We start from the raw sequence: 56,305 nt of genomic DNA on the forward strand, positions 1-56,305 counted from the left end.
GATCCGGCGCGGGTGCGCGGATCGGGGGCCTTCGTCGTCGATTCACCTCGCCGATTCGTGTGACAACGCACACAACAGATGGTATCAATAGGTATATGCCTAATCGAAATATGCGACTCGACATCCGCTCGTAGATCCGAATGGAGCGCTCCATGGTCATCCAGGCCGAGGCCACCACCCCCAGTGCGATCCTCGATCGCGCGTCCCTGCTGCTCGACGCCTTCGACGGGCCGGGCAGGCTCACCCTCGCCCAGATCGTGCGCCGGACCGGCCTACCCAGGTCCTCGGCGCACCGCATGCTGGAACGGCTCGTGCAACTACGCTGGCTGCGCCGCGAGGGGCGTGACTACGAGCTGGGCCTGCGGCTGATGGAGCTGGGTTCGCTGGCCGTGCACCAGGACCGGCTGCATCGCGCGGCCATGCCGTTCCTGCACGAACTGCACCGGGTCACCGGGTTCGTCGTGCATCTGGCCGTGCTCGACGGCCCGGATGTGGTGTACCTGGACAAGGTCGGCGGCGATCTGGCCGCGGCCGTGCCCACCCGGGTCGGCGGCAGGCGGCCCGCGGCGGGCACGGCGGTGGGACGGGCGATCCTGGCGCACTCCGACGAGCGTCGGGTGGCCGAGGCGCTGGCCGGGCAGTCCGGTGCCCGCACGCGCGGTCCGGTCGTCAGCAGGGCGCATCTCGACGCGGAGCTGACCAAGGTGCGCGCGCACGGTGTCGCGGTCGAGCGCGAGGAATCGCTGCCCGGGTTCGGCTGTCTGGCTGCACCCATCGGCGAGCTCGGCGAGCCCGCCGTCGCGGCGGTGTCGGTGTGCGGGCCGGTCGACCGGCTGCTGCTCGACCACCGTCTCGCCGCACCGGTGCGGACCACGGCGCTCAACATCTGGCGGCACGTCGACGACGGCCGCGTGCGGGTGCGCCCGACGCTGCAACAGCACCCGCGCCCGCTCACCGGCGGACCCACACCCCGGCCGCACGCCTATCCGCAGGTGACGCGCACGGCCTGAGCCCGCAGCGGTCAGCGCGGTTCGTTCACACAGGCGAGGGTTTCCGCCCAGTGGGAGAACGAGGTTCGCGCCGGTCGTCACCGCCCCTACGGTGGCCGGGACGCCGGTGGACCGGCACCGATCCCGTCGCCGAGCTCCAGGAGGACCCGTGACCGTCCGCGAATTCCCGACCACCGGACCGGGGGCGGTCCCCGATCCCGAGGTGGCCGCCGTGCTGGCCGCGCTCGATGCCGGGTTCCCCGATGTGGCCGCCATGGACGCCGCCGAGGTCCGCGCCGCGATCCAGGCCAGACGCCCTGCGCTGCAACGCCTTCCCGATATGCACACCGCCCGCGACATCACCATCGACGGCCCCGGTGGACCACTGCCGCTGCGGGTCTACCGGCCGACCGACGACACCGCCCTGCCGGTGATCGTCTTCGCGCACGGTGGCGGTTTCGTCTTCTGCGATCTCGACAGTCACGACGAGTTCTGCCGCGCCATGGCCGCCGGTGTCGGCGCGCTGGTGATCGCGGTCGACTACCGCCTCGCCCCCGAACATCCCGGCCCCGCCGCCCACCATGACGTCCTCGCCGCCCTGCGCTGGGCCGCCGCACACGCGCACGAATACGGCGGCGATCCGGCCCGGATCGCACTGGCCGGCGACAGCGCGGGCGGCAATCTCGCCGCCACCGTCGCCCTCGCCGTGCGCGACCACGGCGGTCCCCCACTGACCGCCCAGATCCTGCTCTACCCCGTCATCGACGACGACTTCGACACCGACTCCTACCGCCGTTTCGGCACCGGCCACTACAACACCACCCGCGCCATGCGCTGGTACTGGCAGCAGTACGCCCCCCACGGCACCGACGACGTCCGCCTGATCCCCACCCGGGCGTCCTCCCTGGCCGGACTACCGCCCGCGGTCGTGGTCACCGCCGAACTCGACCCACCCTGCTCGGCGGGCGATGCCTACGCCCGGCGCCTCGCGAGCGACGGCGTGCCGGTCCGCCACCGCCGCTTCGACGGCCTGTTCCACGGCTTCCTCACCATCCCCTCCCTGAGCGCCACCGTGACCGCACGCCGGGCGGTTTGGGCGATGGTGCGCGATGTCCTCGGCGGGAATTCGGACTGTTCGCAGCGATCGCGCACGTAGCGGCAGTCACTGGTCGACGGGGTCGGCGTCCTGGTGTTCCTCGCGGACGCGCTGTTCGATTTCGCGCCAGCGGCCGGGGGTGGGGTGGGGGTAGTCGGTGCGGTCGTCGTGTTCGGCGCCGGCCAGGACCGTGGCGGCGGCGTCGATGTCGGCGATGAGTTGCTCGGCGAGTTCGCGTTCGGCGGCGTAGTGGCGTTGGGCCCATTGCAGCACGATCTGCGAATAGGCCCAGCCGGGTTCGGATTTGGCGGCCTCGGCGTCGATGGCGGCGCGCTGTTCGAGCTGGTCGACGTCGGCGATGTGATCGCGCAGGATCTGTTTGAGGCGTTCCGGGGAGCCGAGATGGCCGAACATGACCCGCAGCAGCACATGGTGTTTGAGGACCGACGGGTCGACGGGAGCCTTGTTCCACCAGGTGGTGACGGCGGCGCGGCCCGCGTCGGTGATGCGGTAGAGGCGCCTGCCGCGCATGGCGTTGTCGTGGTCGAGGCGGGAGGTGGCGAAGCCGTGCTGTTCGAGCTTCTTCAGCTCGGCGTAGATCTGGCTGTAGGAGGGCGTCCAGTAGACGTAGCGCAGGCTCCAGTCGGCCCATTTCTTCAGGTCGTAGCCGGAGATCTCCTCTTCGTAGGAGAGCATGGCGAGCACCGCCCAGCTGGTCGGCGGCAGGTTGGGCACGCCGGGATCGGGGTCGGGAGTCGCCATCGGTGCATGGTAGCAACCATGCTTGACACGCTCGGCCCGTCGACAACCGCTGACCGGGAGAACCTCTTGAGCAGGCCACCCCGCGGCATCGAGGGTGGGGGTATGAATGCAGACAACGTCATCGTCGAGGCCGGGATACCGGCCGCCGAGCTGCGCCGGGTGCTCGGCCATTTCGCCACCGGCGTCGCGGTGATCGCCGCCCACGACGGGACCCGCCCGCTGGGGTTCACCTGTCAGTCGGTGGTGTCGGTGTCGCTGGACCCACCGTATGTGTCGTTCTGCCCCGCCAAGACCTCCACCAGCTGGCCGCTGCTGCGCGCGCAGGGCGCCCTGTGCGTCAATGTGCTGGCCGAGGAGCAGAGCGCGCTGTGCCGTCGGTTCGCGGTGAGCGGCGCGGACAAGTTCGCCGGGGTCGAGTGGGAGCGGGCGGGCAACGGCGCGCCCGCGCTGGCCGGGGCGCTGGCGCACATCGAGGTGAGTGTGGAGCTCGAGCACGACGCCGGTGATCACACGGTGGTGCTGGCCCGGATCGGTGCCCTGCGCGCGGCCGAGGACCGAAAGCCGCTGCTGTTCTATCGCGGCGGGTTCGGCGGCTTCGCGGCCTGAACGGCGAGGGGGTGGTCCGCTCTGACCGGACCACCCCCTCGCCGTGTCTCACCCCTCGATGACGTCGAAGCCCTTGTATCCGGCGGCCGCGACCTCGGCGATGATCTCGCCGTAGACGCCGAACCCGCCGACGAACGGCATGAACACCCGTGGCCTGCCCGGGATGTTCGCGCCCAGATACCACGAATTCGCCTGGGTCATCAGCGTTCCCGCCGCCCGCGCCGCGCATTCGCGTACCCAGTCGGCCACCGCGTCGGGCCGGGCCTCCAGCGCCACCGCTCCCCTGCGGTCGAGGAAGGCGATGGCCTCGGCCACCCAGTCGACGTGCAGTTCCGAGTGCAGCACCATATTGGCCAGTACCGAGGGACTGCCGGGTCCGGTCAGGTTGAACAGGTTGGGGAAGCCCGTCATCCCCAGTCCCAGATAGGTTTTCGGCCCCTCGCGCCAGGCCGCGTTGAGCGATTCGCCGCCGCGGCCGACGATGTTCATCCGCGCGACCGATCCGGTCATGGCGTCGAATCCGGTGGCCAGCACCAGGGTGTCCAGGGGGTAGTGGGCGTCGGTGGTGTGCACACCGTCGGCGTCGATGCGGGTGATGGGCGTCGACTTCAGATCGACCAGCTCCACATTGTCGCGGTTGTAGGTCTGGTAGTAGTTCGTGTCGGTGCAGATGCGTTTGGTGCCGATCGGGTGATCACGCGGGATGAGCAGCTCGGCGACCCGGGGGTCGTCGATGACGGCGCGCACCTTCTGCTCCCAGAACAGCCGCGCGGTGTCGTTGGCGGCGAGGTCCACCAACTGGTCGGGGAAGGTCTTGCTGAACAGCACACCACCCAGCGCCCACCGCTTCTCGTAGGCGTCGCGCAGTTCCCGATCGCTCACCGCCAGCGCGGACCGCGGGTACGCCTGATGCGGTGACCCGCCGCCGCTGGCCCTCGACAACCGCCTGCGTTCGGGGTAGTCCGCCTGCTGCGCCGCGCGATCGGCCGCACTGAGCGGCGTATTGCCTGCGGGCACACTGTAATTCGCGGTGCGCTGGAACACGTGTAGTTGCCGAGCCTGCTCGGCCAGGCACGGAATCGTCTGGATGCCCGAGGACCCGGTGCCGATGACACCGACACGCTGCCCGGTGAGATCGACCCCCTCGTGCGGCCAGTGCGAGGTGTGCAGGACCCGGCCCGCGAAGGTGTCCAGGCCGTCGATGGCGGGGGTGTTGGCATTGGACAGCGGGCCGGTGGCCAGCACCACGAACCGGGCCGCGACCGCGCGCCCGGTGTCGGTGGCGACCTGCCAGCGCAGGGTCTGCTCGTCGAGCACGATATCGGTGACGCGCGTGGCGAATTCGATGTCGCGACGCAGGTCGAACCGGTCGGCGACGTGCTCGAGGTAGCCCAGGATCTCGGGCTGGGTGGCGTACTTCTCGCTCCACTCCCAGTCCTGTTGCAGCGCCTCGTCGAAGGAGTACGAGTAGTCGACGCTCTCCACATCGCAGCGCGCGCCCGGGTAGCGGTTCCAGTACCAGACGCCGCCCACGCCCTCGCCCGCCTCGAACACCCGCACCGACAGCCCGCTGCCGCGGAATCGGTGCAGGGCGTACAGACCGGCGATGCCCGCGCCGACGACGACCACGTCGACGGCGGCCGGGCCGGAAGCGGAGGCCGATGGGGTCTCGGGGTTCACAGTGCCTACCTTTCGATGGAGACCGGTTCTCCGCGGCGACGGTAGGTCCGCGCGCCCGCCCCGAGCAGGTGGTCTTCCCGCTGACCGGCACACCTGGCCGGATCGATCGCCTCCCGGTCATCGGGACGATCCGCTCCGCCCACCCCGGCACCGGCCCTACCGTCGTCGGCAATTCGAGGTGGTACCAGGAGGAGACAGTGGTGGACTGGAACGAAGAGGTGGATGTGCTGGTCGCGGGCTCGGGCGGTGGCCTGGCCGGCGCCTACACCGCCGCCCGCGAGGGACTGAGCGTGGCGGTGGTCGAGGCGACCGACAAGTTCGGCGGCACGACCGCCTATTCGGGTGGCGGCGGGGTGTGGTTCCCGTGCAATCCGGTGCTCGAGCGGGCGGGCACCGACGACACCCTCGACGACGCGCTCACCTACTACCGTGCCGTCGTCGGCGATCGCACCCCCGACGAACTCCAGCAGACCTACGTCCGCCGCGGCCGCGACCTCATCGAATATCTGGAAGCCGACGACCATTTCGCCTTCCAGATGCTGCCGTGGCCCGACTACTTCGGCAAGGCGCCCAAGGCCCGCCTCGACGGGCAGCGCCACATCATGCCGACCCCGCTGCCCGCCGCCGAGCTGGGCCCGCTGCGGGACTCGCTGCGCGGCCCGCTCGACACCGACCGGCTCGGCGCCCCGCTGCCGGAGCTGCTGATCGGCGGGCAGGCGCTGATCGGGCGTTTCCTGCGCGCCCTGTCGGCCTACCCCCACGCCCACCTGCACCTGCGATCACCGCTGGTGGAGCTCGTCGTCGAGGACGGTGCGGTCACCGGCGCGATCGTGGAACGCGACGGCACCCGGCACGCCATCCGGGCCCGGCGCGGGGTGGTGCTCGCCGCGGGCGGCTTCGAGCAGAACCAGGCCCTGCGCGCGCACTACGGCGTACCCGGCGAGGCGCGGGACACGATGGGGCCCTGGGGAAATCAGGGGCTGGCCCATCAGGCGGGCATCGCGGCGGGCGCCGACACCGATCTGATGGATCAGGCGTGGTGGTCGCCGGGGCTGACCCATCCGGACGGGCGGTCGGCCTTCGCGCTGTGGTTCACCGGCGGCATCTTCGTCGACCAGGACGGGCACCGGTTCGTCAACGAGTCGGCGCCCTACGACCGGCTCGGACGCGAGGTGATCCGGCAGATGAGCGAACGCGGCCTGAGGCTGCCGTTCTGGATGATCTACGACGACAAGGAAGGCGAGGTCCCGCCGATCAAGGCCACCAATGTGTCCATGGTCGAGACCGCGGAGTACGTCGCGGCCGGGCTGTGGCACACCGCCGACACCCTCGCCGGCCTGGCCGCGAAGATCGGCGTGCCCGCGGCGGAACTGGAGGCCACCGTCGCCCGGTTCAACGACATGGTCGCCACCGGCGTCGACCCCGATTTCGGGCGCGGCGACGAGGCCTACGACCGGGCGTTCTCGAACGGCGAACCGCCACTGGTGAGCATCGACAAGGGCCCGTATCACGCGGCCGCGTTCGGTCTGTCCGACCTGGGCACCAAGGGCGGCCTGCGCACCGACACCGCGGCCAGGGTGCTCGACCGCACCGGCGCGCCGATTCCGGGTCTCTACGCCGCGGGCAACACCATGGCCGCCGTGAGCGGGGAGGTCTATCCCGGCGGCGGCAATCCGATCGGCGCGTCCATGCTGTTCAGCCACCTCGCCGTCCGGCACATCCTCGGCGACTGATCCCTTCCCGCTGGCCGGGACGGACCACCGCCGACCGGCCACCGGATGTGGTTCCGTTCACACCACCAACCCTTTCGATATCTCAGGAGCGAGACGATGGCTTCAGCCGACGACATCCGCGCGACCGTGCGCGCCTACGTGGAGGCCGTCGGCAGCGGATCCGCTGCCGACATCGTCGCCCTCTACCGCGCGGACGCGACGGTGGAGGACCCGGTCGGCAGCGAACCGCACGTCGGCCACGCGGCGATCCGCGCGTTCTACGAATCCTTCGAGCAGCTGGAACGATCCAGCGAACTGTTCGCCGTGCGGGTCGCGGGCGACAGCGCCGCGTTCAGCTTCCGGGTGGTCACCCGCTTCGGCGACCAGAGCTTCACCCTCGAGCCGATCGATGTCATGACCTTCGACGAGGACGCGCGCATCGCGAGTATGCGCGCGTTCTGGTCGCAGGACGACATGGTCGCGAGCTGAGGCCGCCATGACCGAACAGCAGTGGGATCACGAAGTCGATTTCCTCGTCGTCGGCAGCGGCGCGGGTGGGCTCACCGGCGCGCTCGCCGCCGCCGACCGCGGCCTGGACACCCTGGTCATCGAGAAGGCCGGGGTGTACGGGGGCAGTACCGCGCTCTCCGGTGGTGGCATCTGGGTGCCCAACAACCCGGTGCTGCGGCGGGAGGGCCTGGGTGACGCCCGCGCCGATGTGCGCGCCTATCTCGACGCGGTCGTCGGTGACCGGGTGCCCTCGGCCAATCTCGACGCCTTCATCGACGAGGGCCCGCGCATGCTGGAATTCCTGGAGACCAGCCCGCACCTGCGGTTCCAGTGGTGCACCGGATATTCCGACTATCACCCCGAGGCACCCGGTGGTCGTCCGGCGGGCCGCTCGATCGAGCCGTTGCCGGTGGACCTGAAGCAGCTCGGCGCCGACGAGGACCTGCTGCGCCCGGCCGCCCTGGCCACCCCGCCGGGCCTGTTCATCACCTCCAAGGACTTCGTCCAGCTCAATATGGTGACCCGCACCTGGAAGGCCCGCTGGACCGCACTGCTCACCGGGCTGCGCGCGATCAAGGCGATCGTGCTGCGCAGGCACATGGACACCCTCGGGCGGGCACTGATCGCCCGGCTGCGGCTGGCCCTGCGTGACGCCGGGGTCCCGCTGTGGCTCGACACCCCGTTGCGCTCGCTGATCACCGACGACACCGGCGCGGTCCTGGGCGTACTGGCCGAACGCGACGGGCGCGAGATCCGCATCCGGGCCCGCGACGGTGTGCTGCTGGCCACCGGCGGTTTCGAGCACGACCAGGCACTGCGCAAGCGCTACCTCCCGGAGGGTGGGCGCGACAATTTCAGCGCGGCCTCCACCGACAACACCGGCGACGGGATCGTCGCCGGGGAGCAGGTCGGCGCGGCCGTGGACCTGATGGACGACGCCTGGTGGATGCCGTCGTTCCAGCGGCCGGAGGGCATCAATCAGGTGCTGGTGTCGGAGCGGTCGATTCCGCGCTCGATCATCGTCGACAGCACCGGCGCGCGCTTCACCAACGAGGCCGCCCCGTATGTCACCTTCGTGCACGCGCAACTGGCCGGGCGCCACGATCCGGCCTGGCTGATCTTCGACGCGAAGGCCAAGAGCCGCTACCCGATCGGCGGGATCGTGCCCGGCCAGAAATTCCCCGCCTCCTGGACCTCGACCGGGCTGGTCCACAGCGCGCCCGATCTGGCCGGGCTCGCCGCCGCGATCGGTGTTCCGACCGCCACCCTGGGCGAGACCGTCGAGCGTTTCAACGGATTCGCCCGCGCAGGCCACGACGCCGACTTCGGCCGCGGCGTGAGCGCCTACGACAACTACTACGGTGACCCCACCCTGGCGACCCCGGCGCTGGACGTCCTGGACAAGGGCCCGTACTACGCGCTGCGGGTGCGCATCGGCGACCTGGGCACCAAGGGCGGCCTGGTCTACGACGCCGACGCCCGGGTGCTGCGCGCCGACGGCACCGCCATCCCGGGCCTCTACGCCGCGGGCAACACCTCGGCCGCGGTCATGGGCAACGACTACGCCGGCGCGGGCGCCACCATCGGCCCGGCGATGGTGTTCGGCTACATCGCCGCGCGTCGTGCCGCCGGACAACGCTGAGGGGGCGATCATGCAACCCGTGCAGTGCGCCACCTGCGGCAACAAGGTGCTGGCCGAGAAATTCAGTCCCAGCCACACCAGCGTCCAATGGCTCGACGACGCCGAGTCCGCGTGCCCGGAGTTCGCCCGCCGGGCCGCCCTCGGGGAACCGAGCGGCTCGATCCCCACCTGCCCCGCCCTGCGCGACTCGATCGAGAACGCCGTCCGCGCAGGCACTCTGGCCACCGACCAGCTGCGGCACGAACCCGTGCCCGGCCGCCTCGGCTGAGCCACCGACCCGAAAGGCCCTCCCATGCACAGACTCGACGACCATCGCGCCCTCGTCACCGGCGCCGCCTCCGGCATCGGCCAGGCCACCGTGCTGCGGCTGCTCGACGAAGGCGCCCGCGTGGTCGGCGCCGACGTCTCCGCCGACGGCCTGGCCGCCACCCACGCCCAGGCCACCGAGCGCGGCACCGCCGACCGGCTCACCACCCTGACCCTCGACATCGGCGACGAACAGTCGGTGATCGCGGTCGTGCGCAGCGCGGTCGACACCCTCGGCGGCCTGGACTCCCTTGTCAACGCCGCGGGCATCCTGCGCGCCTCGCACACCGAACAGACCTCCCTGGACCTGTGGGACCTGATCATCCGGATCAATCTCACCGGCACCTTCCTGGTGGTCCGCGAGGCACTGCCCGCCCTGCTCGCGAACCCCCGGGCGAGCGTGGTCAATTTCAGCTCCACCTCGGCCGCCTTCGCGCATCCGTACATGGCCGCCTACGCGGCGAGCAAGGGCGGCATCCAGTCCTTCACCCACGCCCTGGCCCTGGAATTCGGTGGCAAGGGCCTGCGCGCGGTGTGTGTCGCGCCGGGCAGCATCAAGTCCGGGATCACCGACGCGACCCCGGGATACGTTCCCGCCGACGCGGATTGGGCGCTGTTCTCGAAGCTGTCGCCGGTGCTGCCGACCGACCGGGAATCCGGCGGCGCGGGCATGGGCGACCCGACCGCGGTGGCCGGGGTGATCGCCATGCTGGTCTCCGAGGACGGCGCCTTCATCACCGGCACCGAGATCCGCATCGACGGCGGCACCCACGCGTGAGCCCGAACCACACCCCGGAGGACCCGCGATGACGGACCCGAGCTACACCGACACCCTGCAGGAGATCCGCACCGACGCGGGTGTCCTGCGCTATCACGAGATCGGCGACGGTCCCCCGCTGCTGCTGCTGCACGGCTCGGGCCCCGGCGTGACCGGCTGGCGCAATTTCCGCGGCAATCTCGCGGCCTTCGCCGAGAAGTTCCGCTGCCTGATCCTGGAATTCCCCGGCTTCGGGGTGAGCGACGACTTCGGCGGGCACCCGATGGTCACCGCGCTGGACGCGGTGGTCCGCTTCGTCGACGCGCTGGGCCTGGACAGTGTCGACATCATCGGCAATTCGATGGGTGGCGGCGTGGCGCTGAACTACGCCATCGCGCACCCGGACCGGGTCGGCAAGCTGGTGACCATCGGCGGGATCGGCCGCAACCTGTTCAGCCCCGGCCCCGGCGAGGGCATCAAACTGCTCCAGGAGTTCACCGAGGAACCCACCCGGGAACGGCTGATCCAGTGGCTGCACTCGATGGTCCACGACCCGGCCATGGTCACCGAGGAACTCGTCGAGGAACGCTGGACCCAGGCCACCGACCCGGCCACCCTCGACAGCGCCCGCCGCATGTACAGCAAGGCCGCCTTCGCCATGATGGTGCGCGCCATGGAAGCCTCCGACGCGCCCCCGCCGTGGGCGATGCTGCACAAGGTGCAGGCGCCGACGCTGATCACCTGGGGCCGCGACGACCGGGTGAGCCCCCTGGACATGGCGCTCATCCCGATGCGGACCATCCCGCGCGCCGAACTGCACGTGTTCCCGAACTGCGGGCACTGGGCGATGATCGAGCGCAAGAACGAATTCGAGTCGGCGGTGCTGGCCTTCCTCACCCGCAAGGACAGCGGCGTCTGAACACACACGACAGCGGGGGCCTGGTCACCAGGCCCCCGCTGTCGTGTGGTTCAGCGCTGGGTGCTGCCCGCGTCGACCGGCAGGGTCACGGCGGTGATGTAGCGGGCCTCGTCGGAGGCCAGGAACAGGGTGGCGTTCGCGATGTCGACCGGGTCGACCCACGGGATCGGCAGCATGTTCATGGTCACCGCGGCCTCGGCGAACTCCTCCCGGGTGGGGGCGGTGAGGTCGGGGCGGAACGCGCGGCGCACCGAGTCGTTCTGGATCATGAGCGTGTCCACATTGGTGGGATGCACCGAGGTCACCCGGACATGGTGCGGGGCCAGCTCTTTGGCCAGCGACCGCATCAGCCCGACCACACCGTGCTTGGCGGCGGTGTAGTGGGCGACCCCGACCAGGCCGCGCAGTCCGGCGATCGAACTGGTCAGGATCATCGCGCCGCCGCCGCGGGTGATCAGGTGCGGGGTGGCCGCCTTGCAGGTCTGCCACACCCCGGTCAGGTTGACATCGATCATCGTCTGCCACTGCTGATCGGTCAGCTCGAGCGCGCTGCCGCTGGAACTGATTCCGGCGGTGGCGCAGACGATGTCGAGTCCGCCCAGTTCCGCCACGGCCGCGTCCACCGCGTCGCGCAACGCGGTGCCGTCGCGCACGTCGACGGTGGCGGTGACGATGCGTCTGCCCGTGGCGGTGACGGCGGCGGCGGTCTCGGCGAGGTCCGCGGCGCTCGCCGGCGGGGTCAGGACCGAGTCGACCGGGCCGCAGAGGTCCACGGCGACGATGTCGGCGCCCTCCTCGGCGAGCCGGATGGCCTGGGCGCGGCCGATGCCGCGGGCGGCGCCGGTGACCAGCGCGATCTTGTTCGGAACTCGTCCCATGTCACACCTTCTGAGTCAGTCCGGCGTCCACCACGAGCTGGGTTCCCGTCACGTAACGGGACTCGGCGGAGGCGAGGAAGAGCACGGCATTGCTGACGTCGACCGGGTCGACCCAGGGCACCGGCAGCAGGGTGCGGCGCGCCAGCACCGCGGCCGCGTCGGCCTGCGTGGGGTGCGGCAGGTCGGGGCAGAGCTTGGCGTAGACCGTGTCGTTGAGGATCATCGGCGTGGCCACCGACCCGGGATGCACGGTGTTGACCCGGATATTGCGTGGGCCCAGCTCGTTGGCCAGGGTGCGGGCCAGGCCGACCACGGCGTGTTTGCTCGCGGCATAGTGCGCGGCACCGGCGGCCCCGACCAGGCCGTTGGTGGAGCTGACCACCACGATCGAGCCGCCGTCGGTCAGCGCGGGCACCGCGGCGCGCACGGTGTGCCAGACGCCGGTGAGGTTGATGTCGAGCGTGCGCTGCCACGCCTGGTCGGTCAGTTCCCAGGACGGGGCCAGATCGGCGTAGATCCCGGCATTGGCGACGATCACGTCGAGCCTGCCCAGCGCGGCCACGCCGTCGGCGACGGCCACATCCAGGGCGGCCTGGTCGCGCACGTCGGCGCCCGCGGTCACGCAGACCCGGCCCGCCGCCTCCACCTCGGCCGCCGTCGCCGCCAAGCCGTCGGCGGCGGAGTCGATGTCGACGGCGATGATGTCGGCGCCCTCGCCGGCCAGCCGACGGCAATGGGCGCGGCCCATTCCCCCTGCCGCGCCGGTCACCAGCGCGACGGTGTGCTGCATGCGGTTCATCGGGCGCCCCCGGAAGATCGAGTGTCCACGACCGCGACGCTAGGGTCGCCGGACCTCGCGTCCGCCCTGGTCTTCCCGGTCAGCGGGCACCCGCGCGGCGATCTCCCGGCCACCGGGAACAGCCCGTTCCGCCCGGGTGCCGCGCTGCGACGGTGGGTGCGCACACCGGTTCTGTGATCGAGGAGGGCACCAGTGACGACGGCCGAGGTTCCACGGGTGGTGACGCTGCGGGTGGCCGCGGTGATCGAGGAGACCGCCGACGCGCGCTCACTCGTCTTCGACGTGCCCGCCGAGGCGGCCGGCCGGTTCGCCTACCGCCCCGGCCAGTTCCTCACCCTGCGCATCCCCAGCGAGCGCCCCGAACCGGTGGCCCGCTGCTATTCGCTGGCCAGTTCCCCCTTCACCGGTGACCCACCGCAGGTGACGGTCAAGCGCACAGCCGACGGCTACGGCTCGAACTGGTTGTGCGACAACGTCTCCGTGGGCGACACCCTCGACGTGCTGCCACCGCAGGGCAACTTCACCCCGGCCTCCCTGGACACCGATCTGCTGCTGTGGGCGGCGGGCAGCGGCATCACCCCGGTCCTGTCGATCCTGCGCTCGGCCCTGGTCCGTGGCACCGGGCGGGTGGTGCTGTTCTACGCCAATCGCGGCCCGGAATCGGTGATCTTCGCCGAAACCCTGCGCGAGCTGGCAAGCCGTCATCCAGACCGCTTCACCGTCGTGCACTGGCTCGAATCGCTGCAGGGACTGCCCGGCGCGGCCCAGCTGGCGCGTTTCGCTGCACCGTACCCGGGCTACGAGTCGTTCGTGTGCGGGCCGGGGCCGTTCATGACGGCGGTCACCGAGGCGCTGTCGGGTGCGGGCTGGCCCCGCGAACGGATCACCACCGAGGTGTTCGTCTCGCTCTCGGGCGACCCGTTCGCCGCGCCCGCACCGCTCGACCCCGCCGACGAGGCCGACGCCGCCCACGTCGAGGTGGAACTCGACGGCACCGTGCACGCCCTGCGCTGGCCGCGCTCGCGCACCCTGGTCGACGTCATGCTCGCCGACGGCCTGGACGTGCCCTACTCCTGCCGGGAAGGCGAATGCGGTTCGTGCGCGTGCACCGTCCTCGACGGCGCGGTGGACACGCCCCCCTCGGCGGTTCTCGACCAGGACGACATCGACGCCGGCTACACCCTCGCGTGTCAGGCCCGGCCGAGCACCGATCAGGTCCGCATCCGCTTCTGAGAGGTGCCCGTTGGCCACCGATACCCTGCGCTCCGAGGTCGGTTTCGGCTCGGACCGCGGCCCCGTGCTCGGCGCGCTCATGCTCGCCACCGGCCTGGTCGCGCTGGACTCCACCATCCTCGCGACCGCCGTCCTGGCGATCACCGACGATCTCGGCGATTTCGCGCTGTTCCCGTGGCTGTTCACCAGTTACCTGCTCGCCCAGGCGGTCACCGTGCCGATCTACGGTGCGCTGGCCGACGCGTACGGCCGCAAACCGGTGATGCTCGGCGGTGTCGTGGTGTTCGCGCTGGGCTCGCTGCTGTGCGGGCTGGCGGGCAGCATGCTCGCGCTCATCGTGTTCCGCGCGGTCCAGGGCATCGGCGCGGGCGCGATCCAGCCGACCACCATGGTCATCGCGAGCGATCTCTACTCCCTCGCCGAACGCGCCACCGTGCAGGGTTATCTGGCCGGGGTGTGGGCGGTGGCCTCGGTGACCGGCCCACTGCTGGGCGGGATCTGCGCCGATTATCTGGGCTGGCGCTGGATCTTCCTGGTCAACCTGCCGCTGGCCGCGACGGCGGGCTGGATGCTGATGCGGCACCTGCACGAATCGGTCCCCCGGCAGCCGCGCCGCATCGACTACCCCGGCGCGGCCGTGCTGACCGCCGGTGCCGGCGCGCTCGTGCTCGGCCTGCTCGAAGGCGGCCACGCCTGGGCCTGGCGGTCACCCACCTCGGCGGCCGTCTTCGGCGGTGCCGCGCTGGCGCTGCTGCTGTTCGTGATCGTGGAATCGCGGGCGGCACAGCCGGTTCTGCCGCTGTGGGTGTTCACCCGGCGGGTCGTGGTCGCCGGTGGCGTGGCGGCGGTGCTGGGCAGTGCGCTGCTGTTCGGGTTCACGACCTATGTGCCGCTGTTCAATCAGGGCGTGCTCGGGTCGAGTGCGCTGGTGGCGGGACTGGTCACCGGCGCGCTCACGCTGGGCTGGCCGCTGTCGGCCGCGCAGGCCGGAAAGGTGTATCTGCGCTTCGGTTTCCGGGCGTGCGCGGTGCTGGGCAGTGCCGTCGCGGCGCTCGGCGCGGCGTCGACGCTGCTGCTCGGCGCGCACTCGCCGCTGTGGCAGGTGGCCGTCTCGTGCTTCGTGGTCGGCGCGGGCATGGGACTGGTCGCCACGCCCACGCTGATCGCGGCGCAGACCAGTGCGCGCTGGTCCGAGCGTGGCGTGGTCACCTCGGCAACCATGTTCGCGCGGTCGCTGGGCAGCGCGGTGGGGGTGGCGGTGTTCGGCGCGATCGTCAACGCGCGGCTCGGCGACGCGGAAGCGGCCACGCCGCAGGCCCTCTCGGCGGCGATCCACCTGGTGTTCGCCACCATCGCGGCCATGACCGTCGTGCTGGTGGGAGCGTGCGCGCTGGTTCCCGGCGGGCGCACCGCGATTCCCGCCCATCCAGCGGGAACGCCCGGCGCGGACGGGGTGCGCGGCCCCGAGGATGGGAGCGCATCACCGGACGACACGAGGGAGCCAGGATGCTGACAACGAGCGTGCGGAGCGAGCTCGCCGCCGAACTGGCGCGCGCCGAACGGGACCGGGTGGCGGTGGCGCCCCTGGCCGACCGGTACCCGGGGATCGACGTGGTCGACGCCTACGAGATCCAGCTGCTCAATATCCGGCGCAAGCTGGACGACGGTGGCCGGATCGTCGGACACAAGGTCGGCCTGTCGTCGGCGGCCATGCAGCAGATGATGGGCGTCGACGAACCCGATTACGGGCATCTGCTGGCGGAGATGGAACTGTTCGAGGACGTCCCCGTCGACACCGCGACCTTCCTGGCGCCCCGCATCGAGGTCGAGGTGGGCTTCGTGCTCGGCGCCGACCTGCCCGGCGCGGACTGCACCGAGGACGATGTCCGCGCGGCCACCGTCGCCTACGCCCCCGCCATCGAACTGATCGATTCCCGCATCACCGACTGGCGGATCGGGTTGTGCGACACCATCTCCGACAACGCGTCCTCGGCCGGGTTCGTGCTCGGCCGGGGCCGCGTGGCACCCGGTGACATCGACGTCACCGCCATCGACGCCGTGCTCACCCGCAACGGCGAGGTCATCGCCGAGGGGCGCTCCGACGCCGTGCTCGGTGATCCGCTCATCGCGGTGGCCTGGCTCGCCCGCAAGGTCGCGACCTTCGGGGTGCGGCTGAAGGCGGGCGATGTGGTGCTGCCCGGCTCCTGTACCAGGGCCATCGATGTCCGGGCCGGTGACGCCTTCCGCGCGGAGTTCACCGGGCTCGGTGCCGTGGACCTGCGCTTCGTCTGATTCATCCCGAGCGCCGTGCGCTCCCAACTCTTCAGGAGGCGACCGTGTCCCACGGGACCGTCGATGCCGCGATCGTGGGATCCGGCAATATCAGCACCGACCTGCTCTACAAACTGCTCCGGTCGGCATCCATCACGCCGCGCTGGATGATCGGGATCGACCCCGAGAGCGAGGGGCTGAAGCGGGCCGGCGGGCTGGGGCTGGAGACCTCGGCCGAGGGCGTGGACTGGTTGCTCGCCCGAGACGAGAAGCCCGAGCTGATCTTCGAGGCCACCTCGGCCTACGTCCACCGGGCCGCCGCGCCCCGCTACGCCGAACTCGGCATCCGCGCGGTCGATCTCACCCCCGCCGCCGTCGGCCCGGCGGTGGTGCCGCCGGTGAATCTGGCCTCGCTGCTGGACGCGCCGAACGTCAATATGATCACCTGCGGCGGGCAGGCCACCATCCCGATCGTGGCCGCCGTGTCCCGGGTCGTGCCGGTGGCCTACGCCGAGATCGTCGCCTCGGTGTCGTCGGTGTCGGCCGGGCCGGGCACCCGCGCGAACATCGACGAGTTCACCAAGACCACCTCCCAGGGCGTCGAGACCATCGGCGGCGCGCAGCGGGGCAAGGCGATCATCATCCTGAACCCGGCCGAGCCGCCGATGATCATGCGCGACACCATCTTCTGCGCCATCCCCGAGGACGCCGACCAGGACGCGATCCGCGCCTCGATCCACCGGATGGTCGCCGATATCCAGACCTATGTGCCCGGCTACCGGCTGCTCAACGAACCCCAGTTCGACGAACCCTCGGTGGTGTCCGGTGGGCTGGCGAAGGTCTCGGTCTTCGTCGAGGTCGAGGGCGCGGGTGACTTTCTGCCGCCGTACGCGGGCAATCTCGACATCATGACCGCCGCCGCGACCCGCGTCGGTGAAGTCGTCGCCGGTCAGATCCTCTCGGCCCGGGTGTAAGGAGCGAAACCATGGTCTTTTCCGCCGATCTCGACATCCGCGTCACCGACACGTCCCTGCGCGACGGGTCGCACCACAAGCGTCATCAGTTCACCGTGGACGAGGTGCGCGACATCGTCACCGCGCTCGACGGGGCCGGAGTGCCGGTCATCGAGGTGACCCACGGTGACGGGCTGGGTGGGTCCTCGTTCAACTACGGGTTCTCCAGGACCCCGGAACAGGAACTCATCCGGACCGCCGCCGAGGCCGCCAACAACGCCGCCATCGCCTTCCTCACGCTGCCCGGTGTCGGTATCAAGGAGGACATCGCCCTCGCGCGGGACAACGGCGCCACGATCTGCCGGGTCGCCACCCACTGCACCGAGGCCGATGTCTCCCTCCAGCACTTCGGGTACGCCCGCGAACTCGGCCTGGAGACCGTCGGTTTCCTGATGATGTCCCACACCCAGCCGCCGGAGGCGCTGGCGAAGCAGGCCCGCCTCATGGCCGACGCGGGCTGCCAGTGCGTGTATGTCGTCGATTCCGCCGGAGCGCTGGTGCTGGACCAGGTCTCGGATCGGGTCGGCGCGCTCGTCGCCGAACTCGGCACCGACGCCCAGGTCGGCTTCCACGGCCACGAGAACCTCGGTCTGGCCGTGGCGAATTCGGTGTACGCGGTGCGCGCGGGCGCGACCCAGATCGACGGGTCCGCCCGCCGCTTCGGCGCGGGCGCCGGCAATCTGCCCGTCGAAGCGTTCATCGGTGTCTGCGACAAACTCGGCATCACCACCGGCGTCGACTTCTTCGCCGTCACCGACGCCGCCGAGGATGTCGTCCGCCCCGCCATGCCCGCCGAATGCCTGTTGGACCGCCAGGCCCTGATGATGGGCTACGCGGGGGTCTACTCGAGCTTCCTGCGCCACGCCGAACGCCAGGCCGAGCGCTACAACGTCTCCGCCGCCGAGATGCTCGTCCGAGCGGGCCGCCGCAAACTCATCGGCGGCCAGGAAGACCAGCTCATCGACATCGCCCTCGAACTCCAGCGCGAAGCCACCAATGAGGTCACCGGGCCGATGCGGTGAGGAAGTCTTCACCGCCGACGTAGAAGGTCTGGCCGTGGATGGCGGGTGCTGTGCCTGCACGCACGATGACGCGGGCGAATTCCTCGACGGTCGGGAGCGGGCCCGCGGCGCGGCGCGCGGCGACGCTGCCGGGGTCGCGGCGTTCCAGCAGGCGGACGATGATCGTGCCGTCGATCATGTCGCCGGACACCACCGTGAACCCCACTCCGCGATCCCGGAATTCGGGGATCCGGGACCGCAGCGCGTCCTCGCCCGCCCGCTTGCTCAGCGCGATCGGGGCGTACCCGACGGGCACCTCGCCTTGCTCGTGCACGAAATGCGCCTGATGGCTGGTGACGAACACGATCCGTCCACCCTTGGGCATGAGCGGCAACACCGAAATCGCCAGGCGCACCTGGGCATCCCGGTTCAAGCGCAGCGCGTACCCGGGATCGGCGTCGCGTTCGAGTCCCCCGGAAGCGTTGAGCACCAGGGTATCCAGGCGCCCGTACCTCTCCTCCAGCTCGGCGGCCATGCCCTCGACCGCCACCGGATCCGACACGTCCGCACCGAGCACCGACGCACTGCCGCCTGCCGCGACGATCCCGTCCACCACGGCCTGGGCCCGCTTGCGCTTCTCCCGGTAGTTGACCACGACATGCGCTCCGGTCGCCCCGAACTGCGCCGCGGCTTCCGCGCCGATTCCGCGCGAGGCCCCGGTCACCAACACGACCCGCCGCTGCACCCGTTCCATCGATCGTCTCCTCCCGCCGACCCGCACGGCGTCGCATGCTTCTGATTCAGAAGCAACTATCGTGCTTCTGAATGAGAAGCGCAACAGCGGACGACGGTGCCCCGGCCGAGCCGTCGGCGAAGATCCTGGCCGCCATCGATCTGCTCGGGCAGCGCTGGATGCTGCGTGTCGTCTGGGAGCTGGAGCCCGGGCCGCTCGGTTTCCTCGACCTGCGCAGGCGGATGGGTAACTGTTCGTCGAGCATGCTGTCGGATCGGTTGCAGCAACTCCAGTCCGCCGGACTCACCCGCAAGGACGGGCCGCGCGGCGCCTACGAACTCACCACCGAGGGCGCGCTGCTGGCCGAAGCGCTGCAGCCGCTGTGGGACTGGTCCGAGCAGCGCACGAGTACCGGGGACGGGAACGGGCGCATCCCGTGGCGGCCGGCCTCGCATCCGGCACCCTAGGGACACCCTGAGGTGGGATCAGGGGTGGGACCGGATGTGCCGTGGACGGATTCGGGCTTGGCTGGAGGGATGCGTAACCTCACCGTCTCGTTGACCGTCGTCACCCTCTACGCCGTGCTGGCGACGCTGGTGTTCTGCACCATGCTCGCCGAGACGGTGTTCCTGTATCCCAACTACTTCCACGACATTCCGCACTCATTGGTCGTGGGCGAGGAGTTCACCGCGGCGGTCTCCGTCGGCAGTGTGATGCGCCCGCTGGGTGCCGTGCTGACGCTGACCGCGATCGTGGCGACCGCGGCCAGCCTGTGGTCGCGCACGGCCAGGGCCTGGACGGTGGCCTCGCTGGTGACGCTGGTGTCGGGGCTGTTCCTGCTGTCGGCGCTGTACCTGTGGGAACGCTGGACGATCCTGTTCGACGAACGCGACCAGCACACCGTCGAGGAGTTGCGGCAGACCGTGCGCGAGATCGAGGTCGCGCACTCGGTCCGCATCGTGCTCGGCGCGCTCACGGCGGTGTTCGCCGTCGTCGCGGCGGTGCGCACCTATCGTGCCCGTCTGCTGCGCGGCCTCGAGCCCGCGGCCGTGTGAGCGGTCAGCGACGGTGGAGCGACTCCTCGCTGTCGTAGCCGAGGGTGACGTCGTGGGTGATCTCGCCGCGGGTGACCGACACCTGGCTGGCGGTCGGCGGGTAGCCGCGGGCCACGACCGTGTACTCCCCTTCGGGCAGGTCCGGCACCAGGTAGCGGCCCTTCTCGTCGGTGCGGGTGGTGGCCGCCGGATCGCCACCGGCGTCGAGCACGGTGATCTGCACGTCGGCGACGGGACGATCGCCGTCGACCCAGGCCGAACCGACCAGGATGGCCATCGGCTCCAGATCGATGTCGTGGTGCAGGGAGCCGGTGTCGGGCACGGTCAGCGCGACCGCGGCCGGGCGCATGTGGTCGGCCACCGCGACCAGCGTGTAGGTCCCGCTGACCACATCGCGGCACACGTACACCCCGTCCTCGCCGGTGATGGCCGCGCCGACGACATCGCCCTCCGCGTCGGTGAGCGTGATGGTCGCCCCGAACAGGGGCTCGCCCCGGCGCGCGGACCGCACCACACCGGTGAGCTCGCCCGCCCCGATGAGCATGAGGTCCACGTGCTGGGCGCGCTCGCCCATCGACACGCTCACCGCCTCGGGCTGATGTCCCGGCGCCGCCGCGATGAGCACATAGTTGCCGGGCTCCGGCGCCTCGATGACATAGGCGCCGTCGGCGTCGCCGCTGCCGCGCGCCACCTGGCGTCCGTGCTGGTCGATGAGGGTGAGGATCGCCGCCGACACCGGGCGCGCGTCGTCGCGCCGTAGCAGCCCCGCGATCACCCGCCCGGTGGCGGCGGGCCGCAACTGACCCGCCATCTCCTGGGCATCGTGCAGGCTCACATCGCGCAGCAGGGTGGCCTCGGCGGCCTCGCCGGGCACCGGATCCTCGCGCAGCGGAATCTCTTTCATGAACACCAGCACCAGGCATGCCACCACGGCCAGGTCGGCGGCCAGGAAGAACACGCTGTGCATCGAATCGGTGAAGCCGGTGAGAATCGGGATGCGCAGCTCGTCGGGCAGGGCCGCGATGCCACTGGTGTTGCTCTGCAGGGCAGCGAGCTGCTCGGCGTCGAAACCGGCGGGCAGCTGCCCGCCGAAGGCGCTCAGGATCGAGCCGGGCAGCCGGTCGAACAGGACGGTCAGGAACACCGCGACGCCGAGGGTGCCGCCGAGCTGCCGGAAGAAGGTGGCCGCCGCGGTCGACACGCCCATCTCGGTGCGCCCCACCGCGTTCTGCGCGGCGATCACCAGCGTCTGCATGCAGCCGCCGAGGCCGAAACCCATGATCGTGCTGTAGGCCAGCGGCTGCCACAGCGGCCCGTCGAACTCCACCCGGGCGAACAGCGCGCAGCCGATCGCCAGGATGAGCGCGCCCAGCACCGGCAGCACCTTGTAGCGCCCGCTCGCCTTGGTGATCAGGCCCGACAGCTGCGAACCCACCATGATGCCCAGCACCAGCGGCAGCATGAGCAGACCGGCCTCGGTCGGTGAGAACCCGCGTACGACCTGCAGATACTGCGGCACCATGGTGATCGCGCCGAACATCGCCACACCCACCAGGAACCCACCCAGGATGGCGATGCTGAACGTCGAGCTGCGGAACAGGCGCAGCGGGATCAGCGCCGCGTCCTTCATCAGGTACTCCACCACCAGGAACAGCAGCAGACCGGCCACGCAGATCCCGTAGCAGAGCAGCGATTTCTGCGAGGTCCAGCCCCACATCCGGCCCTGTTCGGCCACGATGAGCAGCGGCACCACACCGATCACCAGGGTCATGGCGCCGAACCAGTCGATCCGGCTCGGCCTGCGCACATGCGCGACATTCAGTACCTTGGCGACCACGAGGAACGCGATCACGCCCACCGGCACGTTCACCAGGAATACCCAGCGCCAGCCCTCGATCCCGCCGAGACTCTCGTAGCCGGACAGGAATCCACCCACCACCGGCCCGAGCACCGTCGCGATCCCGAACACCATGAGGAAATAGCCCTGGTAGCGGACTCTTTCGCGCGCGGGCACGATATCGCCGACGATGGTGAACGCCAGCGACATCAGCCCGCCGGCGCCGATTCCCTGCAGCGCCCGGCACCCGGCCAGCTGGTACATGGTGGTGGCGAAGCAGCAGGCCGCCGAACCGATCACGAACACCGCGATGGCGATCAGGTAGAACGGTTTGCGGCCGTAGATGTCGGCGAGCTTGCCGTAGAGCGGGGTGGTGACGGTCGCGGTGATCAGATACGCCGTTGTCGCCCACGCCTGTTCGTCGAACCCGTCGAGACTGTTCGCGATCCGCACGATCGCGACACTGACGATGTTCTGGTCGAGCGCGGCGAGGAACACCCCCAATAGCAGGCCCGACAGGATGGTGAGTGTCTGGCGGTGCGTGAGGCGTGGTTCGGCAACGACGGTATCGGTCATGGAAAAGCCCTGGTTCTGATCGGCTGGCAAGTGGGGGTCGATCATTCGGCCCACACGAGGGCCGACAACCCCGCTGCGAGGAAAGCATCGCGCCGCGGGTGGAACTCTTCATGCACTGGTGCGCCGAGCTTACCCACGCCGCGTCCGGCCGCGACAGGGAGGGATCAAGTGACCGCCGATTTCACCCCGGATCGCCCGATTCCGCCGAGCGGACCGGACCCTTCACCGACGCCGCGTTCGGCCTGCCCCGGCGCGGTCAGGTGCTCGGCCAACGCGCACAGGGTCTGCGAGCAGCCCGCCTCGATCCGCAGGGTGGCCAGGTCGTCGCCGCGGGTGCCGCCGCGGTTCACGATCACCACCGGCACACCGTTGTTCGCCGCGCGGCGCACGAACCGCAGGCCCGACAGCACCGTCAGCGACGAGCCCGCCACCAGCAGCGCCCGCGCGCTGTCGACGAGCGCGAGCGCGGCGGCGGCCCTGGCGGCGGGCACGTTCTCGCCGAAGTACACGATGTCGGGTTTGAGCATGCCGCCGCAGGCCGCGCAGTCGAGCATGCGGAAGCGGCCGGTGTCGGCGACCACCGCGTCGGCGTCGGGCGCGACCTCGATGCCGGTGGCCGAGACGTCCTCGGCGAAGCCGGGATTGGCCGCTTCCAGGCGGTCGGCGAGACCGAGCCGGGAGATCCTGGCCCCGCAGCGCAGGCAGCACACTCCGGCGTAGGTGCCGTGCAGGTCGATCACCCGCCGGGTGCCCGCCTTGGTGTGCAGCAGGTCGACGTTCTGGGTGATGACGCCCGCGACGATCCCGGCGCGTTCGAGGCGGGCCAGCGCGCGGTGCCCGGCATTGGGGCGGGCGGCGTCCATCCGGCGCCAGCCCAGGTGGTTGCGGGCCCAGTACCGCTGCCGGAAGGCGGCGTCGCCGACGAACTGCTGATAGGTCATCGGGGTGCGCGGCGGGGACTGCGGGCCGCGATAGTCGGGGATGCCGCTGTCGGTGGACAGCCCGGCGCCGGTGACCACCACGACCCCGCGCCCGGCCAGCAACCCGGCCGCGCGACGCACCGCGGTGCCGTCCGGAGAGGAGTCCGCCATGGATCCACTCTACGAGCGCGCGGTGCCGACGGCGAACACGCCGGGGCGGAGTTGCGTGCCGGTGAGCTGCGGCGACATGATGACTGATCCGCCCGGTGATCGACTGTCAGGGGAAAACCCATGTCCGACAACGACGAACACGGCCGCGACGCGCTCACGGCCGCCGTCGACGCGACGATCGTCGCCGTACGCCGGATGTTCTACGTCCTCGGCACGGACGTCGACCGCACCGAGGGGCCGATCGAGTTCACCTTCCACGACGGCTCGACGCTGCTGCTCGACGCCGGACACGACGGCGAGGAGCTGCGGATCCGGGCGGCGCGGTGGCGCGATCCGTTCGAGCCGCTGGTCGATCCGGTCAATATCGAGTACGTGGCCGCCTCGGGCAAGTACACCGCCTTCGATGTCACCGGCGAGCAACCCTATGCCGGGCTCGCCGGTGCCCGGGTGGAGGCGGTGTCGGTGGTCGCGCTCGCCGACGGCAGGCCCCGGGCGGCGACGCTGTATCTGGACGAGGGCGTGGTGAAGGTGGAGACGCTCGCCGACGAACTCCTGGTCACCGTCGCCTGAGCAGCGCCGGGAATCGCCACCGGACGGGTGGATCTGCGCGCGGTGGGCCCACTCGAGGCAGCATGGCAGCGGCAGGGCCGGTGTGGGACGGGAAGGTGACGCGGGTGGAGCAGGTGCGGTGGCGGGCGGGCTGGGGTGTCGGGCTCGGTGTGTTCGTGGCGGTGTTCGTGCTGGTCCCGGCGACCTTCGCGGTGCAGGACGCCTGGCAGGTCCCGGTGCCGCGCCCGGTCGCCTTCGCCGAGCTCGAGCCGATCGCGACCGCGTTCTGGCTCAGCTGGGCGGCCACCCTGGCGGTGCTGCTGATCCCGGCGGTGGTGCTGGCACTGCTACCGCCTGCCCGGCTACTGGCGCTGGGCTACCTGCTCGCCACCACCGCGGTCGGCACCGTGCTGTGCGCGACCACGGTGGGGCTGGCTTTCAGCGGCCTCGATCCGGTGTGACCGGCTGCCCGGCGGCCAGGATCGTGTCGGCCAGTTCGTCGATCACCGCGCCGCGGATCTGGCGGCGCTCGTTGGCCAGCGCGGTGGTGGTGCAGATACCGAAGGCACCCTGCTCGTCGTAGAGCACCGCCGCGCCCGCGGCGATCCCCTCGTCGCTGAGGTGGCTCTCCGCCTCGATCCCCATGTCGACCCCGATCGGCATGCGCGAGAACGTGATCGAGACATCGGTGTTGATGAAGCCGATGCCCTCGGTGCCCCAGTTGGTGACCAGGCTGGTCTGCTCGCCGGTCATGGCGGCGAAGCAGAACGGCGAGGCCGGCTCGCCGTCGACCACCGGGATGTTGCGCACCCACTTGCGTTTGCGGGTGTCGTTCTGATGCTCGGTCATCTTCGGTGACCAGCCCTCGGCGTGCCCGTCGCTGCCGAACAGGTGCATGGCCTCGTCGATCATCGCCAGCGCGCTGGGCGGGGGCAGCGGCCGGTCGCGGTCGGCCCGCCACACCTCGCCCGGCGGCTGGGTGGAGCGCAGGAGCAGCAGCGCGCTGCCCCGCGCCACCACCGCGTCCTCGGCGCGCAGCTCGAGCGAGACCGCGCGCACGCGCTTCCCGTCGCGGATGACCTCGCTGGCGACGGTGAGCGGCACCGCGGGCACCGCCTTGTGCAGGTCGACGGTCAGGCGCGCGGGGACGAAGCCGTCGGTGCAGTACCGCCCCTCGACCTCGCGCGCCATCAGCCCACAGACCGGCGGACCGGACAGGGTGCTCGGTGCCCACAGGCTCATCGAGAACGGAGTCGGCCGGAAGACTCCGTCCGTGTGCGTGAAGTACGCCGGAGAGCTACTCATCGCCACCCTTTCTTACGCCGTAATACGCCTCAGACTAGAACGCATTACAGTCCGGCGGCAACTACTCGAGTTCGCCCTCGGTCTCCAGGTAGATCTGGCGCAGCCGGTCCAGGGTCTCCTGTTCGGGGTGTTCCCAGAGCTTGCGCTCGGCGGCCTCGAGCAGCCGCTCGGCGATCCCGTGCAGCGCCCACGGATTCGACTGCTCCATGAACTTGCGGTTGACCTCGTCGAAGACGTAGCTCTCGGTGAGCTTCTCGTACATCCAGTCGGCGACCACATTGGTGGTGGCGTCGTAGCCGAACAGGTAGTCGACGGTGGCGGCCATCTCGAAGGCGCCCTTGTAGCCGTGGCGGCGCATGGCCTCGAGCCAGCGCGGGTTCACCACGCGGGCGCGGAAGACGCGGGCGGTCTCCTCCGAGAGTGTGCGGGTGCGCACGGCATCCGGGCGGGTGGAGTCGCCGATGTAGGCCTCGGGGTTCTTGCCGGTGAGCGCGCGCACGGTGGCGACCATGCCGCCGTGGTACTGGAAGTAGTCGTCGGAGTCGGCGATGTCGTGTTCGCGGGTGTCGGTGTTCTTGGCGGCCACCGCGATCCGCCGGTAGGCGGTGCGCATGTCGTCGGCGGCGGGGGCACCGTCGAGGTCGCGACCGTAGGCGTAGCCGCCCCAGGTGGTGTAGACCTGCGCGAGGTCGTCGTCGGTGCGCCAGCTCTTGGAGTCGATGAGCTGGAGCAGGCCCGCGCCGTAGGTGCCCGGCTTGGAGCCGAAGATGCGGGTGGTGGCGCGGCGGGTGTCGCCGTGCTCGGCCAGGTCCGACTGGGCGTGCGCGCGCACGTAATTGGACTCGGCGGGCTCGTCGAGGTCGGCGACGAGGCGGACGGCGTCGTCGAGCAGGGCCAGCACGTGCGGGAAGGCATCGCGGAAGAAGCCGGAGATGCGCACGGTGACGTCGATGCGGGGGCGGCCGAGTTCCTCGAGGGAGATGATCTCGAGGGAGGTGACGCGGCGGCTGGCCTCGTCCCAGATCGGGCGCACGCCCAGCAGGGCGAGGACTTCGGCGATGTCGTCGCCGGAGGTGCGCATGGCCGAGGTGCCCCACACCGACAGCCCGACCGACTTCGGGTACTCGCCGTGGTCGCCGAGGTAGCGGGCCAGCAGCGATTCGGCCATGGCCTGACCGGTCTCCCAGGCCAGCCGCGAGGGGACGGCCTTGGGGTCGACGGAGTAGAAGTTGCGGCCGGTCGGGAGCACGTTGATCAGGCCGCGCAGGGGCGAACCGCTGGGACCGGCGGGAATGAAGCCACCGTCGAGGGCGTGCAGGACGCGGGCGATCTCGACGCTGGTCTCGCGCAGGCGGGGCACGACTTCGGTGGCGGCGAAACGCAGGACCGTCTTCACCGCGTCGAGGCGGGTGGTGTCGTCGGCCGCCGTGGCGTCGGCTCCGGCCAGGATCGCGGTGGCGTAGTCGCCGACCAGGGTGTCGACGGCGTCGGCCGACCAGTCCGTCGCCTGCAGGGCGGCGAGGAGTTCGCGGGCGCGGGATTCCACCACGTCGACCCGCTCACGGGCCTCGTCACCGGCTTCGCTGAGGCCGAGGGCCTCACGCAGGCCGGGGACGTTCTGCTCGCCGCCCCACAGCTGACGGGCGCGCAGCATGGCCAGCACCAGATCGAGTTCCATCTCGGCCTCGGGTGCCTGGCCCAGGATGTGCAGGCCGTCGCGGATCTGCACGTCCTTGATCTCGCAGAGCCAGCCGTCGACGTGCAGCAGCATGTCGTCGAAGACGTCCTCGTCGGGGCGTTCGGCCAGGCCCAGGTCGTGGTCCATCTTGGCCGCGCGCATGAGCGTCCAGATCTGCTGGCGGATGGCGGGCAGCTTGGCCGGGTCCAGGGCGGAGATATTGGCGTGCTCGTCGAGCAGCTGCTCGAGGCGGGAGATGTCGCCGTAGCTCTCGGCGCGCGCCATCGGCGGGATCAGGTGGTCGACCAGGGTGGCGTGGGCGCGGCGCTTGGCCTGGGTGCCCTCGCCCGGGTCGTTGACCAGGAACGGGTAGATCAGCGGCAGGTCGCCCAGGGCGGCGTCGGTGCCGCAGGAGGCGGACATGCCCAGCGTCTTGCCGGGCAGCCATTCCAGGTTGCCGTGCTTGCCCAGATGGACCATGGCGTCGGCGCCGAAACCGTCGGGCGCGGACAGCCAGCGGTAGGCGGCCAGGTAGTGGTGGCTGGGCGGCAGGTCGGGGTCGTGGTAGATGGCGACCGGGTTCTCGCCGAAGCCGCGGGGCGGCTGCACCATGAGCACCACATTGCCGAAACGCAGGGCCGCGATGACGATCTCGCCGTCCTTGTCGGCCGAGCGGTCGACATAGAGCTCGCCGGGCGGCGGGCCCCACGCCTCGACCACGGCCTCACGCAGATCCTCGGGCAGGGAGTCGAACCAGCGGGTGTAGGTGGCGGCGCCGATGCGGATCGGGTTGCCCTCGAGCTGTTCGGCCGAGAGCCAGTCGGGGTCCTGGCCGCCCGCGGCGATCAGGGCGTGGATGAGCACGTCGCCGTCGGCCTGCTCCAGGCCGGGGATCTCGCCGGGTTCGCCGAGGTCGTAGCCCGCGGCGCGCAGTTCGGTGAGCAGGCGGATGGCCGAGGCGGGGGTGTCCAGGCCGACGGCGTTGCCGATGCGGGCGTGCTTGGTCGGGTACGCGGAGAGCATGATCGCGATCCGTTTGTCGGCGGCCGGGATGTGGCGCAGGCGCGCGTGGCGCACCGCGATACCGGCGACCCGGGCGGCGCGTTCGGCGTCGGGCACATAGGTGGACAGGCCGTCGGCGTCGAATTCCTTGAACGAGAACGGGACCGTGATGATGCGGCCGTCGAACTCCGGCACCGCCACCTGGGTGGCCACGTCGAGCGGCGAGAGGCCGTCGTCGTTGTCCTCCCACTGGGCGCGGCCGCTGGTCAGGCACAGGCCCTGCAGGATCGGCACGTCCAGGGCGGCCAGCGCGGCCACGTCCCAGGCTTCGTCGTCACCACCGGCCGAGGCGGTGGCGGGCTTGCTGCCGCCCGCGGCGAGCACGGTGACCACCAGGGCGTCTGCGCGGCCGAGCACTTCGAGCAGTTCCGGTTCGGCGGTGCGCAGCGAGGCGCAGTAGACGGGCAGCGCGCGGGCGCCCTTGGCCTCGATGGCCGTGCACAGCGCGTCGATGTAGCCGGTATTGCCCGCCAGGTGCTGGGCGCGGTAGTAGACCACCGCGACGGTCGGGGCGTGCGGTTCCAGGATGCGGGCCGAGCGCTCGAGCTCACCCCAGCTGGGCAGCTGCACCGGCGGTTCGAAGCCGTGGCCGGTGAGCAGCACCGTGTCGGACAGGAAGTGGTGCAGCTGACGCAGGTTCTCCGCGCCACCGGCGGCGAGGTAGTTGTGCGCGTCGGCGGCCACACCCACCGGCACGGTGGAGCATTCCATCAGTTCGGCGTCGGGGGCGATCTCGCCGCCGAGGGCCACCATCGGCACCCCACTGGCCCGGATCGCGTCCAGGCCCTCCTCCCAGGCGCGTTTGCCGCCGAGGATGCGCACGATCACCAGGTCGGCGCCGTCGAGCAGCTCCGGCAGGTCCGCCACGAGCAGCCGGGCGGGGTTGCCCCACCGGTACTCGGCGCCGCTCGCGCGCGCGCTCAGCAGATCGGTGTCGGAGGTGGACAGCAGCAGGATCACAGGGTGAGACCTTCCTCGGGTGACGCGCCCAACGGGGTGGTTGTCGTGTGCTCGCCGGAGAGGGTCTGGCTGTTCACAGTGGCGCGACCGCACCGGATTTCCACCGGTTTCCTCGACGCCCGCCGAGCATGACGATGGTAACGGCCCCACCGCCGCCACAACTTTCCAGCCCGCGTCCGGTCCCCGGAGGACCGATCAGGGGGTGGGGCGTGCGGTGGTGTCCCCGGCGGCCACGGCGGCGGCGACCTCGTCCAGGGCCCGGCGGATCATCGTCCCGTAGTCGTCGTCGGCGAGGGCCCCGACGTGGGCGCGCGCGGCGTCGAGATGGTGGCCGGCGGCGGGGAAGGCACCGAGGCGGCGGAAGTTGTCGGCCAGGTTGAGGTGCAGCGACGGGTAGAACCCCGCGACCCGCAGACCCGCGTGGTGTTCGGTGAGCCGGGCGTCGGTCAGGGTGTCGGCGGCGTCGAGGGCGCGGATGTCCCAGGCGAGGGCCTCGGCCGGATGGTCATGGAGGTCGGCGAGGTAGTGGGCGAGGGTGCAGCGGTGCAGGGGGTCGCCCGCCGCGCCGATCTCGGACCACAGGGCGACCAGGGTGGCGCGGGCGGAATCGGTGTCGCCCGAACGGGATTCGGTCACCGCGGCGGTGATCCGGGTCATCACGGGGTCGGTGGTGGGGGTGGTCATGGAGTTCCTTTCGGCAGGACTGTGCGCAGTCGGCTAGTGGGTTGCCGGGTCGGCGGATTCGGGGCGCCGGGGCATCGCCAGGGTGAGCAGGGTGCCGTCGTCGGCGGAGCGGACGCGGACCGGCTGGTCGGGAGCGATGAGGTCGAGCATGAGGTCGGGGCCGACCGCGCCCGCCACCGCCGGATAGAGGGTGGTCACGGCGAAATGGATGGTCATGGGCGGGCCGGTGACGGTGGCGGCGAGGGTGTGGACGGATTCCCCGTCGGTGAGCCGGAGGCTGCCCGGGATCGCTTCGAGCGTCACCGTGGCGGCCTGTACCGATTCAAGCACGGCGAGCAGTGCGGATCGCTGCACCACCACCCGCACCCGGACCGGGGGTAGCGCCGCCAGCATCGCCCGGTAGTCGGGGAACTCCTCGGCCGAAGACCGGCACCGGCGCCCCGATTCGGGACCGGTCCGGTTCGCCCGCGGGATGTTCCGATCCCCTTGGCCACGCTCGTCGCCGCCGGTGTCGGCCGTGTCGCCCGTGGTGCAGAGCAGACCGGCGGCGTCGGGGCGCAGGACGACGGTGGGCTGGCGGCGCAGCCAGGACACCGTGGCCCGCAGGTCCGCGGCGTCGACGGTGATCGCCCAGGGCGCGGCGGGTGCCGTGTCGACGCGCACGCCGCGGGTCGCCAGGCGGTAGCGGTCGGTGGCGGTGAGGACCAGTTCTGCCATCCCCGCCTCGATATGGACGCTGTCGAGCACCGGGTGCCGCGGGTCCACGACGGTGGCGGTGGCGACCTGGTCGAGCGCGGCGGCGAGCACAGGTCCGCGCACACGGACGGCATCCGGCTCTGCCGACGCCGTGTCGCGGGGTTCCGCACGACCGGATGCAGTTCCACTCGCGGCCTCGGCCGACCGGCTCGTCCCGATCTGTGAATTCGGCGACGGCACGGCACCGGAGGCGTCGGCCGAAGACTCCGGGGTGGCGAACGCACTCCGGTCCAGGGACGCGCGGGCGGCGTCGGCCGCGGTGCGCAAGGAGGCCAGGTGGGCGTCGAGGGCGGTGAGGTGGGCGTCGACGAGGGCGGTGGCGCGGTCGGCGTCGGGCTCGGTGACGACGGCGGCGACGGCGGGTAGCGGCATGTCCAGGGCGCGCAGGCGGCGGATCAGGCGCGCGGTGCCGGTCTGGTCGGGGGCGTAATAGCGGTAGCCGGTGGCCTCGTCGACGACGGCGGGGACGAGGACCCCGGCGTCGGCGTAGAAGCGCAGGGCGCTGGCGCTCAGGCCGCACAGGCGGGCGAAGGCGCCGATGGTGATCAGCTCGGATTCGGGCACCGGCTGATCATCGGGGTTCGAGCGACTCGAAGGTCAAACGCCGGAGTCCGTGGTGGTACCGCGCCCGACCATCTCCGGCGAGCCCGTTCCGAGGTTGCGGTAGACGTTGGCCACCACCATCTGGCCGAGCGCGTTGTTGCCGACGCCGCCGATGACCGCGCCGATCCCGGCCGGGATGATCGTGCCGAACAGCAGCAGCGTGCGTTTGACCAGGTAGTTCGCGATGAACCGCTTGGCGGGCGAATCGGGCATGCTCGCCAGGCCGGGGATGTGGTCGGTGACCACACCGAGCCACTGCCCGGTCTTGTGGCCCGCGGTCTCGTCGAGCAGCTTGGTCCCGGCCTCGCCCAGGACCACCTTCGAGACCAGCTGCGCCTGGCGCGGATCGTCGGGGTCGAGCTGGTAGGCCGCCGCCGCGCCGACCGACAGCACCGACGACGCCTCCAGGAACACGGCCGTGTCCACGCCGGTGGCGGCCAGGCTCAGCAGCGTGCCGACCCCCGGCACGGCGGCGGTGAGCCCCACGGTGACACCGCTGGCCGTCACCACCACCAGGTACTGCCGGGAGAGCCGCTGCAGCAGTTCCACCGGCGCGTCGTCGGGATGCCGTTTCGCCAGCCAGTCGACATACCGGCCCACCACCGGTGCCTGCGCGTGGGCGACCCGGTCGAGCGCGGGCACGACCCGCTTGTCCACGAACTCACGCAGCATGCGACGACCTCTCCTGGAGTGATCAACCCGGGCGACGGACCGCTGTCCACCTTAGGTGAACCGACCACGCGGACCGGCCTACCCGGGACCTACCCGCTCGCGTCTCCCTCAATCGGCCGGGTCGTAGGCTGGACGGATCATGACCAGGAGTACTCCCGACTCGTGCCCCGGCGTGCTGCGCCTGCATCAGGCCGCCGACGGGCCGCTCGCGCGCATCCGGGTGCCCGGCGGCCGGCTGACGCCGGAGCAGGTGCAGACGCTGGCCGACGCCGCCCGCGATCTCGGGAACGGCAATCTCGAGCTCACCTCGCGCGGCAACATCCAGTTGCGCCAGGTCCGCGACCCCGGCGAGCTCGCGTCACGGCTCGACGCCGCCGGGCTGCTGCCCAGCGCCACCCACGAGCGGGTGCGCAATATCGTCGCCTCGCCGCTGTCGGGCCGGGTGGGTGGGTTCGCCGAGGTGCACGGGCTCGCCGCCGACCTCGACACCGGCCTGCTGGGTGACCCGCGGCTGGCCGAGCTGCCGGGCCGGGTGCTGTTCACCCTCGACGACGGCCGCGGCGACGTGAGCACGCTGCGCGGTGACATCGGCGTCCAGGCGGTCGCCGCCGACCGGTTCGCGCTGCTGCTCGCGGGCACCGACACCGGCGTGCGGGTGGACGCGAACGCGGCCGTCGAGGTGATGCTCGACGCGGCCCGCGGCTTCCTCGACCTGCGCGGCAGCGGCGAGTCCGGGCAGTGGCGCCTGCACGAGATCCCCGGGGGCGTCGAGAAGGTCACCGAGGTGCTCGACCTCTCCCCCGCCGGTGAACCCCTGGAACTCGGTGCGGCACACGCCATCCCGATCGGCTGGCTCGACCAGGACGACGGCCTGGTCACCCTCGGCGCCGGTGTCCCGCTGGGCACGCTCTCGGCGCGCACCGCCGAATTCCTGGCCGCCGTGGAACATCCGCTGTACATCACGCCGTGGCGCAGCGTGGTCCTCACCGATCTCGCGGAGGGACCGGCCGAGACCGTGGTGCGGGTGCTGGCGCCGATGGGGTTGATCTTCGACGCGAGTTCGCCGTGGTTGCAGGCCAGCGCCTGCGCGGGCAGGCCCGGCTGCGCCAAGTCGCACACCGATGTCCGCGCGGATCTGACCGCGGCCGTGGACGCGGGCCGGGTGCGCGCGGACGACGCGGTCACTCCGGTGGACCTGCTGGTCCCGGCCACGGAGGTCACCGTGGCGGGCCGCCAGCACTGGTCCGGCTGTGAGCGCCGCTGTGGCAGGCCGACGGGCCAGGTCACCGATGTGATCGCCACCGACGGCGACCACTACCGCCTGGAGCGGGTGGACCCGACAACCGCCTGACCTGCCCGGAAACCGGCGGCGCGGGCCCAGGAGCCCTCCTCCACGACACCGACCCCGCGATATCGACTGCGCGACAAGCACACCCGCACCGAAATCCGGTCGACGTGAGACACCGCGGATTCCTATGCTGACCCCCTCGCAACGAGGGGGTACCCATGTCCACACTGCAAGTCACCGCCGAACGGCTCGTCGTCCATCCGCATCCGAACGCCGACCGGCTCGAGCTCGCTCAGGTCGGCCTGTACCGGGCCGTGGTCGCCAAGGGCCAGTTCACGACCGGCGATCACGCGGTCTACATCCCGGAACAGTCGGTGCTGCCCGAGGCGCTGATCGCCGAACTCGGGCTCACCGGGAAACTCGCGGGCTCGCGGAAGGACCGGGTCAAGGCGGTGCGGCTGCGCGGGGAGGTCTCGCAGGGCATCGTCTGCACGCCTGCCGCGCTGGCCGGGGTGGACCTGGCCGCGGCGGCGACCGAGCGCACCGATTTCGCGGAGCGGCTCGGCGTCGTGAAATGGGTACCGCCGGTACCGGTCTCGATGTCGGGACAGGTCGAGTCGGCGCCCGATCTGCTGCGCTGGGTGGACGTCGAGAACATCAAACGCTTTCCCGGCATCTTCGCCGCCGGGGAGCCGGTGGTGGCCACCGAGAAGATCCACGGCACGGCCTGCCTGCTCACCCATGTCCGCGACGGGGACCGGATCCTGGTGTCGTCCAAGGGTGTCGGTGGCCGGTCGCTGTCGCTGACCGCCACCGACGGCAACCTGTACTGGCGGGCCGTGCGCGCGCACCGGCTCGACGCCGCCGCCCGCGCGGTCGCCGACGCGCTCGGTGCCGACCGGGTCGGGTTCTTCGGTGAGGTGTACGGCGCCGGGGTGCAGGACCTGCATTACGGTGCCTCGGCCGCGCACGACGAGTCGCTGGGCTTCGGGCTGTTCGATATCGCCGTGGACCGCGACGGCGGGCCGGTGCGCTGGCTCGACCATCACGAGATCGGCACGCTGCTCGACGATCTCGACCTGGCGGTCGCCCGCGTTCCGGTCCTCTACGAGGGGCCCTACGACGCCGAACTGCTGCTGAAACTGGCGGAGGGCACCGAGACCGTCAGCGGTGACGGTGCCAATATCCGGGAGGGTCTGGTCGTGCGCCCGGCCACCGAGCGGCACGCGCCGGAGCTGGGTGGGCGCGCCATCGGCAAGATCGTCTCCGACGCGTACCTGCTGCGCGACGGCGGCACCGAGTTCGAGTGAACCGCTCCGCGTGCGCCGGCATCGACCGGCGCACGCGGACGCTACGGGACCGCCGTGCGCTCCCCGGTTCCCCGGACACGCACGACCTCCGACAGCACCGCCGCGCCGAGCAGCACCATCACCCCGAGCACCAGCCACACCGCGCCCAGACGCGGTGCCGCCCAGCCCAGGACGAGGGCGAGCACCAGACACGGCAGGGGCCAGCGCAACAGCCAGCGCGCGCCCGCACTGGGCACCCCACCCATCCCGCACACCAGGAAGAACGCGGCCGCGCCGCCGCCGAGCACCCAGCCCACCCCGGCGGGCAGATGCCCGGAGGGGTGCGCGGCGACGAGCCCGAGCCCGGCCGCGACGGTGGCCACCGCACCGCTGAGCGCGCAGTGGTCGGCCATCACCCGGTGCCGGGACAGGTCGGTCGTCGAGGGCGCCGCCGACATCATCCGCGGCACGAATCCGTAGTTCAGGGTCAGCGCCCACAGCGCGATCAGGCTCAGGAAGGCACCGGCCCCGATCACGCCGACCGCGACGGTCCACTCCTCGGCCGAGACCGCCGCGATCACCGAGATGACCCCCTCACCGAGCACGATGATCAGGTACTGCCCGAGCCGCTCGCCCAGGTGCGCCGGATCGGCGCGCAGGGCCGTGAGCCGCGTCGCGGGTCCGCGCGCCGCCCGGCCCCGCCGATCGCGGCCCCGCCGATCGCGACGCAGCCGCGCGGTCATCCGGCGCTGGGCCTCGGTCAGGTAGGACTCGGCGTCGACGGCGAACATGATCCACAGATCGATCGCCAGGCCGACACCCCACAGCACGAATTTCCACGGCGCGGGCACCCACAGCGACACGATCCACGGCAGGATGCCCGGCCCCATCTGCGCGATCGGCCAGTCGACGACGAGCTGCCCGCGCCCCCACGCCGACGACGACGCGATCCGCACCACGACATACATCGCCGCGAAGGCGTTCGCGTGCTCGTCGGGCACGCCCGCGACGGCGGCCATCATCACGCCGAGGCCGAACATGCAGCCGAACACCAGCGCGGTGCGCGCCTGGTCACCGGCCACATTGCTGTAGACGGTGACGCACGCCCACACCACCCAGAACGCCAGGTAGAGCAGCACATACAGCCCGAACTCACCCCAGGACGGGCCGCGGTGCAGCAGGTGGGTGAGCTGGCCGATGCCCGCGACGGCGACCAGGTCGAAGAACAGCTCGGTCCAGCTCGCGCGCCGCTCGGCGGTGGTCGGCTCCGGGTGTGCCACCCGCCCAGTATGTGGCCGGGCGGCGGCGGGTCCCGGCTAGCTCGCGGTCGTGTCGCGGCGGCTGTGCAGTTCGAGCACGCAGCACTTCACCCCGCCGCCGCCCTTGCGCAATTCGGACATGTCCACCGGGACCGGGGCGTAGCCGCGGTCGCGCAGGGCGGCGGCGAGGCCGGTCGCGCCGGGGTCGAGGAAGACGTGGTGCCCGTCGCTGACCCCGTTGAGGCCGAACGACAACGCGTCGGCCTCCGCCGCGCGGATCGCGTCCGGATACAGCGTGGCCAGCACCTGACGCGACGCCGGGGAGAACGCGGCCGGGTAGTAGGCGATGGTGGTGTCGTCGAGGACCATCAGCGCGGTGTCGAGGTGGTAGAAGCGCGGATCGACCAATTCCAGCGAGACCACCGGTACGCCGAAGAACCGCTCGACCTCGGTGTGCGCGGCCACCGAGCAGCGGAACCCGGACCCGGCCAGGATGCGGGTGCCCGCGAAGGTGAAATCGCCCTCGCCCTCGTTGGTTTCGATCGCGGCGGCCAGCTCGCGCAGTTCCCTGGCGGCGAACCAGCGGTGGAACGCGGGCCCTTCCGCGGCGCGCTCGGGATGGGCGAAGCGGGCCGAGAGCGCGTGCCCGCCGATGACGATGCCGCTGTTGGCGGCGAACACCATGTCGGGCAGCCCCGGCTCGCCGGGCACCGTCTCCACGCTGTGCCCGTGTTCCTCGAGCACCGCGCGCAGGATCTCCCACTGCGCCAGCGCCCGCGGCCGGTCCACCGGTTCGGCCGGGTTCATCCACGGATTGATCGCGTAGGTGACAGCGAAGTGGTCGGGACGGCACATGACGTAGCGGCGGGGCGTGGCCACCCGCGCGGCTACCGGTCGGCGGAGAGGGGCTGCGGCGGTCATCAGGGCTCCCGGTGGCTGCGCGGATCGATGACTTCGACGATAAATGTCGTCTCGTTGCGCCAGGAACACCGATTCGTTGCGGATATCGATGCGAAAATGGGGAAATATTGCGCCCGACCCGCGAGGAGTGCCGTGGACGACATCGATCGACGCATCCTGGCCCGGCTGCTCACCCACGCCAGGGCCTCCTTCCAGGAGATCGGCGCGGTCGTCGGGCTGTCCGCGCCCGCGGTGAAACGGCGCGTGGACAAGATGGTGGCCAGCGGGCAGATCACCGGATTCACCGCCCAGGTCAACCCGGCGGCGCTGGGCTGGACCACCGAGGCCTACGTCGAGGTGTACTACCGCGACAACATCTCCCCGGCCGAACTGCGCCGCACCCTGGAACCGATCCCGCAGGTCGTCGGGGTGTGGACCATCGCGGGCGAGGCCGACGCGCTGGTGCACGTGATGGCCACCGACATGGCCGAGATCGAGGTGACCGTCGAACGGATCAGGGAGAACGCGCGGGTCGGGCGCACCCGCAGTTCGCTGGTGATGTCGCGCATCCTGGAGCGGCCGCGCACCTGAGATCCGGCGCGTCCCACCCAGGTTCTAGGGTTGTCGGCATGTCCGACGTGCGTGCCAGCTACCTCACCGACGGGGCCGAGATCTATCGGCGCTCGTTCGCGACGATCCGCGCCGAAGCCGATCTCGCCGGGTTCCCCGCCGACGTCGAACGCGTGGTGGTCCGGATGATCCACGGCTGCGGACAGGTCGACCTGGCCGGCGACATCGCCTACTCCCCCGGTGTGGTCGCCGCCGCCCGCGCCGCCCTGCGCGCGGGCAAGCCGATCCTGTGCGACGCGAACATGGTGGCCTCCGGCGTCACCCGCAAGCGGCTGCCCGCCGACAACCCGGTGCTGTGCAATCTCGCCGACCCGCGTGTCCCCGAGCGCGCCGCGCAGCTGGGCAACACCCGCTCGGTGGCCGCGCTCGACCTGCTGCGCGACCGGCTCGACGGGGCGGTCGTGGCCATCGGCAACGCCCCCACCGCGCTGTTCCACCTGCTCGACATGCTCGACGACGGCGCGCCGAAACCGGCGGCGATCATCGGCATCCCGGTCGGTTTCATCGGCGCCGCCGAATCCAAGCAGGCGCTCATCGACTTCGGCGGGGTGGAGTTCCTGACCGTGCGCGGCAGGCGCGGGGGCAGCGCCATCACCGCCTCGGCACTCAACGCGATCGCGAGCGAACAGGAATGAGCGAGATCAGCACCGGCAAACTCTGGGGTATCGGCCTGGGTCCCGGCGACCCGGAACTGGTGACGGTCAAGGCCGCCCGCGTCATCGGCGAAGCCGACGTGGTCGCCTTCCACTCCGCGCGCCACGGCCGCAGCATCTCCCGCGCCATCGCCGCGCCGTATCTGCGGCCCGGTCAGCTCGAGGAACACCTGGTCTACCCGGTGACCACCGAGACCACCGACCACCCCGGCGGCTACCAGGGCGCCATCGACGAGTTCTACGAGCAGGCCGCCGCCCGCCTGGCCGTCCACCTGGCCGCGGGCCGCAGCGTCGCGCTGCTGGCCGCCGGTGACCCGCTGTTCTACAGCTCCTACATGCACATGCACCGCCGCCTGGCCGACCGGTTCGAGGCCGAGATCGTCCCCGGCATCACCTCGGTCAGCGCCGCCTCCGCCGCACTGGGCACGCCGCTGGTGGAGGGTGAGCAGGTGCTCACCGTGCTGCCCGGCACGATGCCCGTCGACGAGCTCACCGAGCGCCTGCGCCACACCGACGCGGCCGCGATCATGAAGCTCGGCCGCACCTTTCCCGGTGTGCGCCAGGCACTCTCGGACTCCGGCCGGCTCGCCGACGCCTACTACGTGGAACGCGCCAGCAGCACGCGCGAACGCGTGCTCGCCGCCGCCGAGGTGGACGAGTCCGAGGTGCCGTACTTCGCCATCACGGTGGTGCCCGGCCCGGCCCCGACGCTACCCATCGCCACCCGGTCGGCCCCACACGCGCACTCCATCGGCGCCGTGACGACATCGTCCGCCACGGCACCCACCCACACCGACGCCGCGCCTACGTCGTCCGCCCACACCGATGCTGCTCCCGCGCAGGCTGATCCGGCCCTCGCTCGTCCCGATACCGCGCCTGCGCGGGCCGGGGTCGGCGAGGTCGTCGTCGTGGGGCTCGGCCCCGGCGACACCGCGTGGACCACACCGCAGGTCACCGAAGCGCTCGCCGCCGCCACCGATCTGGTCGGCTACACCACCTACATCGACCGCGTCCCCGAGCGACCCGGTCAGCGCAGGCACGCCAGCGACAACAAGGTCGAATCCGAGCGCGCCGCCATGGCATTGGATCTGGCCAAGCGCGGCGCCAGGGTCGCGGTGGTGTCCTCGGGCGATCCCGGGGTGTTCGCCATGGCCGCGGCGGTGCTGGAGGTCTCGGCCGAACCACAGTTCAAGGATGTCCCGGTGCGGGTGCTGCCCGGGCTGACCGCGGCCAATGCGGTCGCCAGCCGGGTCGGCGCGCCGCTGGGCCACGACTACGCGATGATCTCGCTGTCGGACCGGCTCAAGCCGTGGGACGTCGTCTCGCAGCGCCTCGCGGCGGTGGCCGCGGCGGACATGGCGATCGCGATCTACAACCCGGCATCCTCGCAGCGACGGTGGCAGGTCGGCGCCATGCGCGACATCCTGCTCGCGCATCGGGCGCCGGAGACCCCGGTGGTGCTGGGCCGCGACGTGGGCGGGCCGACGGAGTCGGTGCGGGTGCTCACCCTGGGCGAACTCGACCCCGACGAGGTCGACATGCGTACCCTGCTGATCATCGGTGCGTCCACGACCACCGCGTTCGACACCCCCGAGGGCACCCGGGTGTTCACTTCCCGGAGGTACCAGGCGTAACGTTCCACTTAGGAATGTAGTTCGAAGGGAGACGACCGTTGACCGGCACCGCGACTCGACGCCGCCCGCTGAACTCCACCGCGGCCTCGCTACTGGGCTTTCTGCACGAGGGCCCGATGTCGGGCTGGGACCTGGCGACCCAGGCCCAGCAACGCATCGGCGACTTCTGGACCATCACCCAGAGCCAGGTGTATCGCGAGCTGTCCAGCATGGACACCGCGGGCCTGGTGACGAAGGGCGAACGCGGCGCGCGCGAACGCACGCCGTACCGGATCACCGAGGTGGGCCGCGAGGCCTTCGCCGAGTGGATCGCCCGCGACCCCGGGGCCGAGACCATCCGGGTACCGCTGCTGCTCACGCTGTCCTTCGGCGAGCATCTCGACCCGGCGCACCGGGACCGGATCATCGCCGCCAACAAGAACATCCACCAGGATCGCCTGGACCGCTACCTCGACGAGGACCCCGCCGGGCTGGCCCCGAACCAGCGCGCCACCCTCGCCTTCGGCATCGCCTACGAGCGCGCGGTGCTGGAATGGTTCGACGGGCTGCCCACGATCTTCGCCGGCGCGAACCCGCACTGACCTCAGGACACCGCGTGCGAGGCGGTGACGCGCAGCCAGTCGACCGCCTCGGCGACCTCGTCCACCACGACCGCGCCCGCGGGCAGGGCGGGCCGGTCGATCATGATCACCGGCAGCCCGGCCGTGCGGGCCGCGGCGATCTTGGCCGCGGTCTGCTCGCCGCCGCTGTTCTTGGTGACCAGTACGTCGATGCGGTGCCGCGACATCAGCACCAGCTCCTCGTCGAAGGTGAACGGTCCACGCGCCAGCAGCAATTCGTAGTGCGCGGGCAACGGTGCCTCGGGCGCGTCGATGGAGCGGATGACGAACCGGTGCCCGGCGCAGGCGGCGAACGCGCCGACGCCCTGGCGGCCGATGGTCAGCAGCACGTTCGCGTCGTAGGCGGTGAGCGCGGCGGCCGCGGCGGCCAGATCGGGCACCCGCGTCCACAGATCGCCGGGGCGCCGGGTCCATTCGGGCCTGCGCAGGTGCAGGGCCGGGATGCCGAGTTCCCGCGCGGCGGTGGCCGCGTGCGCGCTCACCCGGGCGGCGAAGGGATGGGTCGCGTCCACGACGGCATCGATCGCGTTCTCGCGCAGCCAGGTTCGGAGGCCCTCGACACCACCGAACCCACCCACACGGACCGGACCGACGGGCAACCGAGGGTTGGCGACCCGCCCGGCGAGCGAGGACACGATGTCGAGTCCCCGCTCGCCGGACGCGATCCGGGCCAGCTCCCGGGCTTCGCCCGTGCCGCCGAGGATCAGGACCCTCAGGGCTGCCCGCCGAAGTAGGCCGAGCCCGCGTCGACCAGCGACGGGCCACCGGCGACGAGCAGACCGATCACGCCGCCGATGATGGCGCCCGGGATGATGGTGACGACGCCGATCGCGCCGAGCAGCGCGCCGATGATCGCGCCGACCAGGGCGCCGGTGGACGCGCGCTGCAGTTCGGCCATGAACCACTGCTGCGAGCTGATGTCCTTGGCGGCGACCGTCTTCGGGGTCAGCGTCAGCCGGGTGCCGTCGGCGTCGACGGTGGCGGCGATCTCGGTGGCCGCGCCATCGACGGTGCCCGACAGCGGCACCGTCGCGACGACCGCGCCCGCGGCGTCGGTCAGGGTGACGGTGGTGGCGTCGGCGGCCAGCGCGAAGGCGCCACCGGTGACGGTGGTCACGATCGAGGCGCCCGCGTCGACGATCTCGGCGCGATAGCCGATGCCGCGGTCGGTGCCCTGCACGGCGGGGGCGGCCTGCTCCTGTACGGCGGGGGCCGGGGCGGCGGGTTCGGCGGCCACGGGAGCGGCGGCGATGCCGGTCGCGGCGACGGCCAGCAACGCGGGGGCGGCGAGCTTCGAATACTTCATGTCTCTCCCCATCACGGAAATCGAACCGGGAGGATTTCCCCGGAACGGCCACGACCCTACCCCCGAGGCACGCAACTCACACCTTCGGTTCGTAACTTTCACGGCCGCGAGACCCTGCGCGAACGGACCCGCCGTGATCTGCGTGTGATCTGCCCGTGATCGTCGCCGCGCGATCAACCAGCGGTTTTTGTGACAATCCACTGGGCGACCGGCAGGTGCGGGCGCCAGGCGGTGAACCCGCCGAGCGGTTCACCACGGTAGACCTGGAATTTGCGCAGCGTGCCGCCGTGGACGCCGGCCCAGTCCAGCAGCAGCGCTTCCGATTCCGCGGTGACCGCGTTGGCGACCAGCCGGCCGCCGGGGCGCAGGTGCTGCCAGCACCGGGTGAACAGGCCGTCCTGGGTGAGCCCGCCGCCGAGAAAGATCGCGTCCGGCGCCGGGAAATCGGTGTCGGCTATCTCCGAGCGCACTTCGCCGCGCACCATGATGCCCGGCACACCGAGCGCGTGCGCATTGCGCGTGATCTGTTCGCGGCGCGCGGGGAGCTGTTCGAAGGTGATCGCGCGACAGCGCGGATTCGTCCGGCACCATTCGATGGCGATACTGCCGGAACCGCCGCCGACATCCCAGAGCAGTTCCCCCGGCACGGGGGCCAGGGCGGTGACGGTCAGGGCGCGGACCTCGGCTTTGGTGAGCTGACCGTCGCCGGTGTAGGCGGCGTCGGCCAGGCCGGGCAGGCGGGTGTCACGGCGGTGGCCCGGATCGAGGACGGCGTCGACCGCGACGATATTGAGCGGGTCGCCCGGCGGATGGGCCCAGGTGGCGGCAGTACCGGTGCGCAGGGCCTCGGCCGGGCCGCCGAGCTGGTCGAGCACGGTCAGTGTCGAGCCGCCGAACCCGTTGTCGCGCAGCAACTCCGCGAGCCGGGCGGGGGTGTCGGCGTCCTCGCTGAGCACCAGCACGCGACGGCCGTCGGCCAGTTCGGGCACGACCGTGGGCAACGGACGGGCAACCACGCTCACCACCGGGATCTCGGCCAGCGGCCAGCCGAGCCGGGCGCAGGCCAGCGACGCCGAGGACGGCTGCGGGAAGACCCGCAGGGCAGCCGCGCCGAAGTGGCGGGCCAGGGTCACCCCGATGCCGTAGAACATGGGATCGCCGCTGGCCAGCACGCCGATCCGGCGGCCGCGGTGGCGGGCGAACAGGTCCGGCAGCGCGGGCAGCAGCGGCGAGGGCCACGGCACCCGTTCGGCCGGGCCCGGCGGGAGCAACCCCAGTTGACGCGGTGAGCCGACAACGACCTCACAGCCGGTGATCGCGGCCCTGGCCGGTTCGCCCAGCCCGGTCCAGCCGTCGGCGCCGATCCCGGTCACCACGATCGGGTGGCCGGTCCAGGGCTCGGTCACCGCGGCGCCCGGCGCCAGAGGAACCGCGGCACCCACTTGATCACGAAGAACACCACGGCCAGGCTGCCGGGAACGGCCACCTGGGTGGCGCCCTTGCCCAGCGCGCGCACCACCGCGTCGGCGACCTGGCCCGGGGTGCTCGGCAGAGGCGCGGGGTCCATGCCGGTGGTCATCCGGCCGATCACGAAACCGGGCCGGGCGAGCAGCAGCTGCACGCCGGTGCCGTGCAGGGCGTCACCGAGACCGCTGGCGAAGCCGTCCAGGCCCGCCTTGGCCGATCCGTAGACGTAGTTGGCCCGGCGCACCCGCACCCCGGCGATGGAGCTGAACACCACGATCTGCCCGCTGCCCTGGGCACGCAGCAGGTTCGCCAGGGTGGTGAGCACGCTGACCTGGGCGACGTAGTCGGTATGCACCACCGCGACCGCGTGGGCGGGGTCCTGTTCGGCGCGCGCCTGATCACCCAGCACGCCGAAGGCCAGGACCGCGGTGGCGATGCCGCCGTGCTCGGCGGCGATCTTCTCCAGCAGCGGGGCGTGGGCGGCGGTGTCGTCGGCGTCGAATTCGACGGTGTGCACGGCGCTCGCCCCCGCGGCGCGCACCTGCTCGATCTCCTCGGTCAGCGCGTCGGCACGACGGGCGGCGAGGATCACCACGCGCCCGGGCGCGAGCCTGCGCGCGATCTCGACACCGATCTCACTGCGCCCGCCCAGAATCAGGACCGGACCGTCCGTCTGCTTTCCCATGCGCCCAGTCTGTCACCCGGTGCGCCGGGGTCCGCTATCTGTCATCCCGAGACCGCCCGGCGCGCGACGCCCCGCCGCGCGTCGCGTGCTCCCGCGCGGCGCCCTGCGATCACCCGGTACTACCGTCGTCCCATGCCGACGACCACCGCCCAGCTCTCCCCCGCCGCGCTCGACTTCGTCACCGAGCGTCACCTGGCCACCCTGACCACCCTGCGCGCCGACGGCACTCCGCACGTGGTGGCGGTGGGCTTCACCTGGGACGCCGAGAGCGGGATCGCGCGGGTCATCACCGACGGCGCCTCGGTGAAGGCACGCAATGCCGCGCGCGGCGGGTACGCGGCGGTCAGCCAGGTCGAGGGCGCGCGATGGCTGACGCTGGAAGGGCCCGCGACGGTGCTGGACGCCCCGGCGGACGTCGCCGAGGCCGTGCGCCGCTACACCGCGCGCTACCGGGTGCCGCGGGAGAACCCGACGCGCGTGGTCGTGGCGATCCAGGTGCGCCGGGTGCTCTCGTCGAGCACGCTGAAATAGGCCGCGGCCGAACGGTTCACAGTGCGGTGAGGCCGTGCGGGCGCTGGTTCATCGACTCCACGCCGTCCTCGGTGACGACCACGATGTCCTCGATGCGCGCGCCCCAGCGGCCCCGGAAGTAGATGCCCGGTTCGATGCTGAAGGCCATGCCCGGCTCGAGCACCAGGTCGTTGCCGGCGACGATGTAGGGCTCCTCGTGCACCGACAGGCCGATGCCGTGGCCGGTGCGGTGCACGAAGGCGTCACCCAGGCCCGCCTCGGCGAGCACGGTGCGGGCGGCGGCGTCGATGGATTCCGCGGTCACGCCCGGCCGCACCGCGGCCACCGCGGCCGCCTGGGCCTGCTCGAGCAGCGCCACCTGGTCGGCGACCTGCTTGTTCGGGGTGCCGAGCACGTAGGTGCGCGTCGAGTCGGAGTAGTAGCCGGGCTCGACGGGGCCGCCGATATCGATGACGACCACATCGTCTTTCTCGATCGTGCGATCGGAGACCTCGTGGTGCGGATCGGCGCCGTGCGGGCCGCTGCCCACGATGACGAAGGCGGCCTCGGTGTGTCCCTCCTCGATGATCGCGGCGGTGATGTCGGCGGCGACCTCGGCCTCGGTGCGGCCGGGCCGCAGGAATTCGCCCATCCGCGCGTGTACCCGGTCGATGGCGGCGCCCGCCCGGCGCAGGGCCTCGATCTCGGCCTCGTCCTTGATCATCCGCGACCGGCGCAGCACCGGGGTGGCCGAGGCGGGCAGCCCGGTGGTGGACTCGGCGAGCGGGATCAGGTGCAGCGCGGGCATGGCGTCGGCCACGGCGATGCGCGATCCGGCGTGCAGGGTCGAGTGCACCAGCTGATACGGATCGACACCGTCGACCCAGTCCAGCACCCGCAGGCCCAGTTCCCCGGCGGCGGAGCCCTCCAGCGAGGCCAGTTCGAGTTTCGGGATGACCACCGACGGCGTGGCCCCGTCGGAGGTGATGACCAGGCAGGTCAGCCGTTCGAAGGACTGGGCCCGGGAACCGATCAGATACTGCAGGTCGGGGCCCGGCGTGATGAGCAGGGCGTCCAGATGCGCCGCGCGCATCGATTCGACCGCCTGCTCCAGCCGCCTGCCGTAGACCTCCGCCGCGAACCTTGCCTCCGTGTGCGCGCTCATAGGACGCGACGTTACCCGCGCGAGGGCACCGCTCGCAGAATCGGTGACCGGATCGTGCCACGCGGTCCGGTCCGGGTCGCGACCGCACCCGCGCCCGTCCACGGGGCACAATCACCGGTGTGACCGTTGACGAGACCTCCCGCGGACCCCTGCTGATCCTCGACGGCGCCAGCCTCTGGTTCCGCGCCTACTACGCGATCCCCGACAAACTGCGTGCCGCCGACGGCCGCTCGGTGAACGCGCTGCGCGGCTTCACCGACATGGTCGCCTCGCTGATCACCAAGCACCGGCCCGGCAGACTCGTCGTCGGGCTGGACCTGGACTGGCGCCCGCCGTTCCGGGTGGAACTGGTGCCCTCCTACAAGGCGCACCGCCTCGACACCAGCGCAGACGCGGCGCCCGGCGCCGAGGAAGTGCCCGACACGCTCACCCCGCAGGTCGAGATGATCCTGGAGGTCCTCGCGGCCGCGGGCATCGCGACCGGCGGCGCCGAAGGTCTCGAGGCCGACGACGTGCTGGGCACGCTGGCCAGCCGCGAGCGCACCGATCCGGTGATCGTGGTCAGCGGCGACCGCGACTTGCTCCAGCTGGTACGCGACGACCCGGCCCCGCCGGTGCGCGTGCTCTACGCGGGCCGCGGCCTGGCCAAGGCCGAGCTGTTCGGGCCCGCGGAGGTGTCGGCGAAATACGGTGTGCCCGAACAGAACGCGGGCCCGGCCTACGCCGACATGGCCACCCTGCGCGGCGACGCCTCCGACGGCCTGCCCGGGGTGAGCGGGATCGGCGACAAGTCCGCCGCGCAGCTGATCTCGAAGTTCGGTTCCCTCGACGCGCTGCTCACCGCCGTCGACGACCCGGGCTCGGATCTGGCCAAGGGCGTACGCGCGAAACTGGTCGCCGCCCAGGACTATCTGAAGGTCGCCGCCCCGGTGGTCCAGGTGGTGCGCGACGCGGAGGTGATCCTGTCGCGCCCCGACACCCTGCCCGCCGGACCCGTCGACCGTGACGCGCTGCTGGCCCTGGCCGGCGCCTACAACGCCGAGAGCCCGGTGGCCCGGCTGATCACCGCGCTCGAGCTCTGAACGGGACCGGGCCGTCCACGCGTGCGTGGACGGCCCGGAAAGCGCGGTGCGACAGCCTAGTTCGGGCGGCCGACCTCGTAGGTACCGTCGTCCTTGGTGATCTTCACGGTGACCTGCTTGGCCTCCCCGCTGACCTTCAGGTCGCAGGTGAAGGTCGCGTCGACCTCGACGGCCTGACCCGACGGGCACGACACATCGGTGACGTCGGCGATGTCGTAGGACTCCTTGAGCACGCGCGCGACGCCGTCCTCGACGGCCGCGTTGTCGAGCTCGTCGGAGGACAGCAGCACCAGCAGCAGACCGATGACGGCGGCGACCACGAGGACACCGGCCACGATCAGGCCGATCAGCAGGCCCTTGCTCTTGCCACCGGACGGCGCCGGCTGCTGACCCCACTGCTGCTGCGGCGCGCCCTGCTGACCCCACTGCTGCTGGGGCTGCTGACCCCACTGCTGCTGGGCGTTGGCGGCCTGGGCGTTCCAGTCCTGCGGCGGCGGCTGGGTCTGACCCCACTGCTGCTGCGGGCCGGTCGGCTGCTGCGGCTGCTGCGGCTGTCCCCACTGCTGCTGCGGCGCGGGTTGCTGCGGCTGCTGGCCCCACTGCTGCTGGGGCTGCTGGGCGTTCGGGTCACCCCAGTGCTGGGTGGGCTGCGCCTGCTGTGGCTGCTGCGGCGGCTGGGCCGCACCACCCCAATGCTGCGTGGGACCGGCGCCACCGGCCCCCTGCTGACCCCCCCAGTGCTGGGTGGGATCGTTGCTTCCCTCCCCTGGGCCGTTCGGTCCGTACGGGCCGCTCATCCACTCGCCTCCACTCGCATCGTTGTACATACGGTAGCCCCCCGCGCCAGGCCAGCCGCATTCGCACGACTCCGCCATCACGGTCGGTACGTCAGGAAATCAAATCACAGCCGTCCGGATCACGCGGCGTCCACCGCGACGACACCCCGCCGGACCGCGCGCACCGCCTTGGCCGCGGTGGCCGCGATCTCCGGGTCGTCGGCGGTGTTGTGGATCTGGTCGAGCAGGTCGATCACCTGCCTGCACCAGCGCACGAAATCGCCGGCCGAGAGTGGATTGCCCTGGTCGCCGCTGGCCAGCAACGCCTCGGCCAATGCGTCTCCGCGGGCCCACTTGTAGACGCCGGTGACGAAGCCCAGATCCGGCTCGCGCGTCGGCGGGAGCTTGTGGCGGGCCTCGTCGGCGCGCAGCTGCGTCCACACCGCGATGGTGGCGCCGACCGCGCGCCGGATCGGCTCGGTGGGACCGGCGGCGGTCAGGTAGCCGTTCTCCGAACGGGACTCGTAGACCAGTGCCGACACCACCGCCGCCAGTTCGGCCGGGCCGAGCCCCCGCCACAGGCCCTGGCGCAGGCTCTCGGCGACCACGAGATCGCTCTCGGCGTAGATCCGGGCCAGGCGCCTGCCCTCGGTGGTCACCTCGCCGTGCGCCACGAATCCGCGTTCCTCGAGCAGGCCGACGATCCGGTCGAAGGTGCGCGCGAGCGAATTCGTCGTCGCGGCAACCTTCTGGCGCATCGTCTCGGTCTCCCTGGCGAGCCTGCTGTAGCGCTCGCCGATGCGGCTGAGCTGCTCGCGGTCGGGCTTGCTGTGCGCGGGATGCGAGCGCAGGCTGCGCCGCAGAGTGGACAGTTCGCGGTCCTCGCCGCCGCGGGTGTGGTCGTTGCGCCTGCGCCTGCCCGGTGCGGAGATGCCGGTGCTGCGCAGCGCCGAGGCCAGATCGCGGCGGATGCGCGCGGTGCGGTGGTCGACCCGGCGCGGCAGGCGCATGTGCCCGAGTGCTTCGGCCGGGACGGGGAAGTCGGCGGCCGACACCCGCCCGGCCCAGTGGTCCTCGGTGAGCACCAGCGGCCGCGGGTCGCCGGGGGTCTGATCCGGTTCCAGGATCACCGCCAGCCCGGCCCGCTTGCCCGAGGGGATGGCCACCACGTCACCGCGGCGCAGCTCGATGAGTGCCTTCACCGCGGCGCCGCGCCGGTCGGCCCGGCCCTGCTGCTGGATCTCGCGTTCGCGCTGCTTGATCCGCTCGCGCAGCGACAGGTACTCCATGAACCCGCCGTCGACCCCGCCGAGCTGGCTCTCCAGTTTGCGCAGCGCGCCCTGATTGCGTTCGATGCCGCGGACCAGGCCGACGACGGACCGGTCGGCCTGGAACTGGGCGAAGGACCGCTCCAGCAGGGCGCGGGCCTCCTGGGCGCCCATCCGGTCGATGAGGTTGATCGACATGTTGTAGCCGGGCCGGAACGAGCTGCGCAGCGGATAGGTGCGGGTGGAGGCCAGACCGGCGACCGCGCTGGTGTCGACCTCGGGCTGCCACAGCACCACCGCGTGCCCCTCGACATCGATGCCGCGCCTGCCCGCGCGCCCGGTGAGCTGGGTGTACTCGCCCGGGGTGAGCTCGGCGTGCGATTCCCCGTTGAACTTCACCAGCCGCTCGAGCACCACGGTGCGCGCGGGCATGTTGATGCCCAGCGCGAGCGTCTCGGTGGCGAACACCGCGCGCACCAGACCCTGCACGAACAGTTCCTCGACGGTGTGCCGGAAGGCGGGCAGCATGCCGGCGTGGTGGGCGGCCAGTCCGCGGTGCAGCGCCTCGCGCCACTCCCAGTAGCCGAGCACCTCGAGGTCGCCCTTGGGCAGGTCGCCGGTGTGCTTCTCGATGATCGCGTCGACGCGCTCGGCGTCGCCGGGCCTGCTCAGGTCCAGCCGGGCGCGCAGGCACTGGGCCAGCGCGCCGTCGCAGCCCGCGCGGCTGAAGATGAAGGTGATCGCGGGCAGCAGCCCTTCCTCGTCGAGCCGGGCCAGCACCTCCGGGCGCGGCAGCGGCCGGAAACCACCCCGGCCCCCACGCCCGCGGGGCCCGCCGTAGCCCTGCATCCGGTCGGCGGCCTCGCGCTGCTTGATGAAGCGCACCAGGTCCTCGTCGACGAGGACCTTCTGATCGCTGGACTTGGTGTCGAACAGGTCGAACATGCGCCGCCCGACCATGACGTGCTGCCACAGCGGCACCGGCCGGGTCTCGTCGACCACCACGGCGGTGTCACCGCGCACGGTCTCCATCCAGGCGCCGAACTCCTCGGCATTGGACACCGTCGCCGACAGGCTGACCAGCCGCACGTCCGGCGGCAGGTGCAGGATCACTTCCTCCCACACCGCGCCGCGGAACCGGTCGGCCAGGTAGTGCACCTCGTCCATGACGACATAGGACAGCCCGTGCAGCGCGTCGGAGGAGGCGTAGAGCATGTTGCGCAGCACCTCGGTGGTCATCACGACCACCGGGGCGTCGGGGTTGATCGACTGGTCGCCGGTGAGCAGGCCCACGCTGTCGCGGCCGTGGCGGGCGGTCAGATCGGCGAACTTCTGGTTCGACAGCGCCTTGATCGGGGTGGTGTAGAAGCATTTGCCGCCGGTGGCCAGCGCCATGTGCACCGCGAACTCGCCGACGATGGTCTTGCCCGCACCGGTCGGGGCGCAGACGAGCACACTGTGCCCGTCTTCCAGCGCCGCGCACGCGGCCCGCTGGAACGGGTCCAGTTCGAAGGAGATTTCGCTGGCGAACAGCGCCAACTCGTTGGCCCGCGCGGGAGAATCGGTCACCCGTCAGAGCGTATCGGAGTAGTCCGACACCGGGCGCGGGGTTTTCTGCGGGTCGTCCACCGACTGCGCGGGCGCCACCGGGTCGGGGGTGCCCAGCGGCGAGGCCTCCTCGTCGGAGAGGGTGCCCCACTCCTCGCTGCCCGCCCGGCGGGCCCGGCGCGCGTCGTTGATCCGGGCGAACTGCACCGCGAACTCGAACAGCACGGTCAGCGCGATCGCCAGCGCCAGCATGGAGAACGGGTCCTGCGGGGTGACGATCGCCGCGAAGACGAACAGGCCGAAGATGATGCCGCGCCGCCACGCCTTGAGCTTGGTGTAGGGCAGCACGCCGACCAGGTTGAGCCCGATGATCACCAGTGGTGTCTCGAAGCTGACGCCGAAGATGATCAGCAGCTGGATGATCAGCCCGAAGTACTCGCTACCGCTCAGGGCGGTGATCTGGACGTTGTCACCGATGGTCAGCAGGAACGACAGGGCGTGCGAGACGATCAGGTAGGCCAGCACCGCGCCGGCGGCGAACAGCACTGTGCCCGAGAGCACGAAGCCCACCGCGTACTTGCGTTCCTTGGCGTGCAGGCCCGGGGTGATGAACGCCCACAGCTGGTACAGCCAGAACGGTGCCGCCAGCACCACACCGGCGGTGAAGCCCACCTTCAGGCGCAGCATGAACTGCTCGAACGGCGCGGTGGCCAGCAGGCGGCAGGCGCCGTCGGGGCTCAGGCTCGCGCGCGCCGATTCCGGCAGCGCGCAGTACGGGCCGCGCAGGATCTCGCCCAGGCTCTCGATGCCGAGGAAGGAGTGCGCGTACCAGAAGAAGCCGATCAGGGTCGTGACCGCGATGGCGGCCAGGGCCAGCAGCAGCCGGGTGCGCAGTTCCTGCAGGTGCTCGACCAACGACATGGTGCCGTCGGGATTCGTCCTGCGCTTGCTGCGCCGGGGATCGAACGGAATGCGCATGGTGGGTGGTGGCCTCTAACCCTCGACGTCGGGATGCTCGCGAAACAGCACTCAACCCCGGAGCGGTCGGTGCCACCCCGGGGAGAACGCCGAGGTCAGAGCGTCTTGTGGCCCTGCTGCTGGTCGACGATCGGTGCCTGTGCCTGCGGCGCCGACGCGGGCAGCTGCTGCGGCGCGGCCGGGGTGGCGGCCTGCGGGGCCGGGGTGGTCGACTCCGACTGCATCTGCCCGACCTCGCTCTTGAAGATGCGCAGCGAGCGGCCGAGTCCCCGCGCCGCGTCCGGAAGCCGCTTCGCGCCGAAGAGCAGGACGAACAGCAACGCGATGATCAGCAGGTGCGTCCAGCTGAACGTGCCCATTATCAGTTACCTCCAAAGACTGTGGTGAGTACCGATGCTACCCGCGTCGGGTGACGGGCGACCGCCTGGCCGCAGCGATGTTCGCCACGAGTTCAACCGCGGGTGCCCGCGACGGCACCGGTCAGCTCGGCCAGCAGACGGGCCCCACCGTAGCGCCGGGCGTCGCCGGATTCGGCCATCCGGATCAGCTCGGTGAGCCGCCGGTTCACCGGGGTCGGTCGGCCGACCATCTCGCCGAGCCGCACGATTTCCCCGCACAGCCATGCGATTTCGGTGCGCCTGCCCAGGGCGAGGTCGTCGGCCATGGACGAGCGGGCCAGGGGGTCGATGGCCAGCACCCGGCCGAAGACCCGCCGGAAGATCGGGTCGGGCACGCGCAGCAGACGCACCATCACTTCGGGCGGCACCGGGGTCAGCCGGGCGGGCCGAATTCGCGCGGTGTTCATCACCGCGAGCGCTTCGGACTGGGCCAGCGCGAGGCAGCGCCGGTAGTCGCGCTCGCCGAGTTCCTCGCGCAGCGGCTTGCCCGACAGCGCGTTGATCGGGTTGTTGAGATTGAGCAGCAGCTTGGCCCACTGCACCGGGCGCAGGTCGCGGTAGCGGCGCAGCGGCACGCCCGCGGCGCGGAACTGGTCGGCGAACCGGTCGACCACCGGGTCGTCCTGGATGGCGACGATGCCGTCGCTCGCGCGGTGGAACCGGCCCTGTTCGCGGTGGACCACGTTGAACATGACCATGCCCGCCATCACCAGGCTGGTGGGCAGGATCTCGCGGATGAGGGTGTCGTTGCCGATGCCGTTCTGCAGGCTCACCACCGGGGTGCCGGGGCGCAGCCGTCCGGCGACCGCGCGCACCGCGGCGGCGGTGGCCGCGGATTTCACGGTGACCAGCACCAGGTCGGCCTTCTCCGGCTCGTCGGGGGCCAGCGCCAGCCCGAAGCGGTCCGGGGCGACCTCGGTGCTGCCGCCGTCGAGGTCGGTCAGGCGCAGCCCGTGTTCGGCGATGTCGTCGAGCACGCGCTGACGGCCGACGAAGATCACTTCCATGCCCGCGGCGGCCAGGTGACCGCCGATGTAGACCCCGACGCTGCCCGCGCCGAGGACGAGTACTCGCTGGTTCACGCCGGTTCGGTCTCCCCTGACAGACCCGCCGCCGCGTAGGCGGCCAGGGCGGCGTCGGCGCGCTCGCGCACCGCCGCGACCAGCTCCGGTGGACCGAGTACCCGCACGCCGGTCCCGAAGCCCAGGAGTAATCGCGCCATCCAGTCGGCCGAGGCGAAGCGCATGCCCGCCTCGATGCTGCCGTCGGGGCGCGACTCGATGCGGTGCATCGGGTACTGGTCGAGGACCCAGGCGTAGTCGGCGCGGATGCGCAGGCGGGCCAGCGGCACGTCGGGGTCGTCCTGGAACAGGTCGAGGGCGGCCGCGTCGGCGGCGGCGTGGCTGGGCGGGCGGGCGGGTTCGTCGAGTTCGGTGGCGTCCTCGATGCGGTCGAAGCGGAACAGCCGCACGCCCTCGGCCTGCCTGCACCAGGCCTGCAGATAGCTGTTGTTGTCGACGAGCACCACCCGGATCGGGTCGACGAGGCGTTCGGAGACCTCGTCGCGGCTGGCCGAGTAGTAGACCAGCCGCAGTGCGTGTCCGTCGGCGAGGGCGGAGCGCACGGTCGCCACCACCGGCTCTTCGATCGGGGCGGCGGCCGGTTTGCCCGCCACCGCGGCGTCGCTGCTGGCGATGGCCGATTCGATCTTGGCGATGGCGGCGTGCGCGGCGGTCGGGTCGACCATGCCCGGCATCTCCACGATCGAGCGCAGCGCGACCAGCAGCGCGGTGGCCTCGGTGGAGGTGAGCCGCAGCGGGCGTTCGATGCCCGCGGAGAAGGTGACCTCGATGCTCTCCTCGGAGAACGACAGGTCGATCAGGTCGCCGGGCCCGTAGCCGGGCAGTCCGCACATCCACAGCTGGTTGAGGTCGCTCATCAGCTGTTTGGTGGTCACGCCGAGTTCGGCGGCGGCCTCGGCCGCACTGATCCCCGGGTGCGCCAGCAGGTAGGGCACCATGTTCAGCAGGCGTGAAAGGCGTAGGGACAGGCGCGAACTCACGACGTCACCTCCGTGTGGTCGAGTACCGACCGTAGCCGGTCCATCACGTCGGCGCGCAGTTCCGGCGGTTCCAGGACCAGAACGTCGGGGCCGAGGCCGGTGATCAGCCGGGCGACCCAGTCGCGCGAGCGCACCGGGACCTCGAGCACCGTGCCCGGGCGGCCGCCCAGGTCGCGGGTCTCGCGTTCGGTGCCGATGCGGCGCAGTTCGCGGCCGCGCCCCTTGGCGACCCACACCGTCGCGGTCCCGGTGACGGGCGCGTCCCCGGTGACCCGGTCGACGATCGCGCGCAGATCGGTGTGCTCGGGTTTGCGCACGACATTGTCCGGACCGTACGGCGTCACCTCGCCGCCGATGCGGGAGAGCCGGAAGGTGCGCACCGCGTCGCGTTCGCGGTCGTGGCCGACCAGGTACCAGCGCCCGTGCCGGGTCACCACACCCCACGGCTCGACATCGCGGGTGACGAACGGATCGGTGACGGCGCTGTGGTGCCCGAAGCGCACAGCCCGCCCGGCGTCGATGGCGGCGAGCAGTGCGCGCAGCACCGGTTCCGAGCCGCGGGTGCGCGCGGGCACCGCGGGCACGGAGACGCCGACATTGTCGGTCTCCACGGTGACCCCGGCCGCGCGTAGCTTGAGCAGCGCGCCCTCGGCCGCGCCCGCCAGCTCGGGCGAGGCCCACATCTGCACGGCGACGGCGACCGCGGCGGCCTCCTCGCTGGACAGGTCGATGTCGGGCAGCTCGTAGGCGTCCCGGTTGATCCGGTACCCCTCGAGCGTCGAGAACCGCCCGACCGGACCGACTTCCAGCGGAATGCCCAGGTCGCGCAGTTCGTTCTTGTCGCGCTCGAACATCCGGCTGAACGCCTCGTCGGTCGCGGAGTCCTCGTAACCGGCCACGCTGGCGCGGATGCGCTCCGCGCTCAGGAACTGCCGGGTCGACAGCAGCGCGATGACCAGATTCATCAGCCGCTCGACCTTGGATATCGCCACGCGATAGAGGGTAATGGTCGTGCCCGCGCGGCGGCGCGTCGGCGCACAGTTGTGCACCGACGCCGCCGCGGCTCAGCGCAGAAAGCGGGCGATGGCGTCGGCCACACAGGCGGGCCGCTCGGCGCCCTCGAGTTCGACGGTCACCCGCCGGTGCGCCTGGACGCCGCCGGGCACGTCGGTGACCTCGGTCAGGGTGAGCCGCCCGCGGATCCGCGAGCCGACCGGGACCGGGGTGAGGAACCGCACCCGGTCCAGGCCGTAGTTGATCGCCGCGCTCGCCGCGCTGACGGTCATGATCTGCTGGGTGATCGGCACGATCAGCGACAGCGTGAGAAATCCGTGCGCGATGGTGGTGCCGTACGGGCCCGCGGCGGCCCGCTCGGGGTCGACGTGGATCCACTGGTGGTCGCCGGTGGCCTCGGCGAAGCGGTCGATCCGGTCCTGGTCGATCGTGATCCAGTCGCTGGGCCCGAGTTCGGTGCCCGCGGCGGCGCGCAGGGCGTCGAAATCGGCGAAGTCCGTGGTCATTCCGTTCCTCCGAAACGTCGGCGCAGGGCGCGCTTGAGAACTTTGTGGGTGGGGCCGAGCGGCAGCTCGGTGACGAACTCGACGCGGCGCGGGTACTTGTACCGGGCGACCTGCTGCCTGCCGAACTCGATCACCTCCTGCCCGGTGAGGTCACCGTCGGGCACGACGACGGCCACGATCTCCTCACCGTAGTGTTCGTCGGGCACCCCGATCACCGCGACCTGCGCGATCCGGGGATGCCGCAGCAGCGCGGCCTCCACCTCGGTCGGATAGACGTTGAAGCCGCCGCGCAGGATCATCTCCTTGATCCGGTCGACGATCCGGATGCGGCCGGTCGCGTCGCGGGTGCCCAGGTCGCCGGTGCGGAACCAGCCGTCCACCACGGCCGCGGCGGTCGCCTCCGGCCTGCCGGTGTAGCCGCTGAACACGTTGTGCCCGCGCACCACCACCTCACCGGTCTCCCCCACCGGCAGCAGCACGATCCGGTCGGCGATCGCGGGATCGGCGATCTCCACGTCGACGCCCCACACCGGGTGCCCGACGGTGCCGGGTTCGGTGCCGTGGATCGGCTGGTTGACCGCCGCGGTCGGCGAGGTCTCCGACAGGCCGTAGCCCTCGAGCACCTGCGCGCCGAAGACGCGCTCGAAGTCGGTCAGCACGCTGACGGGCAGGGCGGCGCCACCGCTGATACACAACCGCAGCGGTGGCAGCTCCGGCGCGTCGCCCGCCGCGCCCAGCAGCGCCGAGTACATGGTCGGCACGCCGTGGAACAGGGTGACCCGCTCGGCGGCCATCAGCGTGATGGCCGCGGCGGCGTCGAATCTCGGCTGCAGGACGAGCGTGGCGCCGATGCGCCAGTGCGAGTTCATCGACACCGTCTGTCCGAAGACGTGGAACAGCGGCAGCGCGCCGAGGGCGATGTCGTCGCGGTGGATCTCGTTGGCGTCGAAGGTGTTCACCGTCGCGCACATCACCATGTTGAGGTGGCTGAGCTCGGCGCCCTTGGGCGTTCCGGTGGTCCCGCTGGTGTAGAACACGACCGCGGTGTCGAGCGGGCCGCGCGAGACGAATGCCGCGATCGCCTCGCCGGTGAGCTCCGTGGGCGCCACGAGGTCGATGCCCGCCGCCTCGGCCGCGGCGGCGCCGGTCTCGGCCACCATCGGATGACAGATCAGCAGCGTCGCCCCGCTGTCGCGCAGCACGTACTCCATCTCGGGCGCGGTGAGCAGCAGGTGCACCGGGACCACCGTCGCGCCCGCGGCGAGGACGGCGAAGTAGGCGCGGGGGAAGTCGGCGGTGTTCGGGCACAGCAGCGCCACCCGGTCACCGGGGCGGACCCCGCGCGCGATGAGGGCACCGGCCTGTTCGCGCGCCTGCCGCCACAGGTCGGCGAAGGTGATGCGGTGCTCGCCTTCGATCAGCGCGAGGTGGTCGGGGCGGCGGCGGGCGGGTTCGGCGAGGATGCTCGCCAGGGAGAGGGTGGCGTTCACAGGCATTCCTTGTGTCAGGGGCGCTCGAGGTGCACGGCCGAG

General features: G+C 71.4%; 55 protein-coding genes and 1 riboswitch (1 of these 56 cut by a window edge). Of the genes, 26 read left to right on the top strand and 29 right to left on the bottom strand.

Annotated features, from left to right (window positions below; all coding sequences use genetic code 11):
* Positions 1-152: 152 nt before the first annotated feature.
* Positions 153-1,010 carry an IclR family transcriptional regulator gene (locus ACWEMY_RS16470; protein WP_452390697.1) on the top strand — a complete coding sequence of 286 codons (858 nt, stop codon included), beginning with the start codon at positions 153-155 and terminating at the stop codon, positions 1,008-1,010.
* Between the two features lie 148 nt (positions 1,011-1,158).
* Complete coding sequence (locus ACWEMY_RS16475; protein ID WP_452390698.1) at positions 1,159-2,145, top strand: alpha/beta hydrolase; 987 nt, start codon at positions 1,159-1,161, stop codon at positions 2,143-2,145.
* Positions 2,146-2,151: 6 nt separating this feature from the next.
* Here the strand turns inward: ACWEMY_RS16475 and ACWEMY_RS16480 are convergent, their stop codons facing one another.
* On the bottom strand, positions 2,152-2,847 hold the full coding sequence (locus ACWEMY_RS16480; protein WP_452390699.1) for a PadR family transcriptional regulator: 696 nt from the start codon (positions 2,845-2,847) through the stop codon (positions 2,152-2,154).
* A 102-nt stretch (positions 2,848-2,949) separates the two neighbouring features.
* Here ACWEMY_RS16480 and ACWEMY_RS16485 point away from each other — a divergent pair, with 102 nt between their 5' ends.
* The gene (locus ACWEMY_RS16485; protein WP_452390700.1) at positions 2,950-3,453 is read left to right on the top strand and encodes a flavin reductase family protein; all 504 of its coding nucleotides are present in this window, start codon (positions 2,950-2,952) and stop codon (positions 3,451-3,453) included.
* A gap of 48 nt (positions 3,454-3,501) precedes the next feature.
* Here ACWEMY_RS16485 and ACWEMY_RS16490 read toward each other — a convergent pair whose 3' ends face one another.
* Positions 3,502-5,133: a flavin-containing monooxygenase gene (locus tag ACWEMY_RS16490; RefSeq protein WP_452390701.1), complete on the bottom strand. Its 1,632-nt coding sequence runs from the start codon at positions 5,131-5,133 to the stop codon at positions 3,502-3,504.
* Between the two features lie 197 nt (positions 5,134-5,330).
* Between ACWEMY_RS16490 and ACWEMY_RS16495 the strand changes: the two genes are divergently transcribed.
* From ACWEMY_RS16495 to ACWEMY_RS16520, 6 genes are all read left to right on the top strand, one after another.
* Positions 5,331-6,866 (top strand): FAD-binding protein, encoded by a 1,536-nt coding sequence (locus tag ACWEMY_RS16495; protein WP_452390702.1) that lies wholly within the window; start codon positions 5,331-5,333, stop codon positions 6,864-6,866.
* Between the two features lie 96 nt (positions 6,867-6,962).
* Positions 6,963-7,334, top strand: a complete 372-nt coding sequence (locus tag ACWEMY_RS16500; protein ID WP_452390703.1) for a nuclear transport factor 2 family protein — start codon at positions 6,963-6,965, stop codon at positions 7,332-7,334.
* Between the two features lie 7 nt (positions 7,335-7,341).
* Positions 7,342-8,997, top strand: coding sequence for an FAD-binding protein (locus tag ACWEMY_RS16505; protein WP_452390704.1), 1,656 nt, complete (start codon positions 7,342-7,344; stop codon positions 8,995-8,997).
* Positions 8,998-9,007: 10 nt separating this feature from the next.
* Complete coding sequence (locus tag ACWEMY_RS16510) at positions 9,008-9,265, top strand: hypothetical protein (protein WP_336085552.1); 258 nt, start codon at positions 9,008-9,010, stop codon at positions 9,263-9,265.
* 24 nt (positions 9,266-9,289) lie between these two features.
* Positions 9,290-10,081 carry an SDR family NAD(P)-dependent oxidoreductase gene (locus tag ACWEMY_RS16515; RefSeq protein ID WP_452390705.1) on the top strand — a complete coding sequence of 264 codons (792 nt, stop codon included), beginning with the start codon at positions 9,290-9,292 and terminating at the stop codon, positions 10,079-10,081.
* A 28-nt stretch (positions 10,082-10,109) separates the two neighbouring features.
* Positions 10,110-10,979, top strand: coding sequence for an alpha/beta fold hydrolase (locus ACWEMY_RS16520; protein WP_452390706.1), 870 nt, complete (start codon positions 10,110-10,112; stop codon positions 10,977-10,979).
* A gap of 50 nt (positions 10,980-11,029) precedes the next feature.
* On the opposite strand, the gene ACWEMY_RS16525 is transcribed toward ACWEMY_RS16520, so the two are convergent.
* Both ACWEMY_RS16525 and ACWEMY_RS16530 read right to left on the bottom strand, forming a co-directional pair.
* Positions 11,030-11,857, bottom strand: a complete 828-nt coding sequence (locus tag ACWEMY_RS16525) for a mycofactocin-coupled SDR family oxidoreductase (protein ID WP_452390707.1) — start codon at positions 11,855-11,857, stop codon at positions 11,030-11,032.
* A gap of 1 nt (position 11,858) precedes the next feature.
* Positions 11,859-12,656, bottom strand: a complete 798-nt coding sequence (locus tag ACWEMY_RS16530; protein ID WP_452390708.1) for a mycofactocin-coupled SDR family oxidoreductase — start codon at positions 12,654-12,656, stop codon at positions 11,859-11,861.
* Positions 12,657-12,848: 192 nt separating this feature from the next.
* Here ACWEMY_RS16530 and ACWEMY_RS16535 point away from each other — a divergent pair, with 192 nt between their 5' ends.
* Genes ACWEMY_RS16535 through dmpG form a run of 5 tightly spaced genes read left to right on the top strand, consistent with a single transcriptional unit; the run spans position 12,849 to position 18,195 of the window.
* On the top strand, positions 12,849-13,889 hold the full coding sequence (locus tag ACWEMY_RS16535; protein ID WP_452390709.1) for a 2Fe-2S iron-sulfur cluster-binding protein: 1,041 nt from the start codon (positions 12,849-12,851) through the stop codon (positions 13,887-13,889).
* A gap of 10 nt (positions 13,890-13,899) precedes the next feature.
* Complete coding sequence (locus ACWEMY_RS16540) at positions 13,900-15,402, top strand: MDR family MFS transporter (protein WP_452390710.1); 1,503 nt, start codon at positions 13,900-13,902, stop codon at positions 15,400-15,402.
* The gene (locus ACWEMY_RS16545) at positions 15,396-16,181 is read left to right on the top strand and encodes a 2-keto-4-pentenoate hydratase (protein ID WP_452390711.1); all 786 of its coding nucleotides are present in this window, start codon (positions 15,396-15,398) and stop codon (positions 16,179-16,181) included. The genes ACWEMY_RS16540 and ACWEMY_RS16545 overlap by 7 nt, the downstream gene beginning before the upstream one ends.
* 44 nt (positions 16,182-16,225) lie before the next feature.
* Complete coding sequence (locus ACWEMY_RS16550) at positions 16,226-17,134, top strand: acetaldehyde dehydrogenase (acetylating) (RefSeq protein ID WP_375928154.1); 909 nt, start codon at positions 16,226-16,228, stop codon at positions 17,132-17,134.
* An 11-nt stretch (positions 17,135-17,145) separates the two neighbouring features.
* Positions 17,146-18,195, top strand: a complete 1,050-nt coding sequence (dmpG, locus tag ACWEMY_RS16555; protein WP_452390712.1) for a 4-hydroxy-2-oxovalerate aldolase — start codon at positions 17,146-17,148, stop codon at positions 18,193-18,195.
* Here the strand turns inward: dmpG and ACWEMY_RS16560 are convergent.
* Complete coding sequence (locus ACWEMY_RS16560; protein ID WP_452390713.1) at positions 18,176-18,928, bottom strand: SDR family oxidoreductase; 753 nt, start codon at positions 18,926-18,928, stop codon at positions 18,176-18,178. The two genes, dmpG and ACWEMY_RS16560, sit on opposite strands and share 20 nt — an antisense overlap.
* A gap of 71 nt (positions 18,929-18,999) precedes the next feature.
* Between ACWEMY_RS16560 and ACWEMY_RS16565 the strand changes: the two genes are divergently transcribed.
* Together ACWEMY_RS16565 and ACWEMY_RS16570 are read left to right on the top strand one after the other, a co-directional pair.
* A complete protein-coding gene (locus ACWEMY_RS16565; protein ID WP_375928160.1) occupies positions 19,000-19,374 on the top strand; it encodes a winged helix-turn-helix transcriptional regulator in 375 nt (124 codons plus the stop codon).
* 69 nt (positions 19,375-19,443) lie between these two features.
* Entirely contained in the window at positions 19,444-19,962 is a 519-nt protein-coding gene (locus ACWEMY_RS16570) for a hypothetical protein (protein WP_452390714.1), read from the top strand.
* Positions 19,963-19,966: 4 nt separating this feature from the next.
* Here the strand turns inward: ACWEMY_RS16570 and ACWEMY_RS16575 are convergent, their stop codons facing one another.
* Both ACWEMY_RS16575 and ACWEMY_RS16580 read right to left on the bottom strand, forming a co-directional pair.
* A complete protein-coding gene (locus tag ACWEMY_RS16575) occupies positions 19,967-22,375 on the bottom strand; it encodes an MFS transporter (protein WP_452390715.1) in 2,409 nt (802 codons plus the stop codon).
* Positions 22,376-22,539: 164 nt separating this feature from the next.
* Positions 22,540-23,466 carry a Sir2 family NAD-dependent protein deacetylase gene (locus ACWEMY_RS16580; RefSeq protein ID WP_452390716.1) on the bottom strand — a complete coding sequence of 309 codons (927 nt, stop codon included), beginning with the start codon at positions 23,464-23,466 and terminating at the stop codon, positions 22,540-22,542.
* Positions 23,467-23,586: 120 nt separating this feature from the next.
* Between ACWEMY_RS16580 and ACWEMY_RS16585 the strand changes: the two genes are divergently transcribed.
* Both ACWEMY_RS16585 and ACWEMY_RS16590 read left to right on the top strand, forming a co-directional pair.
* Complete coding sequence (locus tag ACWEMY_RS16585; protein WP_375928168.1) at positions 23,587-24,036, top strand: hypothetical protein; 450 nt, start codon at positions 23,587-23,589, stop codon at positions 24,034-24,036.
* A 104-nt stretch (positions 24,037-24,140) separates the two neighbouring features.
* Positions 24,141-24,476: a hypothetical protein gene (locus ACWEMY_RS16590; RefSeq protein WP_452390717.1), complete on the top strand. Its 336-nt coding sequence runs from the start codon at positions 24,141-24,143 to the stop codon at positions 24,474-24,476.
* Here ACWEMY_RS16590 and ACWEMY_RS16595 read toward each other — a convergent pair.
* From ACWEMY_RS16595 to ACWEMY_RS16615, 5 genes are all read right to left on the bottom strand, one after another.
* Entirely contained in the window at positions 24,454-25,320 is an 867-nt protein-coding gene (locus ACWEMY_RS16595; RefSeq protein WP_452390718.1) for an acyl-CoA thioesterase domain-containing protein, read from the bottom strand. The two genes, ACWEMY_RS16590 and ACWEMY_RS16595, sit on opposite strands and share 23 nt — an antisense overlap.
* A gap of 61 nt (positions 25,321-25,381) precedes the next feature.
* Entirely contained in the window at positions 25,382-29,020 is a 3,639-nt protein-coding gene (gene cobN / locus ACWEMY_RS16600; RefSeq protein WP_452390719.1) for a cobaltochelatase subunit CobN, read from the bottom strand.
* 39 nt (positions 29,021-29,059) lie between these two features.
* A riboswitch (cobalamin riboswitch) is annotated at positions 29,060-29,186 on the bottom strand.
* 29 nt (positions 29,187-29,215) lie between these two features.
* A complete protein-coding gene (locus ACWEMY_RS16605) occupies positions 29,216-29,704 on the bottom strand; it encodes a hypothetical protein (RefSeq protein ID WP_452390720.1) in 489 nt (162 codons plus the stop codon).
* A 33-nt stretch (positions 29,705-29,737) separates the two neighbouring features.
* Positions 29,738-31,024: a MerR family transcriptional regulator gene (locus ACWEMY_RS16610; protein WP_452390721.1), complete on the bottom strand. Its 1,287-nt coding sequence runs from the start codon at positions 31,022-31,024 to the stop codon at positions 29,738-29,740.
* A gap of 33 nt (positions 31,025-31,057) precedes the next feature.
* Positions 31,058-31,735: a hypothetical protein gene (locus tag ACWEMY_RS16615; RefSeq protein ID WP_452390722.1), complete on the bottom strand. Its 678-nt coding sequence runs from the start codon at positions 31,733-31,735 to the stop codon at positions 31,058-31,060.
* Between the two features lie 139 nt (positions 31,736-31,874).
* On the opposite strand from ACWEMY_RS16615, the gene cobG reads away from it, so the two are divergent.
* A complete protein-coding gene (gene cobG, locus ACWEMY_RS16620) occupies positions 31,875-33,086 on the top strand; it encodes a precorrin-3B synthase (protein WP_452390723.1) in 1,212 nt (403 codons plus the stop codon).
* A 155-nt stretch (positions 33,087-33,241) separates the two neighbouring features.
* Complete coding sequence (locus ACWEMY_RS16625; protein ID WP_452390724.1) at positions 33,242-34,333, top strand: RNA ligase (ATP); 1,092 nt, start codon at positions 33,242-33,244, stop codon at positions 34,331-34,333.
* Between the two features lie 41 nt (positions 34,334-34,374).
* Here the strand turns inward: ACWEMY_RS16625 and ACWEMY_RS16630 are convergent, their stop codons facing one another.
* Positions 34,375-35,592 carry a low temperature requirement protein A gene (locus ACWEMY_RS16630; protein WP_452390725.1) on the bottom strand — a complete coding sequence of 406 codons (1,218 nt, stop codon included), beginning with the start codon at positions 35,590-35,592 and terminating at the stop codon, positions 34,375-34,377.
* 36 nt (positions 35,593-35,628) lie between these two features.
* A complete protein-coding gene (gene ddaH / locus ACWEMY_RS16635) occupies positions 35,629-36,492 on the bottom strand; it encodes a dimethylargininase (RefSeq protein ID WP_375928187.1) in 864 nt (287 codons plus the stop codon).
* A gap of 132 nt (positions 36,493-36,624) precedes the next feature.
* Here ddaH and ACWEMY_RS16640 point away from each other — a divergent pair, with 132 nt between their 5' ends.
* From ACWEMY_RS16640 to ACWEMY_RS16655, 4 genes are read left to right on the top strand one after another with little or no spacing between them, the layout of a single operon-like run.
* Positions 36,625-37,062: an Lrp/AsnC family transcriptional regulator gene (locus ACWEMY_RS16640; protein WP_375928189.1), complete on the top strand. Its 438-nt coding sequence runs from the start codon at positions 36,625-36,627 to the stop codon at positions 37,060-37,062.
* 38 nt (positions 37,063-37,100) lie between these two features.
* Positions 37,101-37,736 (top strand): precorrin-8X methylmutase, encoded by a 636-nt coding sequence (locus ACWEMY_RS16645; protein WP_452390726.1) that lies wholly within the window; start codon positions 37,101-37,103, stop codon positions 37,734-37,736.
* Positions 37,733-39,388: a precorrin-3B C(17)-methyltransferase gene (gene cobJ, locus ACWEMY_RS16650; RefSeq protein WP_452390727.1), complete on the top strand. Its 1,656-nt coding sequence runs from the start codon at positions 37,733-37,735 to the stop codon at positions 39,386-39,388. Before ACWEMY_RS16645 ends, cobJ begins: the two co-directional genes overlap by 4 nt.
* A gap of 38 nt (positions 39,389-39,426) precedes the next feature.
* Positions 39,427-39,969, top strand: a complete 543-nt coding sequence (locus ACWEMY_RS16655; protein ID WP_452390728.1) for a PadR family transcriptional regulator — start codon at positions 39,427-39,429, stop codon at positions 39,967-39,969.
* 2 nt (positions 39,970-39,971) lie between these two features.
* On the opposite strand, the gene ACWEMY_RS16660 is transcribed toward ACWEMY_RS16655, so the two are convergent.
* The 4 genes from ACWEMY_RS16660 to ACWEMY_RS16675 form a co-directional block, all read right to left on the bottom strand.
* Positions 39,972-40,724 (bottom strand): cobalt-precorrin-6A reductase, encoded by a 753-nt coding sequence (locus tag ACWEMY_RS16660; RefSeq protein ID WP_452390749.1) that lies wholly within the window; start codon positions 40,722-40,724, stop codon positions 39,972-39,974.
* Entirely contained in the window at positions 40,721-41,314 is a 594-nt protein-coding gene (locus tag ACWEMY_RS16665) for a hypothetical protein (RefSeq protein WP_452390729.1), read from the bottom strand. Before ACWEMY_RS16665 ends, ACWEMY_RS16660 begins: the two co-directional genes overlap by 4 nt.
* A 173-nt stretch (positions 41,315-41,487) precedes the next feature.
* Positions 41,488-42,738, bottom strand: coding sequence for a precorrin-6y C5,15-methyltransferase (decarboxylating) subunit CbiE (cbiE, locus tag ACWEMY_RS16670; RefSeq protein ID WP_452390750.1), 1,251 nt, complete (start codon positions 42,736-42,738; stop codon positions 41,488-41,490).
* Positions 42,717-43,466, bottom strand: coding sequence for an SDR family NAD(P)-dependent oxidoreductase (locus ACWEMY_RS16675; RefSeq protein ID WP_452390730.1), 750 nt, complete (start codon positions 43,464-43,466; stop codon positions 42,717-42,719). The genes cbiE and ACWEMY_RS16675 overlap by 22 nt, the downstream gene beginning before the upstream one ends.
* Positions 43,467-43,598: 132 nt before the next feature.
* On the opposite strand from ACWEMY_RS16675, the gene ACWEMY_RS16680 reads away from it, so the two are divergent.
* Positions 43,599-43,997, top strand: coding sequence for a PPOX class F420-dependent oxidoreductase (locus ACWEMY_RS16680; protein WP_452390731.1), 399 nt, complete (start codon positions 43,599-43,601; stop codon positions 43,995-43,997).
* Between the two features lie 16 nt (positions 43,998-44,013).
* Here ACWEMY_RS16680 and ACWEMY_RS16685 read toward each other — a convergent pair whose 3' ends face one another.
* Complete coding sequence (locus tag ACWEMY_RS16685; RefSeq protein WP_452390732.1) at positions 44,014-45,141, bottom strand: M24 family metallopeptidase; 1,128 nt, start codon at positions 45,139-45,141, stop codon at positions 44,014-44,016.
* A 119-nt stretch (positions 45,142-45,260) separates the two neighbouring features.
* Here ACWEMY_RS16685 and ACWEMY_RS16690 point away from each other — a divergent pair, with 119 nt between their 5' ends.
* Positions 45,261-46,223, top strand: coding sequence for a 5'-3' exonuclease (locus ACWEMY_RS16690; protein ID WP_452390733.1), 963 nt, complete (start codon positions 45,261-45,263; stop codon positions 46,221-46,223).
* Between the two features lie 56 nt (positions 46,224-46,279).
* Here ACWEMY_RS16690 and ACWEMY_RS16695 read toward each other — a convergent pair whose 3' ends face one another.
* The 10 genes from ACWEMY_RS16695 to pcaF all read right to left on the bottom strand — a co-directional run.
* Positions 46,280-47,020, bottom strand: a complete 741-nt coding sequence (locus ACWEMY_RS16695) for a DUF4333 domain-containing protein (RefSeq protein ID WP_375928206.1) — start codon at positions 47,018-47,020, stop codon at positions 46,280-46,282.
* Between the two features lie 119 nt (positions 47,021-47,139).
* Positions 47,140-49,836 carry a DEAD/DEAH box helicase gene (locus ACWEMY_RS16700; RefSeq protein ID WP_452390734.1) on the bottom strand — a complete coding sequence of 899 codons (2,697 nt, stop codon included), beginning with the start codon at positions 49,834-49,836 and terminating at the stop codon, positions 47,140-47,142.
* A gap of 3 nt (positions 49,837-49,839) precedes the next feature.
* On the bottom strand, positions 49,840-50,793 hold the full coding sequence (gene tatC / locus ACWEMY_RS16705) for a twin-arginine translocase subunit TatC (protein WP_452390735.1): 954 nt from the start codon (positions 50,791-50,793) through the stop codon (positions 49,840-49,842).
* Between the two features lie 95 nt (positions 50,794-50,888).
* Complete coding sequence (tatA, locus tag ACWEMY_RS16710; RefSeq protein WP_375928212.1) at positions 50,889-51,152, bottom strand: Sec-independent protein translocase subunit TatA; 264 nt, start codon at positions 51,150-51,152, stop codon at positions 50,889-50,891.
* A 92-nt stretch (positions 51,153-51,244) separates the two neighbouring features.
* Entirely contained in the window at positions 51,245-52,273 is a 1,029-nt protein-coding gene (locus ACWEMY_RS16715; RefSeq protein ID WP_452390736.1) for a 2-dehydropantoate 2-reductase, read from the bottom strand.
* A complete protein-coding gene (locus ACWEMY_RS16720; protein ID WP_375928216.1) occupies positions 52,270-53,253 on the bottom strand; it encodes a helix-turn-helix transcriptional regulator in 984 nt (327 codons plus the stop codon). Before ACWEMY_RS16720 ends, ACWEMY_RS16715 begins: the two co-directional genes overlap by 4 nt.
* Positions 53,250-54,245 (bottom strand): helix-turn-helix transcriptional regulator, encoded by a 996-nt coding sequence (locus tag ACWEMY_RS16725; protein ID WP_452390737.1) that lies wholly within the window; start codon positions 54,243-54,245, stop codon positions 53,250-53,252. Before ACWEMY_RS16725 ends, ACWEMY_RS16720 begins: the two co-directional genes overlap by 4 nt.
* Positions 54,246-54,317: 72 nt before the next feature.
* A complete protein-coding gene (locus ACWEMY_RS16730; RefSeq protein WP_452390738.1) occupies positions 54,318-54,773 on the bottom strand; it encodes a MaoC family dehydratase in 456 nt (151 codons plus the stop codon).
* Positions 54,770-56,263, bottom strand: a complete 1,494-nt coding sequence (locus ACWEMY_RS16735; protein ID WP_452390739.1) for a long-chain-fatty-acid--CoA ligase — start codon at positions 56,261-56,263, stop codon at positions 54,770-54,772. The genes ACWEMY_RS16730 and ACWEMY_RS16735 overlap by 4 nt, the downstream gene beginning before the upstream one ends.
* Before the next feature lie 14 nt (positions 56,264-56,277).
* Positions 56,278-56,305, bottom strand: partial view of a 3-oxoadipyl-CoA thiolase gene (pcaF, locus tag ACWEMY_RS16740; protein WP_452390740.1) — the 3' portion only. The gene runs 1,175 nt beyond the window's last position; 28 of the gene's 1,203 nt are visible here — the last part of the coding sequence; its start codon lies off the right edge, out of view; it ends in the stop codon at positions 56,278-56,280.

It is taken from the genome of Nocardia sp. NPDC004415 (assembly GCF_053602435.1).

Bases quoted from the DNA above. Each gene is read 5' to 3' on its own strand.
- cobG (WP_452390723.1), top strand. From the start codon at position 31,875: ATGACCAGGAGTACTCCCGACTCGTGCCCCGGCGTGCTGCGCCTGCAT.
- ACWEMY_RS16565 (WP_375928160.1), top strand. From the start codon at position 19,000: ATGAGAAGCGCAACAGCGGACGACGGTGCCCCGGCCGAGCCGTCGGCG.
- ACWEMY_RS16585 (WP_375928168.1), top strand. From the start codon at position 23,587: ATGTCCGACAACGACGAACACGGCCGCGACGCGCTCACGGCCGCCGTC.
- tatC (WP_452390735.1), bottom strand. From the start codon at position 50,793: ATGCGCATTCCGTTCGATCCCCGGCGCAGCAAGCGCAGGACGAATCCC.
- ACWEMY_RS16560 (WP_452390713.1), bottom strand. From the start codon at position 18,928: ATGGAACGGGTGCAGCGGCGGGTCGTGTTGGTGACCGGGGCCTCGCGC.
- ACWEMY_RS16645 (WP_452390726.1), top strand. From the start codon at position 37,101: ATGTCCGACGTGCGTGCCAGCTACCTCACCGACGGGGCCGAGATCTAT.
- ACWEMY_RS16580 (WP_452390716.1), bottom strand. From the start codon at position 23,466: ATGGCGGACTCCTCTCCGGACGGCACCGCGGTGCGTCGCGCGGCCGGG.
- ACWEMY_RS16730 (WP_452390738.1), bottom strand. From the start codon at position 54,773: ATGACCACGGACTTCGCCGATTTCGACGCCCTGCGCGCCGCCGCGGGC.
- ACWEMY_RS16570 (WP_452390714.1), top strand. From the start codon at position 19,444: ATGCGTAACCTCACCGTCTCGTTGACCGTCGTCACCCTCTACGCCGTG.
- ACWEMY_RS16680 (WP_452390731.1), top strand. From the start codon at position 43,599: ATGCCGACGACCACCGCCCAGCTCTCCCCCGCCGCGCTCGACTTCGTC.
- ACWEMY_RS16685 (WP_452390732.1), bottom strand. From the start codon at position 45,141: ATGAGCGCGCACACGGAGGCAAGGTTCGCGGCGGAGGTCTACGGCAGG.
- ACWEMY_RS16575 (WP_452390715.1), bottom strand. From the start codon at position 22,375: ATGACCGATACCGTCGTTGCCGAACCACGCCTCACGCACCGCCAGACA.
- ACWEMY_RS16545 (WP_452390711.1), top strand. From the start codon at position 15,396: ATGCTGACAACGAGCGTGCGGAGCGAGCTCGCCGCCGAACTGGCGCGC.
- ACWEMY_RS16625 (WP_452390724.1), top strand. From the start codon at position 33,242: ATGTCCACACTGCAAGTCACCGCCGAACGGCTCGTCGTCCATCCGCAT.
- ACWEMY_RS16675 (WP_452390730.1), bottom strand. From the start codon at position 43,466: ATGGGAAAGCAGACGGACGGTCCGGTCCTGATTCTGGGCGGGCGCAGT.
- ACWEMY_RS16520 (WP_452390706.1), top strand. From the start codon at position 10,110: ATGACGGACCCGAGCTACACCGACACCCTGCAGGAGATCCGCACCGAC.
- ACWEMY_RS16615 (WP_452390722.1), bottom strand. From the start codon at position 31,735: ATGCTGCGTGAGTTCGTGGACAAGCGGGTCGTGCCCGCGCTCGACCGG.
- ACWEMY_RS16505 (WP_452390704.1), top strand. From the start codon at position 7,342: ATGACCGAACAGCAGTGGGATCACGAAGTCGATTTCCTCGTCGTCGGC.
- ddaH (WP_375928187.1), bottom strand. From the start codon at position 36,492: ATGACCGCCGCAGCCCCTCTCCGCCGACCGGTAGCCGCGCGGGTGGCC.
- ACWEMY_RS16525 (WP_452390707.1), bottom strand. From the start codon at position 11,857: ATGGGACGAGTTCCGAACAAGATCGCGCTGGTCACCGGCGCCGCCCGC.
- ACWEMY_RS16470 (WP_452390697.1), top strand. From the start codon at position 153: ATGGTCATCCAGGCCGAGGCCACCACCCCCAGTGCGATCCTCGATCGC.
- ACWEMY_RS16530 (WP_452390708.1), bottom strand. From the start codon at position 12,656: ATGAACCGCATGCAGCACACCGTCGCGCTGGTGACCGGCGCGGCAGGG.
- ACWEMY_RS16510 (WP_336085552.1), top strand. From the start codon at position 9,008: ATGCAACCCGTGCAGTGCGCCACCTGCGGCAACAAGGTGCTGGCCGAG.
- ACWEMY_RS16605 (WP_452390720.1), bottom strand. From the start codon at position 29,704: ATGACCACCCCCACCACCGACCCCGTGATGACCCGGATCACCGCCGCG.
- ACWEMY_RS16595 (WP_452390718.1), bottom strand. From the start codon at position 25,320: ATGAGTAGCTCTCCGGCGTACTTCACGCACACGGACGGAGTCTTCCGG.
- cobJ (WP_452390727.1), top strand. From the start codon at position 37,733: ATGAGCGAGATCAGCACCGGCAAACTCTGGGGTATCGGCCTGGGTCCC.
- ACWEMY_RS16480 (WP_452390699.1), bottom strand. From the start codon at position 2,847: ATGGCGACTCCCGACCCCGATCCCGGCGTGCCCAACCTGCCGCCGACC.
- ACWEMY_RS16665 (WP_452390729.1), bottom strand. From the start codon at position 41,314: ATGAAGTATTCGAAGCTCGCCGCCCCCGCGTTGCTGGCCGTCGCCGCG.
- dmpG (WP_452390712.1), top strand. From the start codon at position 17,146: ATGGTCTTTTCCGCCGATCTCGACATCCGCGTCACCGACACGTCCCTG.
- ACWEMY_RS16500 (WP_452390703.1), top strand. From the start codon at position 6,963: ATGGCTTCAGCCGACGACATCCGCGCGACCGTGCGCGCCTACGTGGAG.
- ACWEMY_RS16695 (WP_375928206.1), bottom strand. From the start codon at position 47,020: ATGAGCGGCCCGTACGGACCGAACGGCCCAGGGGAGGGAAGCAACGAT.
- ACWEMY_RS16485 (WP_452390700.1), top strand. From the start codon at position 2,950: ATGAATGCAGACAACGTCATCGTCGAGGCCGGGATACCGGCCGCCGAG.
- ACWEMY_RS16515 (WP_452390705.1), top strand. From the start codon at position 9,290: ATGCACAGACTCGACGACCATCGCGCCCTCGTCACCGGCGCCGCCTCC.
- tatA (WP_375928212.1), bottom strand. From the start codon at position 51,152: ATGGGCACGTTCAGCTGGACGCACCTGCTGATCATCGCGTTGCTGTTC.